The sequence below is a fragment of the Amycolatopsis sp. NPDC052450 genome, from assembly GCF_044547565.1.
Classification (GTDB): Bacteria; Actinomycetota; Actinomycetes; order Mycobacteriales; family Pseudonocardiaceae; genus Amycolatopsis.
Map to the genome: position 1 here is coordinate 261572 of NZ_JBIUAQ010000004.1, position 54984 is coordinate 316555.

Below are 54984 nucleotides of genomic sequence, written 5' to 3' on the forward strand. Positions count from 1 at the left end.
GTGCATACCGATACCGCTGAATCTCCTTGGTATGTGGTCGAAAGCGAGGAGAAGCGGCGTGGGCGGCTCAACATGATCTCGCACCTTCTCGCGAGTGTGCCCTACCACGACGTCGTCCATGAGGCGGTTTCGCTCCCCTCGCGTCCGGAATCGAACGGCTATTGCCGCCCCGACCGGCTGCTGCAGACCTACGTCCCGGACCACGCGGCGACCCTGAAGGAGGCAAGTCCATGAGCGCGACCGTCGCGACCGCACCCGATACCGTGTACTTCGACACGGTTTCTCTTCGCCTGCTCGGAAATGACCTGACGTTGAGTGTCGACAACGGATCGTGGTGCCTCGAAACGCCCGACGGGCCGATCCGCTTCGCTGGTTCAGGACTGGCCGTCCCGCCGACCCTTTCCCGGCTGGTTCGTGCGTATACCCGGGATGACGACTTGGTGGCCGTCGCGCGCGTCGGTGGGACGACCGAACTCCACGCGGTGCTCGATCACCGGATCGCGCGATCGCCTCGCCCTCCCGACGACTCCGCACGGGGAGTGGTCCTTCGCTACCTGCGTGCGCAGATCGCGGCCCTCGCCGCCGCGGATCTGGGCGCGCGGCAGGACCAGCCGGATGCGGTGCATCGGATGCGGGTGGCCACTCGGCGGCTGCGAGGCGTCTTTTCCGCCTATGCCCGGGTGCTGGGCGGCCGGAGACTTCTCAAGGCATTGAGTGACGAGTTGCGTTGGCTCGGCGGGGAACTCGGCCCGGCGCGGGACGTCGAGGTCCAGTGGGCACGTTCACGGCCTTGGGCCGAGGAGCGGACAGATGCCTGCTTCGCCGTACTCTCGGAGGAGGCGCGGGAGCGGGCGCGGCGCGCGCTCGACGGCCGTCGGTATCTGCAGTTGCTCACCGCCCTGGACGTCCTCGAGGTGGTGCTGAGCGAGAAGCCCCGGCAGCAGTGGCCCAAAGTGGCCCGGCGACCCGCCGAACGGGTACTTCCTCACCTGGCTCGTGCGGTGGCCGAAAAGGTCGCCGCTCGCGTGTCCGGGGTCGCCGCGCGACCGGCTGGTCCGGAACGTGACCGCGCCGTTCACGGTGTACGGAAAGCGGCCAAGCGGCTGCGGTACGCGCTGGAGGCCGGCGCCGAGGCGCTGCCGGTCGACGCCAAGCCGGCAGTGCGTGCCTTCCAGGACCTTCTCGGGGAATTCCAAGACGCGGTCGTCGCCCGCGAACTCTTGAGTGCCTTGGAGGTCGCGGACGGTACCTTGGCGGCGGTGCGGGCGCAGGAGACGGCGATCGCCGATCGATGCGTGGCCGCGCTGCCGGATGCCTGGCGCGATCTCCGCCGTGCCCTTTGTCCGTTATGGACTCAGCGTCGACGTCACGAGGGACGAAAGTCCTTCGCCGAGGGGCCTAATGCCGCCATCCTCGGAGGAGGCGAACTCGTACGGTCTGGCGAGGCCGGTCCGAAGTGGCCGGTGAAGCTCAGATTCGACGGAGGGTGATTTCCCTGCTGACCGGAATCGAACTCGACCACGACCTGCGGTGCGGACTGGCGGGCTACCTGGTCGCGGTGAGCGCCGCGGTGGGCGTGGGAAAAGAGTCGTGCGCCATGGATCTCGATCACCCCGCGTCGGCCTACGTCGCCTTGGACCAGCGGTTGCCCCGCCGGCCGGAGCGGGACACAGCCCTGTTGTGGGACGAGCGCCACGGCTGGGCTTTCGCCATGGAGACCCATTCCGGCGAGGACCTGCTGGTGCTCGCTTACCTCGGGGGCGAACTCGTGCCATCATCGGGCGCGGTCGGCCGGTTCGTGACCGCGATTCAAGCCGCCGGTGGCGCGTCCACCATCCCTGTTCCGCCGGAGCCGCGAGCCGATCGCGAGCACGTGAAGGCTCGGCTGCTGCGGTACCGGCGCGACATCTGGGCCGCGACGGCACCGCGCGGTCACTTCGTCATTTCTCCGGTGTGTTCGTGACCTCGACGCCTCCGAAGATCGCGGTCCCGTTCACGGCGAGCACGGGAGCGTCCGCCGGGAGATCACCGGTTCCGTCGGTTTTGTCCTCCAGGCCGCCCATGAACGGCAGACCGCCGAGCGAGACCCGCCAGCCCCGCGGTACCAGGACTTTGACGCCGCCGAACAAGGCGAAGGTGTCCACCGTCGCTCCCTCGTCGATCTGGGCTTGACGAAGATCGAGTGTCGAACCGCCGAAGATCGCCGAGACGTCGGTGTGCCGCAGGTGGCGGGACTGTTCTCTGGTGGTCGCTCCGCCGAACATCACGAGCGGTGTCCTGGTGCCGTGCTCCCGGCGCAGTCCGGCGAGCACGGCGAATCCCGCCGCTGCCAGCATGGCAGGCCACCACAGGCCGCCTTCCGCCAGGTCCAGGGTGCCCGCGAGCAGGATGAGCCCGATCACCGTCACAGCGGCCGGTCCGATCGACATCCGCCGCTGGGACAGCATCGCGACGATGCCGAGGCCGACCAGGGAGGCCGGCCACCACGCGCTGAGCAAGCCGCCGGTTTCGAGGACGCCGGTCGCGTCGAGGATCCCCAACGCGCCCAGGGTGACCAGGACCAACCCGACCCAGAATCGAACGGGTTTCACGACGGTTTCTCTTCCGGCGCCGGGTCGCCGCGGCGTTCTACCGCGATGGACCAGGGGCCCGCGAGCGCGGTGATCGCGCCGGCCGCGGTCACGACCGGGGCGAAAACCGCGGCGACGAGGCCAGCGTTCACTGGGACATCGAGAATCACCCGCTCCTGGGTGTCCTTGACGACGATGCGCCGGACGTTGCCCTCGCGGACGAGCCGGTGCACCTTCTCGGTGAACACTTCGCTCGGCTTCTTCGGCGCCGCGGATTCGGTCATTTGCTGATCTTCTTTCTGCACAGTCATGGTTTTCCTCTCCCTTCCGCTTCCACGGTGAGGCTTCGGCTCGCCGCGCGGCAGTGACCTTCGGTCCTTCCCCGTGGCCGAAAGGCGCATGATCCTGGACGGAGGACTTTCCGACGGAGGAGGCGGTTCGTGAAGATGCGCGCATGGCGGGTCGCCCGGCCCGGGCCGATGGCTTCGAGCCCGCTCGAGTGGGTGGAGGTCCCGGTCTCGCGACCGGCCGCCGGCGAGGTGCTGGTCAAGGTGCTGGTGTGCGGGGTCTGCCGCACCGATCTGCACGTCGCCGAGGGTGACCTGCCGGTACATCGGGCTGGGGTGATTCCGGGACACGAGGTGGTCGGCGAGGTGGTCGCCGTGGGGGACGGCGTCTCCGGCTTGAGGACGGGCGACCGGGTCGGAATCGCTTGGTTACGGGAAACCTGCGGCCGGTGCCGATACTGCCTTCGCGGCCGGGAGAACCTGTGTCCGGAGTCGCGTTACACCGGTTGGGACGAAGACGGGGGATACGCCGAATTCGCGGTCGTACCGGCCGCCTACGCTCTTCCGCTGCCCGAGGGGTACACCGACGACGAGCTCGCGCCCTTGTTGTGCGCCGGGCTGATCGGCTACCACGCGCTGGAGCGGGCGCAAGTACCCGAGGGCGGTCGGCTGGGGATTTATGGGTTCGGTGGAAGTGCCCACCTGACCGCCCAGGTGGCGATCGCCCGAGGCGCCACCGTGCACGTGATGACACGCAGCGAGGAAGCCCGGAAGCTGGCCTTGGCTCTCGGGGCGGCCTCGGCGGTCGCGGCTGCCGAGCCACCGCCTGAACCTCTGGACTCGGCGATCCTGTTCGCGCCTGTCGGAGAACTGGTTCCGCCCGCCCTCGAGGCTCTCGATCGAGGCGGGACACTGGCCCTCGCCGGGATCCATCTCTCCGACATCCCGTCACTGAACTATCAACGGCACCTCTTCCAGGAACGCCAGGTGCGCAGCGTCACGGCGAACACGCGCGCCGAGGCGCGGGAGTTCCTGGCGTTCGCGGGTACCCACCACCTCGAGGTGAGCACGGTGCCGTACCCACTGGACGGGGCGGATCGGGCGCTCACGGATCTGGCGGCGGACCGGGTCAACGGCGCGGCCGTGCTGCGGGCGGGCTGACCACGCGTCGTTCACGCGGGAACGAGCAGGATCCACAAAGGACCGTCGGACACCGGAAGCGGCTGTCCGGACGCGGTGGTGAACCGGGTGGGTGCCGTTGCCGTCGCTCGGTCCCAAGTGGCCGCGAACCGCTGCCCGTCCCGCCACATCGTCGCCTGCCCGGTGCCGACCGTCTGGGCGATGGAGGAGTTGGGCACCGTGCCGGTCTCCCCGCGTTCGCCGAGCCGGACGGCGACCCGCTGTTCGACGATCGTCGCCGCGGCGGCCTGGCCGCCGTCCACCGAGGTGAGTGGTGAGCCGTCCAGACCGATCAGGTACCTGCCGATGTCCACCGACCAGGTGAACGTGAAAGCGGCCGCCGGATAGCGGATCGCCGCGGTGGCGGCCGCCGTGCCGGATTCCGGTGCTGCGCCCGTCGTGGGAAACGCTCCTTCCGGAGCGACCTCACCGTCGGGGACCTGTTGCGGGCGGAGGTAGAGGTTGTGCGGTGACGGCCGGGAGTCGGCGCGGAAGTACGCGTTCGGGATTTCCGTGGGCGAAGCGCTCGTCAGCGATGCCGAACGCAGGGCCGGCAGCAGCTCCGGCGCGGCGCCGGAATAGGCGAGCGCGGGGCGTCCGAATGGGGCCAGCAGGCCGAGGTCGGTGGCTCGCGCGCTCCGCACCGGGCCGATCACCGTCGGCGGGCGGCCACGATAGAGCGCCAGCAGCCGGGTCAGTCCGCCCTCGACGGGTTCCACGTACACGAGGTCCGCGGCGCTCAGACCGGTCTGCGGGCGTGCGGCAGCCACGTTGTCGATCTTGACCGCCAGTACCGACCGGCGATCAGGCGCGGCGGCCTCGCTGGACGACGGAGCCGGATCCGGGTCAGTCCCGTTGGTCGGGCCGGACAGTTCTCGCACGACCAGGACCACCGCCGCGACGACCACCAACGCCCCCGCTGTGGATGCGATCCACCAGGACTTCTTCACGAGAATCGGTACCTTTCGTGTGTCCGGTCCGTGGCCGGCGCCTGATGCTCGACCGGTATTCCTCGGAGAAGGACCTTCCGGATCCGCAGAGCGTCGTCGAGGACCAGCACATCAGCGCGGTCACCGGGCCGCAACAGACCGAGGCCGGCCCGTGGGTACAACCTGGCCGGCGTGCGGGTCGCCGCGTTGACGGCAGCTTCGGTGGTGATGCCGATGTCGCAGGCGTGGCGGACGGCTTCGAGTAACGTGATGGTCGTACCGGCCAGAGTGCCGTCGGCGCGGCGGGCGACGCCGTCGGACACTTCGAAGTCGACGCTTCCAAGGCGGTAGTGGCCGTCCGGACAACCTCCGGCGGCGAGATCGTCGGTGACCAGGACGACCCGGTCCGCCGCTGCCCCGAACGCCAGGAGAATCGCCTCGGGAGCCAGGTGGCTGGGGTCGGCGATCAGGCCGATGGTCACTTCACGGCGGGTGAGTGCGGCACCGACGATACCGGGGTCACGATGGGTGAACGGACGCAGCGCGTCGAAAAGATGCGTGATCAGCCGGGCGCCGTGATCGACCGCGGTGTGTGTGGCCGCGGCGGTGGCGTCGCTGTGTCCGCAGGACACGAGGACACGGGACCGCACACAGAGGTCGACCAGCTCCACAGTGCCCGGGAGTTCTGGAGCGAGGGTCAGCTGCGTGACCGGCCCGGCGTCCAGCAGCCGTTGCGCGAGCGTGGGATCCGGAGTGCGCAGGTACTCGACGGGATGGGTACCAGGCCGTTCCGGGGACAAGAACGGACCTTCCAGATGGACACCGAGGACGCGCGCCCCGCCGGGCACACGCTGAGCCTTGCCTGCGGTGGCGATCGCTCCGATGGTCCGGTCGGGCCGGTCGGTGATCAGTGTCGGCTGATAGGCCGCGACGCCGGTTCGGGCCAGCGCGATGCCGGCGCGCACGTAGCCGTCGGCGTCCGCGTTCAGGAAGTCCACCCCGGCGAACCCGTTGACCTGGAGATCGATCAATCCGGGGATGGCCAGGCCGCGACCGGGGCGGGAGAGCCCCACGGCGGCGACCCGGCCGGAGTCTTCGTCGATCTCCACGTCACCGGGACGATAGGTCCCGCTCACCAGGGCGCCGGCGACACCCAGCCGCTTCATCGCGGCGGCAGGCTGCGTGCGATCAGCTCGACCAGTTCCACTGTGCGGGTGGCGTAGCCCCATTCGTTGTCGTACCAGCCGAAGACCTTCGCCAGATGCGAGTCGGCTTTGGTCAGCGGGGCGTCGAACACGCACGAGGCGGGGTCGCCGATGATGTCGCGGGACACGATGGGTGCTTCGGTGTAGCGCAGAATCCCTTTGAGAGCACCGTCCGAGGCCTCGGCGAACGCGTGGTTGACCTGCTCCGCGGTGACCGGGCGTTCGAGTTCGACGGTGAGGTCGGTCAGCGAGCCGTCCTCGACCGGCACGCGCACGGCGACGCCGTCGAGTTTGCCGGCCAGTTCCGGGATCACCAGCCCGATCGCCTTGGCGGCGCCGGTGCTGGTGGGTACCACGTTGACCGCCGCAGACCGGGCCCGGCGCGGGTCTTTGTGCGGGCGGTCGAGCAGTGCCTGGTCGCCGGTGTAGCTGTGGATGGTGGTGAGCAGGCCGCGCCGGATACCGAAAGCCGAGTGCAGCACCTTCACCATCGGCGCGACGCAGTTGGTGGTGCACGACGCGTTGGAAATGATGTGGTGGTTTTCGGCGTCGTAGTCGCCTTCGTTGACGCCCAGCACGATCGTCGCGTCGACGTCCTTGCCCGGCGCGGAGATCACGACCTTTCGCGCGCCGGCGGCCAGGTGTACGCCCGCGGCTTCGCGAGTCCGGAACTTGCCGGTGGACTCGATGACGACGTCGACGCCGCACCCACCCCACGGCAGCCGGGCAGGATCGGCCTCCGCCGTGACCTGAATGAGGTGGTCGCCGACGCGGAGAGCCTCGCCGCCGACAATGTCGACCGGTGTCCGGAGCCTGCCGTAGGTGGAATCGTGGACCAGCAGGTGCGCCAGCATTTCGGGCGAGGTGATGTCGTTGACCGCCACCACTTCGATCGGACTCTCCGGCGACTCCAGTACGCACCGGAGGATGTCTCGCCCGATCCTGCCGAAGCCGTTGATCCCGAGCCGTACCGTCATGATCGTCTCCCTTGTCGTCCTTCGGTCCACCGATGATCTGCTCGGCGACGAGGGCGCCGTAGAGACGAAGGTCCTCCCTCGAACAGGCTAACGACCGCGTCGGACCTGTGGCGTGGCTTGCTCCGTGCTCACCGTGCCCGGTAAACCCGTCGGGGTCTGCTTCAATAGCCGCTCTGACGTGGAGTGGTTCACCCGAAGGTGGAATGAGGCGGTGACGATGACCGGCGACAACGGCGGCCCGCTGCCTCGGGTACTGCTTTGGGCTGTGGAACACGCCGCCTCCCTGGGGCGCCCACTTTCTGCGACTACGCTGTGCGAGGCGGCTGTCGGGCGGCTTGAGGTGGACGGCGTGGCCTTGACGATCGACACGCCCCGAGGGGTCTCCGACACCCGCTGTGCGACGAGTCCGCTAGCGGAGCAGTTGGCCGAATTGCACAACACAGTCGAGGAGGGGCCGTCGGTGGACGCGTGTCGGGAGGGCATCGCCGTTCTGGCCGCCGATCTCGACGCTCCGGAACTTCAAAGTCGTTGGCCCTTGTTCACGCCCCTGGCGGTGGAAGCGGGTGCCCATGCGGTGTTCGCCTTGCCTCTACGGATCGGCTCGATCGTGCTCGGCGCTTTTTCACTGCACAGGGCCGAGGCCCTTGCGCTGAGCCCCGCGAGCTTGATCGACGCGTTGGCGTTCGCGCAATTGGCGCTGCGGATGCTGCTGGACGAACACGCGGGACTGCTCAGTCCGGACGGTGCTCCCTGGATCGAAGCTTTGCCGTTGCACAGCGCGCAGGTGCACCAGGCGACCGGAATGGTCGCCGCTCAGCTGGAGGTCAGTGCACGCGACGCGCTGGCCAGTCTGCGAGCACGCGCCTTCGCGGAACAGAGAACGCTCAGCGATCTGGCTGCCGCGGTCGTGGCTCGCGAAATTCGTTTCGCTCCCTTCAAGGAGCCGACATGACTCTCACACCCGTTCCTCAAGGACCTCTTACGGATCAGATGACAAGGACGCTCCGATGATCGAAGACCGTATCGTTGACGCGCTGGCGGAGCTGGCTGGCACGTTGCTGGGCGACTTCGATGTCATCGAGTTCCTGCACCTGCTGGCGGAACGGTGCACACAGCTCTTGGACGCGGACGCGGCGGGTGTGCTGCTGACGACTCAGCACGGTCCGCTGCAACTGGTCGCCACTTCCGAAGAGCGGATACGGCTGACGGAGTTGTTCCACCTCCAGGCAGAGGAAGGCCCGTCGCTGGATGCCTTCCGATCCGGTGCGCGGGTCGAGGAGCCGGATCTGCACGCCGCGCCTGCCCGGTGGCCGAGGTTCGTGATCGCGTCCACCAATGCCGGGTTCGCCGCAGTAGCCGCGATTCCCATGCGCCTACGAGGCGAGGCCGTCGGGGTGCTCAACATTCTCCGCCGGAATCGCGGCGAGTTCGGTGTGAGGGACCTCCGGGCCGCTCAGGCGTTGGCGGACGTCGCGACGATCGGCCTGTTCCAGCATCGTCCTGTTCGCCACTATGAGTTCGTGACCGAGCAGCTTCAGGCAACCCTGGAGAGTCTCATCGTGGTCGAGCAGGCGAAGGGATTCGTCGCCGAACATCTCGCCGTCGACATGGCCGCCGCGCTTGCCGCGCTCCGCGGCTACGCGAGTCGCCACAATCTGAAGTTGAGCGCGGTCGCCGGTTCCGTGATCGAAGGCGATCTCAGCGCACGGGCGTTGCTCGACGTTCCGGAATGACCGTGGGAGGTCGTGAGTGGCGATTCGGGTCAGAACACGAATCGTCACTCACGAGGGCCGCTCGATCGGCTAACGCCGTCCCAATTTCCACAACAGGGCGTGGCTCGCCCCACCCAGTGGGGAAATGACGAAGGCATGCCCGGCGGCGATCCCGTGATTGTTGACGGCATCGACCGTGCAGGAGTAGGTGCCGGGAGGGCAGTCGAGGATGTGCACCGCGCCGTCGCGATCCCACCAGACCGGGACATCCTGTCTCGGGCCCATCGCGGCGCCACCGATCACGATATCGTGATTGTTCTGCCGGCGAGCGTGGGTCGATATGCTCCCGGGCGGGAGCGCGAGCCGGGAGATCCGGCCATGGGTCCAGCGGACCGCGGTCGTGCTGCTGGGAGCGCTCGAGTACCCGAGGACGGTTCCGCGTTCGTTGATCGCCGTGGCGGATGAGGTTTCTCCGGGAAGATTCGGTAGCACGGCGGGACGTCCGCCGCGGTCCCAGACGAGCGCGAAATCGCCGCTCCCGCCGACCACGGTCCCTCGATTGTTCAGCCCTGCCGTGATGGCCGTCGTCATACCGGACGGCAAAGCCAACGCACGCATCTGTCCGGACGAGTTCCATAGCATGGGCTGTGTCTTCCAAGCCTCCCCGAAACCGTATCCCGCGATGAGTCCGTGGTCGTTCACCGCCGTTGCCGTGATGTCCCGCAGACCGGGTGGGCCGGTCAGTTCGCTGACCCGGCCGGTCCGGTCCCAGCGAGCCGGGCGCATACCCGGGATCGCGTAGCCGATGATCGTGCCGTCGTCGGCGATCGCGTTCGCGTTGAGTCCGGTGGTGCCCGGCAGGAACTCCAAGTCGGTGATCCGGTGGTCGGAGGTCCAACGCACCGCGTGGATCCGACCGTCCGTCGTCGGCGCCTGGCCGATGATCTCGTTCCGGCCGTTGGTCGCCTTCGGGTAGGTCGAATCGGCGTTGTCCGGCAGATCCGGCAGGACGATGCGTCGCCCGTCGCGCTCCCACACGGTGGGTTCATGGGAATCCTCCGGGCTCTTCCTGCTCGAGCCGATCACAAGCCCGTGGTCGTTCACGTCCATGGCGTAGGAGTCGATGACGCCGGAGACCTCGCCGAGGTCGACATACCGCGTGCTGGCCACTGCCGCGTCGTCCGACAGTCCGATGGTCGTGGCCGACACCAGAATGGTCACCGCGGCAAGGTGTGCAACGAGTGTTCGCATGAGTGGTCCCTCCCGATTTCGCGAACATCCAGAGTCCTGCCGTGTTCGCGGCGTGGGGTAGAGACCAAGGTCCTCGCCAACGCAGCTGTGCCGTTTCGGCGATCAAGCCGGGACTGTGGGCCCGGCCCGCCGGGACTTCCGTCTCTCCTCCTGAACTCCTCACTGGTCGAAGCTGGGAAGAGACCAGACGGGAGAACGACATGAAGATCCTCGTAGCGGCGGCCAGCCGCCACGGCGGGACCTGGGAGATCGCGGAGGAGATCGGCCGAGCCCTCGCATCGGAGCTGGGCGGTCACGCGACCGTGCGGGTGTCGCGGGCCGAGGACGTCACGTCGGTGGATGCGTTCGACGTCGTTCTGGTGGGCAGCGGTGTGTATCTGGGGCAATGGCTCGAGCAGGCGAGAGACCTCGTCGGCGAGCACGCCGAAGTCCTCAGGACCAAGGACGTGTGGTTGTTCTCCAGCGGCCCGGTGGGGACACCGCCGAAGCCCGCGGAGGACCCCGTGGACGTGGCTCGGCTGATGGTGTCGTCCGGGGCACGCGGGCACGTGGTGTTCGCGGGCCGGATCGACCGGAGTCTGCTGCGGTTCACCGAGCGAGCGGTCGTGACGGCGCTCCGGGTCAAGGACGGTGACCACCGGGATTGGCCGACGGTGCGGGCTTGGGCGGGCGAAATCGCCGCCGCTGTGAAGTCTGCCGGGACGGAAGAGGTGAGTGGTCATGCCGAGCGTGGCTGAAGGCGCGGTCGTCGTGGGGATCGACGGTTCGGGGTCCGCCCGGCGGGCCGCGGTGTGGGCGGCGGCCGAGGCCGTCAAGAGGGGGAAGCGGCTCCGGCTGGTCCACGTGTACGCGGTCCCTCAGGTGAGGGTGCCCGCGGTGGTGCCGTCCGCGGAGGCGCTCCGGTCGGCGTTCGAGGCACGAGGAGCGGAATGGCTCGCCGAAGCCTGTGACGCGGTGGCCGAGCGCTACCCGGATCTGATCGTCGAGTCCGCCGCACGGGAATGGGCTCCGGTGGCCGCACTGATCCAGGAATCGCAGGCGGCGAGCTTGATCGTGCTGGGTTCCCGCGGCCTCGGTGGTTTCACCGGTCTGCTGGTCGGCTCGACGGCGGTGGCGTTGGCACAGCATGGGCATTGCCCGGTCGTCGTCGCGAGGGGAAAGCAGCCGGAAGACGGTCCACCGGAGACCGGTCCCGTCGTGGCGGGCACGGACGGTTCCGAGTCGAGCGACGCGGCCTTGGCCTTCGCTTTCGACGAAGCGTCGCTGCGCGGCACGGAGCTGATCGTGGTCAGGGTGTGGAACGAGGTCACAGACCACGAATCGGCCAGGGCACACGCCTTGACGGTCGACCCGGACGCGATCGAGTCGGCGGAGCGACAGGCGTTGGACGAACAACTCGCGCCTTGGCGGGCCAAGTTCCCGGACCTGGTTGTGGAGACGGTGGTCGCCCGCGGCCGTCCGGTCCGCGCGCTGCTCGGCTTCGGCGAACACGCGCAATTGCTCGTTGTCGGGTCGCGAGGCCGCGGCGGGTTCCGGGGGATGTTGCTCGGCTCGACAAGTCAGGCGCTGGTCGCGCATTCGGAATGCCCGGTGGCGGTCGTTCGTCCGGCTTTGACCGGACGGGAAAACGAGTGAGGAGCTCAGCATGCGAGCACGGGACCTGATGTCCGCCCCGGTCGTCACGGTGACACCGGGGACCACCGCGAAACATGCCGCCGAGCTGCTGGCGGAGAAGGGTTTCACCGCGTTGCCGGTGGTCGACGAGGACGACCGGCTGATCGGCATCGTGACCGAGGCCGATCTGATCAGGAACCGGTTCCCGCACGACGTCCGCTCGGGCCCGGACCACGAAGCGCGGCCGAGGCCGGGGCTGACCGTCGCTCAGATGATGACGGCACCGGCCACGGGGATGGGCACCGGCGCGGATGCCGCAGACGTCGGCAGGGCTCTGCTCGACGGACGGATCCGCGCGATGCCCATTGTGGACGGTTCGAAGGTGGTCGGAATCCTCACGCGAGGCGACTTCGTGCGTGCCTTCGCCCGTTCCGACGTGGCGATCGCGGCGGACGTCCGCCATCACTTGACGATCTACGGCGGACCTGGCCGGTGGACGGTCGAAGTACGAGACGGCGTCGCGCTGGTGGGCGATGCCTACGACAGCGACACCGATCGCCACGTGGCCAAACTGCTGGCCGAGGCGGTTCCCGGTGTCGTGGAAGCGAAAGTGACCTATCAGGAGGACGAACGATGAACGCGGCGGACCGGAAGATCGTCGTCGGGGTGGACGGGACGGAGCCGGGAAGGGCGGCTGTACGGTGGGCCGCCGCCGTTGCCGAAGAACGACTGCTGAAGATGCTCATCGTGCACGCGCTGCGCGTCGACAAGCTGGCTTACGGAGCCGGATTGGCGGGCCCCACGCCCTGGTACGACCTCCTCGCCGAGGAAGGTCAGCGGGTTCTCGAGGAGGCCGCCGGGCAAGCGCATTCGGTGGCACCCGGGGTGGACGTGGACACGCGGATGCCGGCGGACTCTCCGGTGCCCACCCTGATCGACGCGTCGGAGTCGGCGGCGCTGGTGGTCGTCGGCGGTACCGGGAAGGGCTTCTTCGGCGAGATGACGATCGGTTCGACGGCGTCGGCGGTCGTCGCCCACGCCCACTGTCCCGTGGTGGTCATGCGGGGCCGGAAGAACACCACCGCGTATCCGGCCGAGGGGCCGATCGTGGTCGGGATCGACGGCAGCCCGCTGAGCGAGCGCGCACTGGAGATCGCCTTCGAAGAGGCCGCGTGGCGGAAGGCCGGCCTGGTCGCGGTCCACGCGTGGCGGGACGTCACCTATGACGACGCCTACGGGATGGCCCGGCTTGTCGTGCAGTGGGAGTCGATCGAGGACGAGGAACGACGGCTGCTGGCGCAGCGGCTCGCGGGCTGGCAGGAGAAGTATCCCGACGTCAAGATCGAGCCGGTTCTCGTCCAGGACCGGCCGCGGCATGCCCTGCTGGAGTGGAGTGCCCGAGCGCAGCTGGTGGTCGTGGGCAGCCGGGGCCGGGGCGGATTCACCGGTCAGTTGCTCGGCTCGACCAGCCAGGCGCTCGCGCACCACGCGGAGTGCCCGGTGCTGGTGGTCCGGCCGGAGAAGTCGCGGTGACTGTTCTCGGTGCTCCCGCAGCGCCCGCGGTGCTGACCCCGACCGAGTTGTCCCAAGTGGACGCTCAGTGGCGGGCGGCGAACTATCTCGCCGCCTGCCAGATCTACCTCATGGACAATCCGCTGCTGGAATCACCGCTGAAGCCCGAGCACGTCAAACCACGTCTGCTCGGCCACTGGGGTACCTCTCCAGGACTGAACTTCGTCTACGCCCACCTGAACCGGGCAATCGTGCGGCGGAACCTGAACGCGATGTTCGTGACCGGACCCGGTCACGGTGGCCCGGCCCTCTACGCGAACACCTGGCTCGAGGGCAGCTACTCGGAGGCGTGGCCGGAGGTACCCTACGACAAGAGAGGTCTGCGTACGCTGTTCCGGCAGTTCTCCTTCCCCGGCGGGGTGCCCAGTCACGTGGCTCCGCAGGTTCCGGGCTCGATCCACGAAGGTGGCGAGCTCGGTTACTCCCTCGCACACGCTTTCGGTGCCGCTTTCGACAATCCGCACCTCGTCGTCGGCTGCGTCGTCGGCGACGGCGAGGCGGAAACCGGGCCACTGGCCACCAGCTGGCACTCGGGCAAGTTCCTCAATCCGGCCCGCGACGGCGCGGTGCTGCCCATCCTGCACCTGAACGGCTACAAGATCGCCAATCCCACCGTGCTCTCGCGAATCAGTGGAACCGAGCTCGACGAGCTGCTGCGCGGATACGGGTATGCCCCGCGTTACGTCGAGGGCGATGATCCGGCTGTCATGCACCAGGTCATGGCCGCGGCGGTGGACGGCGCGCTGGACGAGATCGACGGAATCCAGGTGCGGGCCCGGTCCGCGGGCGGGCCGACCGGTTCGGCGAGCTGGCCGATGATCGTGCTCCGCAGCCCCAAGGGCTGGACCGGATCATTCCTTGTGGACGGAGTGCTGGTCGAAGGCACCTGGCGTTCGCACCAGGTGCCGATCCCGGACGCGCGCGGAAACCCCGAGCATCTCCGGCAGCTGGAGGAATGGCTGCGTTCCTATCGGCCGGAGCTGCTTTTCGACGAGGACGGCAGACCGACGTCCGAGGTCACCGCGCTGATCCCGCGCGGCGATCTCCGGATGGGCTCGTCACCGCACGCCAACGGCGGCCTCGTGCTGCGGCCCTTGGAGCTGCCGGCGGTGCCGCCGCACACGATCCCGCTCGTCCGGCCAGGCGGCGCGACCGCGGAACCGACGCGTGTGCTCGGGCGCTGGCTGCGGGACGTGTTCGCGCTGAACGCGAGGGCGGCGAACTTCCGGTTGTTCGGGCCGGACGAGACCGCTTCCAACCGGCTCGACGCGGTGTTCGACGTGACGGCCAAGACCTGGCTGTGCGAGATCGAACCCGTCGACGACCATCTCGCCGCGGACGGCCGGGTCATGGAGGTGCTTTCGGAGCATCTCTGCCAGGGCTGGCTCGAAGGCTACCTGCTGTCGGGCCGGCACGGGCTTTTCTCGTGCTACGAGGCGTTCGTGCACATCGTCGACTCGATGCTCAACCAGCATGTCAAGTGGCTCAAGGTGCATCGGGAGATCCCGTGGCGGCGGCCGGTCGCGTCGCTGACGTATCTGTTGACCTCCCACGTCTGGCGACAGGATCACAACGGGTTCTCCCACCAGGATCCGGGCTTCGTCGACCATGTCGCCAACAAGAGCCCGGAGGTCGTCCGGGTCTACCTGCCGCCGGACGCGAACACCCTGCTGTGGGTCGCGGACCACTGCCTGCGCAGCCGGGACTACGTCAACGTGATCGTCGCGGGAAAGAACGACAGCCCCGTCTGGCTCGACGAAGAAGAGGCGGCGGTGCACTGTGCGCGCGGCGCCGGGATCTGGGAGTGGGCGGGCACGCATCCGGATCGGGAACCCGACGTGGTGCTCGCCTGTGCCGGCGACGCGCCGACGGTCGAGGTGCTCGCCGCGGCCAAGCTGCTGCGGGAGTACCTGCCCGAACTCGCGGTCCGAGTGGTGAACGTGGTCGACCTCATGCGCCTCCAGCCCGCCGCGGAACACCCACACGGGATGACCGACCGCGAATTCGACGCGCTGTTCACCACCGACCGCCCGGTGATCTTCGCCTATCACGGCTACCCCTGGCTGATCCACCGGCTGGCCTACCGGCGCGCGAACCATGACGACATGCACGTGCGCGGGTACATCGAGCACGGAACCACGACGACACCGTTCGACATGCTGGTGCGCAACGACATGGACCGTTTTCAGCTCGTGACCGACGTGATCGACCGGGTGCCTGGTCTTGTCGCCCGTGCCGGCGCCGTCCGGCAACGGATGACGGACGCGCGCGAACGGCACCACCGGTGGATCGTCGAACACGGTGAGGATCTTCCCGAAATCCGTGACTGGACTTGGGAAGCATGACAAGGAAAGGAAGTACGGATATGACAACCCTCGTACCCGGTTCGCGCATGACCCTGCCCAGTATCGCGGCCTGGCTGGAGAACCCGTGGCCGTTCGCCGAACACAACCCAGTGCGGATCGAAGAGTCCGTCGAGGACGGCAAGTACCTCGTCCGGGCCGAGCTTCCCGGATTCGACCCGGAGAAGAACATCTCGGTCACCGCGCACGAGGGTCTGCTGACGATCACCGCCGAACGCGAGGCGACGACCGCGGAGCACGGCCGCAGTGAGTTCTACTACGGCAAGTTCAGCCGGACCGTCTCCCTGCCTTCCGGTGCGAAGACGGCGAAGGTCACAGCGTCCTACAAGGACGGAATCCTCGAAGTCTCCATGCCGGTCGAGGACAAGCCGCACGAGAAGCAGGTCAAGATCGAGGTCGGCAAGGGCTGACCATCCCCGGCCGGGCGGGCGCGCCGACCCCCAGCGCGCACCCGCCCGGCAACCTTGTGCCCGAAGGAGTCTTCATGCGTGTCCTGTCGTTGAATCCCGGCTCTTCGAGCCTCAAATCGTCCTTGGTCGCCGACGGCAGGCCGGTCGGCTGGGCCGCCGTGAGCCTGGACGACGCACACGACGCGGCGCGACAGGCTCTCGATCGGTGGTCCACAGTGGACACCGTGGCCGTCAGGTTCGTGCACGGGGGTTCCAGGACCGGTCCGGTCCGGCTCACCCAGGACGTAGTCGACGCGCTCGAAAAGCTCAGCCCGTTCGCGCCGCTTCACCAGCCACAGGCCGTCCGCCTCGCACGGGAGGTGTTCCGGCTGCGTCCTGGCCTGCCGGTGATCGCGTCGTTCGACACGGCCTTCCACTCGCGCCTCCCCGAAGAAGCGTCGAGGTACGCGCTACCACGGGAATGGACCAGTCAAGGGCGCTTGCGGCGCTACGGTTTCCACGGCCTTTCGTGCCGTCACGCGGCGCGCCGTGTGACGGAACTCCTCGGTGTCGAGGAGCCGCGGCTCCTGTGCTGCCACCTCGGCGCCGGTGTCTCGGTGACCGCGATCCGTGGTGACCGGAGCGTGGACACGAGCATGGGCTTCACACCGTTGGAAGGGCCCGCGATGGCGACGAGGTCCGGCTCGGTGGATCCGGGGCTGGTGCTGCACATCATGCGAGCGGCGCCGATGTCGGTCGACGAGATGGAAGACGCGCTGTATCACCGTTCCGGTCTCGCCGGCATGAGTGGGACGAACGGGGACCTTCGCGCTGTCCTGGCCCGTGAGGCGGCCGGGGATCCCGACGCGGTGTCGGCTGTCGCCGTTTACCTGCACCGGATCCGCCGAGAGATCGGCGCGATGGCGGCGAGCCTCGACCGGATCGACGCCGTCGTGTTCACCGGCGGGGTCACCGAGCATCAGCCGGAGCTGATCGCGCGCCTGGCCGGGAGGCTGGGTGTCTTCGAGATCGCTGTCGATCCGGCTCGTTGTCTCGGGGACGGCGATCGGGTGATCAGCCCGGACGACACGCCGGTGACCGTCTTCGCCATGGCAACGGGCGAGGACGTCGAACTGGCTCGGGATGCCGAGGCGGTTCTCTCGGTGGAACACGTATAGGGGCGCGCCGAGTCCGTGAAGGCCTCCTTGAGAGACCCAGAGCCCTCAAGGAGGCCAGCCCTTCACGGACCGCCGAAAGATCAGGAAGCGGTCGCGCTGAACCGATGAACCGCCTGCGTCGACACCAGCACGACAGGACACGTCGCGTGCCTGATACAGGCCGTGGACACGCTGCCGAAGACGAGTCTGCCGACCGCGCTCTTCGTGCCCGTGCCCAGCACGAGCAGGTCTGCGTCGCGCGCCGCCGCGAGCAGTTCCGACGTTGGGTTCCCTTGCCGCAGCGAGGTTTTCACCTCGATGTCAGCATGAAGCTCGCTCTGGATCCGTGCGACCGCGTCGTCGAGCGAGTAGTTCTTCCTCACCGGAACCCTGCCGTGTGGCTGGAGGGCGAACGACGTGCCGGGAAGGAGTTCTTCCCTTGGCAGAATCATCAGGACCTCGACCTTGTCGCCGACGGCGGTGGCTTCGGTGATGGCCCACCGGATCGCTTCCTCGCTCTCGGCCGAGCCGTCGGCGCCCACGAGAAGGTGGCGGGTGTTGTCAGGATTCGTGTTCATGGCTGATTCCTTTGCGCGGAAGGCCCGGCACGGAGAAGGTCCTGCCAGGTGATGACGCCGATCACGCGGCCGTCTTCGAGGACCGGGACAGATCGGAGCCGGCGCTCCAGCATCTTCGCCGCCAGATCCGCCAGGTCGTCATCGGGATGGGCACCGGCCGCCGGTCGCCGCATCAGCGCGCTCACTTTGGTACGCCCGCTGAGCATGACGCCGCTGTCCGGATCGCCGTCGGAAAGGTAACGCGCCCGGAGCAGGTCCTCTTCGACCAGCACGCCGAGCAGCTCGCCGGTGTCGCCGACGACCGGCAGCGAAGTGAATCCCTTGCCGGTCAGCACGGCGATCGCTTCGCCGATCGTGGCCGCGGGCGTCACCGCGATGACCGGGGTGGTCATGACGTCACGTACTCGCATGAAGCCAGTCTCGATCCGCCGGGTGGACCCGGAATACGGCTGGAGGTCCCGGCCTGACGGGACCGTCGCCTCTCTTGCCAGGGGGTGTCGCCGAGTGATGGTGGCGACAACACGTTCCCGGCGATCCGCAGCGGAGGTCCAGGTCATGAACACGTCGTCTCGCTGGTCGCGAGCCTGGCACATGGTCCATCCAGGGCGAAACCCGCTCGCTCGCCGCGAAGATCGCATCGAAGCGTTCACGGTGCTTCTCGCGGTCGCCCTCGTGGTCCTCGCCCTGCCGGTCGCCGCGGTGGTGGCTTCCGGGGTGTTCGCGGCGCGCGCCGAACAGGCGGCGACCGAGCAGGCCACCAGATATCGCGCGGATGCGACCCTGCTCGAGGACGGCGGGCCCATCGCCATCGAGGGCCGGTCGGGCGTTGCCGACGACACCTCGCCTGCCGAGGCGACGTGGGTCACCCGTGACGGGGACAGCCGAGTCGGCGAGGTCCAGGCGACGCGGGGGACCCGAGCCGGTGCGAAGGTCCCGGTCTGGCTCGACGAGTCGGGGAACCCGGTCGCCGCACCCCTCACCGGTCTCGACGCCCGCCTCCTCGGTGTCGGGACAGGAGTCGGCCTTTGGCTCGCCTTCATCGTAGTCGTGCTGGCCGGTTACGGCTGTGGTCGAGTGCTGCTCGACAGGGTCCGATGGGCGCGATGGCAGGAGGAATGGCGCGAGTTCGCGTCGCACTAGCGGTGCCGAAGGTCCCGGCACACCGGGCCCACGGCCACTGCCGTCCCCGTTCGCCACGCGAGACGCTGAGATCGTCGAAAGGCAGGTGCAGCACGATGGTCCTCACTCGTTCGCCGGTCGTCGCGGACGCGCTGCGCGCCGCGGTGCGCGCGCCGTCACCGCACAACTCCCAGCCGTGGATCTTCGAGCTGGCGCCGGACACGATCGACGTCGTACTCGACGAAAGCCGGATCCTCGGCGCCTGCGATCCGGAAGCGCGTGAGGCGCGGCTGGCCTGTGGCGCGGCGTTGCTGAACCTGCTGCTCGCCATCGCCGCCGCGGGTCGAGTCAGCGACGTCGAGCTAGCGCCTGAAGGGGCGAGGCCTTCCTTGCTCGCGCGGGTCACGCTTGGTCCCCGTCACCGCCCCACCGCGACCGAACGACGGCTCGCTGCCGCGATTCCCCGGCGATACAGCAATCGCCACCCTTTCACGGACGAGCCGGTGCCACTTCGCCTCCGGACCGCCGTGCGCGAGGCAGCCCGTGAGGAGGGAGCACGGCTGGTCCTGGTCGACGAAGCCGGTCTGCTGGAGGCGACAGCGGGACTCATCCGCCGCGCCGACCACGTCCAAGGTCTGGACACGGCCTTCCAACGAGAACTCCGGGCATGGACCCGGCAGACCGCCGAGGACGACGGTGTACCCACCTACGCGGGCGGGCCTCGTTCAGCGGGCGGCCTGCTCGCGGGGCGGTACGTCAACGAGGGCGGCGCTCCCCGCGTCTTCGAGCAGGACCCGCTGGTCGCGGTGCTGACCACGCCGAACGACGCGCCGATCTCGCAGGTCCGCGCGGGGTGCGCGATGCAGCGGGTCCTGCTCACCGCCACGGACGCCGGCCTGAGCGCTTCGTTCTATTCCCAGCCGATCGAGATCACTGCCGTACGCGCCGAACTACGTGACCTGCTCGGTGGCGCCGGCCATCCTCAGACCGTATTCAGGCTCGGCTACGGCTATCCGGGTGTGAAGCCGCCACGCCGCCCGATCGAAGCCGTCACCCGCGACAGGACCGCGGGGGAGCGGCCATGACGACGCTCACCGGAATCCTCGCGCATGTCTGGTCGACAGAGGAGAAACGAATCCTCGTGTCGGCCGCACGACAGGTCCCGAAGCGATGGATCGACGATGTCTGGACGCTGTCGGTCAACGAGGACTCTCTTGACTTGTACGAGCGCCTCGCGAACAACCACTGGGTGCGGGACCGGGGTGGGCGTGCGCGGCTGATCGTCTGCGGGGCGGTACTGGCGAATCTCGATCGTGCGATCAGGATGCTGGGCTGGGCGCCGCTCGCTGATCTGAGTTGCGACGGCCTCGCCTTGGACCGGATCGCCAGGCTCACATCTCGGCGCCGGGCCCGCCCCGTGGCGGCCGATTTCGCTCGTTTCGCCGCGCTGTCCGGGCGACGGACCAAGCCGGCTCCGTCCTCGGTTTCGGCGTGGGGACGAGACGTCGCCGAGGCGACCGAGGGCGGCGGCATCCGGGTCCGGGTGCTCACGCCGGCTGATGTCCGTGATCTGCCCAAGGTGGGCAGGCAGATCGCCAGGAAGGTGACTCCGGAAGCCTCCTGGATCGCGTTCCTCGTCACCACCGTGACCGAAAGTCGGGAACAGCTCGTCAGGGCCGGCGTGGTCGCACAGCGGTTGTTGCTCGCAGCCACCGAGTACGGCCTGGAGGGCACCGCGTTCACCGAGCCTTTCGACGCTCCCGCCATCCGCGGAGCGCTCGCCGCCATCGACGATGTTCCCGGATTCCCTCAGACGGTCGTCGTGGTCGAAGAACCTCGGAAAACACCGGCACAGAAGGGAAAGAACGTCATGACGGACAGTGCGACGGAGAACCGGATCGTCGTCGGCATGGACGGTTCGGCGGGTTCTGCCGCGGCAGTGCGCTGGGCGGCCGACCAAGCGGTCAGGCAGGGCGCCGCCTTGCAGGTGGTCACCGTGTGGGTCCACGACGAGATGCTGGACGACGCGTCGGCCAACCGGACTGTGGCGGAGGCGAGAGACGTTCATCTGAAGGCGCTGAAAGCCGCGACCGCCAAAGTCCTCGATGCCCACGAAGGGCTCGACATCACCTACGACGTCCCCCAGGGGGACCCCGGCGAAACGCTGGTCGAGCGTTCGAAGGATGCCGCGCTCCTCGTGCTGGGCAGCCATGGCACGGGCAAGATCCGTGAACTGCTGGTCGGCTCGGTGTGCAAGACGGCACTACGGCACGCGACCTGCCCGGTGGTGGTGATCCCGCCGCCCGCCGCAGCTCCGGAAGGCAGGCTCGGCCGGCTGCTGAACTCTGTCGCGTACGAGCCCGGTCCGATTCTCTGAGCGAAGCCGGACACAGGAGACAGCCATGAAAGCGCGGCCCGGAATCGTCACCGTGATCACGCGGCGGAATCCACTCGTCCGGTGGTCCGACCGGCTCGAAGCCGCGCTGATGCTCGGCGCCGTCCTGCTGGCACTGCTGGCGATCCCGTTCGCCGCGGCCGCCGGATCCGCGGCCTACGCCGACGGAAGGGAGCGCGCGGCGGAACAGGCGGTGGACCGTCAGGCGACGACCGCGGTTCTCCTTGCCGACGCGCCGCCCGTGCACGTGCGCCTCGACGGTGTGCCGCTTGAGGAGAAGGCCGAGGTCGCCGCCCGTTGGACGGGCCCTGGTGGCCTGATTCGTGAAGGCGTGGTGACCGTCGATACCGGGATGGTGACCGGGAACGAGGTGCGGATCTGGCTCGACGCGCGCGGGCATCCCGTGGATGCGCCGGTCACCGACACCGATGCCCTGAGCCAGGGCATCGGTGTCGGCACGGGGCTGTGGCTGGGCTGGCTCACTGTGGTCGCGACGGTCTTCCTGGCGTGCCGGGCGGCGCTCGGCCGCAGCCGTGCCGCCGAGTGGGCGCGCGAATGGCAACGAATGGCCTGAAAGGAGAAAGAGATGAGAATCCTGCTGACAGAGGCCACCTTCGACGAGTCCCGTGAGATCGCGGGCGCGTTGCGGGGCCTCGGCTGCCGGGTCAGCCCGTGCCATGTCCGGTCCGGAGTGTGCCGAGCTCTCGCGCCCGGCGGGACCTGTCCGCTGGACGAGGAGGACCGGCCGGATCTCGCCGTCGACGTCCGCGGTACCGAGCCCGGTATGACCGCACGCGAATTCGGTGTGGTGTGCGCGCTCCGGAAGAGGGTTCCGGTCGTGATGACCACGGCGGGGGACACGAGTGGCCCCGCCGTCCCACCGGGACTCGAAGACCGTGTCACGGCTTGTCCGCCGGAGGATCTCTTCGAAGCGTGCAGGGGCTTCCTGCGCACACGTGCTTGACCGAGAACGATCACAAGGAGGCTCCGATGCGTGCTTCGGAGATCATGACCAGTCCGGCGGTGGCGACCACACCCGCGACATCCCTTCGCGAGGCGGTGGCAGTGCTGACAGAGAAGGGATTCGCCGGTCTTCCGGTCGTCGACCACGATGGCCGGGTGCTGGGGACGTTCACCGAATTCGACGCGCTGCGGGGAATCCGGGCGGGCGGTGACGGGATCACGGTCGGTGCGTTGATGTCCACGCCGGTGGAGGTGATCTCGCCGTCCACGGACGTCACGGAGATCGGCAGGCGGATGCTGGCCGACCGGCTGCGGTGCCTGCCGGTCGTCGAGGAGGGTGTCCTGGTCGGTGTGGTGAGCAGGCGTGATCTGCTCCGCCCACTCGTCCGGCCCGACGACGCGGTCGCCGCACAGGTGCACGGCCTGGTCAGTGACTACGCCGGACATCGTCCGAAATGGACTGTCGAGGTCGACGGCGGTTACGTGAGCATCGCCGGCGAGTTCCGGGACGAAGCCGAACGCCGGGTGCTCGACGCGCTCGTCCGCACGGTGCCGGGCGTGGTCGCCGTCGTACTGGTCACCGGGAATCCGGCGGCGACATGACGGCCGGGACGAGCGCCTTGCTGGCGGACGGCGACATGGTCACCGTCCGCCGGTTGCGTGTGGAGGACTTCGACGCTGTCCTGGGTCTGCATCAGCGGCTGGACGAGCGTGACCGCTATCTGCGCTTCTTCACCGCCCATCCGGGGAGGCTGGATCTGCTGAGCCGGTTGGCGATCGAAGGCCCGGGGATCGGAGCATTCCGGGGGGACGACCTCATCGGGATCGCCCACTATCGCCCATGGTCCGCGGACGATGCGGACGACGCGGCCGAAGTCGCCCTGGTCGTCGACCGCGCGGCTCAGGCGCACGGGGTCGGTACTCTGTTGCTCGAACATCTCGTGTCCTTGGCCTTGGCGCAGGGAATCCACCGTTTCGTCGCGCTGGTGCTCGCGGAGAACACCCGGATGATCAAGGTGTTCATCGACCTCGGCCTCCCGTACGTCATCGGCAGGGGAGGGCCGGAGCTCGACGTCGAGATCGAACTCGGCGAGCCCAACGGGTACCTCGAACGCATCGAGGAGCGGGAACGGCTTGCCGACGTGGCGAGTCTCCGGGCCGTGCTGGCCCCGGCCTCGGTGGCCGTCGTGGGGGCAGGCAGGCGTGACGACTCGGTGGGCAGGGCGATCCTGCGAAACCTTCTCGACGCCGGCTATACCGGCGACGCGTACGCCGTCAACCCGAACGCCACGGAGATCCTCGGCGTCCCCAGTGCTCCCTCGGTGTCCTCTTTGGACGCCACGGTCGAGCTGGCCGTGGTCTGCGTGCCCGCGGAATCCGTTCCGGGCGTCGTCGAAGACTGCGGACGGGCAGGAGTGCGCGCGATCGTGCTCGTCACCGCGGGGCTGACCGGGACGCCGCTGGAACAGCGTGTCCGCGAACTCGTCGCCAGGTACGGGATCCGGCTGGTCGGCCCCAATTGCTTCGGTGTGGTCAACAGTGCTCCGGCGACCCGTCTCGACACGACGTTCGCTCGCTGTGCCGCCCGGGCAGGCAGGATCGGGGTGGTGACCCAGTCCGGTGGTTTCGGGATCGCGCTGATGGACGCACTTGCCGGGCTGGGGCTCGGTCTGTCCACTTTGGTATCGACCGGTGACAAGTACGACGTGAGCGGCAATGACCTTCTCCGGTGGTGGCGCGGTGACAGGGAAACCGACATCGCCGTGCTGTACCTGGAGTCCTTCGGCAACCCGCGAAAGTTCAGCAGGCTCGCCCGCGCACTCGCGAGGGAGAAGCCGGTCGTGGCCATCCGTGGGGCATCCGCCCCGGCGGCACAGCGGGCCGCGGCCGCGCATACCGCCGCACGGCCGGTCTCGGCTGCGACCAAACTCGCGTTGTTCGGCCAGGCGGGTGTCCTCGTCGTCGACACGGTGACCGAAGTCCTGGGCCTGCTCGCCGCGCTCTCGTGGCAGCCGCTGCCATCGGGGTCACGGGTGGTCGTCGTGAGCAACGCCGGGGGCGCCGCCGTCCTGGGTGCGGAGGCCTGCGTTCGCAACGGTCTGGTCCTGCCCGAGCTGAGTCCGAAGACCCAGGACACACTCCGGCGGCTGCTGCCCGAGCACGCGAGCGTGGGCAACCCGCTCGACACGAGCGCGGCGATCACGGCCGACGCCTTCGCCTCGTGCGTCACCGAGGTCCTGGCCGACGAAGGTGTGGACGCGGTGATCGTCGCCGGCGTGCCCACCGGTGTCGGTGATCCGCTGGCCGGGCTGGTCGCGCGACCGGAGCGCAAGACCGTCCTCGCCGTGCGGCTCGGCCAGCTGGAGTCGGTCGCCGCGTATCACGGGATTCCTTGCTACGCCGATGTCGAAGAGGCCGCGGCCGTCATGGCGAAGCTGTCCGAGCGAACCCACTGGCTCGAGGCAGGGGAGGGCGGCCTGCCCGATCTCTCCGATATCGATCTCGCGACGGCGACCCGGCTCGTGGGCGAGTACCTCTCCGCGCATCCGAGCGGTGGCTGGTTGTCCAGGAAGGACAGCGAGGATCTGCTCGCCTGTTTCGGGATCCGGGTGACCCGGCGCCGATCCGGTGATCGCGAGCTGCTGGTACGCGGCCAGTCCGACGACGTCTTCGGTCCGGTCGTCGTCCTGGGACGCGGCGGTATCGATGGAGCCTTGCTCGACGACAGGTCGACCGGGCTGGGGCCACTCAGCGCCAACGACGCCGAAGCGCTCATCGACAGCCTGCGCGCGAGCAAGGCGCTGTTCGGCGGGAACAGCGCTCTCGGCCGATCCGCACTCGCTGAGCTGCTCCTGCGAACGGACCGGATCATGGAGCTGGTGCCGGAGGTCGTCGACGTCGACCTCGACCCGGTCTTCGTGTCGGCGGAAGGGGCGGCCGCGGGTGCTGTCCGGGTGCTCGTCCGGCCGCGGCCATGGGCCGACCACTACCTTCGACGGTTGTGAGAAGGACGAAGTCCCGGCACCGGTGAACGGTGCCGGGACTTCGGTGCCCGGACGGTCACCGGAGCCAAGGGTTCCTGTCCACGAAGGACAGTCGAGTCCAGCGCTCTCCGAGCCCCCAGGTGTTCCCAGCGGCCGTCGCGGCGAGCGCGATGAGCACGAGGGCGTAGATCACGTGGTACTCGATGATCGGATTCGTCGACATGGTCGGCTCACCCGCGGTGTTCATCCGGTCGAGCGGCCATTCGGCGACCCACATCAGCAGCATCATCAGGGTGCCGGTGATGGCGGAGATCCGCATCCCGACCCCCAAGGTGACGGCGAGACCGATGCCGAGCAGGCCCGCCATGAACAGCCAATCCGCCCACCAGGTTCCGCCCCAGGAGCGCAGGGTTTCGGCGAACGGGCCGACGTCGACCCGGCTCAAGAAGCCCTTCGTCGGCGAGCCGCCGTTGACCCAGGCGTTGCCGGAAGCGGTGGCGTAACCGAGGCCGAAGGTCTTGTCGGCGAACGCCCACAGGAACAGCAGACCGGTGGCGACACGGAGCACGGCGAGGCTCATGGCACCGGCCGACCGGCCGGCATGGTCTTCCTGATGCTGGACGGGAACGTTGTGCCGGTGTCCGCTTTCGGTGGTGGCCATGGAATTCTCCTCTGGTCGGCAGTTCACGGTCGATTCGAGTGTGTTACGACACGGCACGCCGGCTCTGGGGCCGAAAGGCCCGGGTACACGAGGCCATCGTCATGTGCCGCGGCGAGACTCGCGCGGCATGCGCGAATCAGCTGGCGGGTCGCCCGGGTCGGCGCTGCTCGCCCGCATCCCGGGCAAGAGAAGGCGACGTCCCCCGTCAGTTCGTCGACCGCGACGGAGAGTGCGAGAGAGCAGGAGCGGCACCAGCGGTGGCCGGTCACGATGATGACGTGGAGCGGCGAGGACACGCATTGGTGCAGCCAGCGGCGATGGGTCCGGCAGGTGATCCGCTCCAGGGGATCGCGATCGTGCTCTTCCTCGAGGTCTTCCCGCGACAAGGTGATAGCGAGCCGCCGGTCCTTCAGATCCGCATAGCGAGCGAGGGGAGCCTGTTCTTGCGGGTTGTTCGTGGCCGACATGGGAGGGTCCTCGCTTCCGATCCGCGGGTTGTTGACCTGTACTCCCATCGTGCTCGGCTCGTCGGCGACCCAAGAGAGGCGGACGCCTCGGGCGAAGTGGCCCTTCGGTCCGCCCGGATCCCTTCGAGGGCAGGCCGAAGGTCCCGCCGCTCAGATGCCGAGGGAAGCGGGCCGGATGACGTCGTCGTCCCAGACGAAGTCGAGCCGGTTCCGGACGTCGACCACGCCGGGGACTTCGCCCGCGAGGGTGCCCGCGCGTTCGACCGCGCCGCGGTTGTCCAGCCTGCCGAGAAGCGTCACCACGCCGTCGGCGACCGTGACGGACGCCTGTCCGGGGCCCACCCACAGGGTGTCGGCGAGGATGTCGCGTTCGATCTCGCCACGGATCTCCTCATCGGGACGCCGGAACGTGGACAGCAGGTCCCGGCGCGACACGACACCGACCAGCTTCGCGTCCTCGACGACGAACAGCCGTCGCACGTCCTTCTTGGCCAGCCGGATCGCCGCGGCGGCGAGGGAGGCGCCTGCTTCGATCGTCACGACGGGCGCGGTCATCAGGTCCTCGGCGATCAAGGCCTTCGCTTTGCGTGATTCGTCCTTGGCGTGGTGACCCGCGAACAAGGCGGGCCGGGGATCGCGAAACCGGGCCAGGAGGTCGGCCTCGGAGACCACACCGATCGGCGCTCCTGAGTCGTCGACGACGGGCACCGCGCTGATCCGACGCCTCGCCATCAGCGCGGCGATCTGCTTGTAGCCGGTGTCCGGCGCGACCGTGATCGGGTCGGTGGTCATGACCTCGGAAACGGTGGTGCACATGGGTCGCTCCTTCGTGCTCAGGAATCCGCGGTGCGGGAGATCAGCACCGGGCAGGCGGCGTGATGGATCAGGCTCTGTCCGGTCGAGCCGAGCAGGAGGCCGCGGAACCCGCCGCGGCCCCGGCTGCCGACCACGACCAGTTGCGCTTTGACGCTCCAGCGCAGCAGTTCCTGGCGGGGTTCGTCGTGCACGACCACCTGGTGCACTTCGACGTCGGGATAGCTGTCGCGGAACTTCGACACCTGGTCGGTGAGCATCCGTCGAGCGGATTCGGTGAAGGCGCTCCAGCCGTAGTTGCCCGGGGGATCACCGAAGGAACGGGAAGCTGAGACGTCCTCCCAGGCGTGCACCGCGACCAGGTCCGTTCCCCGGGCGCAAGCCTCGTCGAAGGCGGCGGCGATCGCGATTTCGGCGGCGGGGCTTCCGTCGACGCCGACCACGACAGGTTGTTTCGCCGCCGCGGGCAGGTCCCAGGTGCGGCCCCGTACCGACACGACGGGACAGTGCGCGTGCCCGGCGAGCGTGGTCGTCACCGATCCGCCGAACAGGGCGGTGAAGCGGCTGTGCTCGGTGGAACCGAGGACGATCAGCCGGGCGGTGCCGGAAGCTTCGATCAGCGCCGGCGCGGCGGAGTCGTCCGCGGTATGTGTCGTGACAGCGGGGCTGGATGCGTGTCCCACGGTGTCCGCTGCTTCGCGAAGGATCGTTTCTCCGCGGTTCTTGACCTTGCGCAGGAGTTCATCGGACGGCGGCACACTACCGAGGTAGTAGTCCGGAATTCCCAGCGCGTGCCAGAGTTCGAGGGAGGTTTCGTGGCGGTCGGCGGCCTGCATGCCCCAGGTGGCGGCGGCACGGGCGCCGGTGGATCCGTCGGCGCCGACCACGATCGGTCCGGTCAGCCGGAGGGTTCGGTTCATCATCGGCTCTTTCGGCTCGCCACGGCCCTACGCGGCCAAAGTTAACCGGGCGGACGTGCGCGGTCCGGTGCCGTTGGTCCCGGATTCCGGGGACCTCGGGTGCGCCTCAGGTCACTGGTGCGCGCGGAAACGAGGCGGTGCACTCGATTGATGACGATCCTCATCGCCGGCGGAGGACTCAGCGGCCTCAGTCTCGTGACACACCTGGTGGCACGACCGGAATCCCTGGGACCCATCGTCGTCGTGGACGACGGCAGCCGTCAGCTCGCGGCCGCGGGTTGGGCATTCTGGTCCGCTGAGCCGGGGCTCCTCGACGAGGCGGTGTCGCGAACGTTCGATCGGTTCCGCGTACACGCGGCCGGACGTAGCCGGATCGTCGGCCTCGGCCGGTACAAGTACCGCTTCATCCGTGGCGATGATCTGGCGGCGGCGGTCGGCAGGGCCGCGGCGAGACGTGGTGATGTCGTCTTCCGCCGCGGGCGGATCACCGAGATCCGGCAAGCGGGTCAGGGTGCGGAAGCCCTTGTGGACGGCGCATCCTTCCGGGCGGATTGGGTGTTCGACAGCGTTCTCCGGCCTGGCCCGGCCAGGGTGGACGGCTGGCTGATCTTCCGCGGCTGGCACGTCCGCACGGCCGCCCCGGCGTTCGATTCGGCCGTGCCCACCTTCTTCGATTTCCGCACGTTCCAGGGGCGCGCCGCGAGCTTCGTCTATGTCCTGCCACGCGGCCCTCAAGAAGCTCTGGTGGAGTACACGTCCTTCGCGCCGCCGCGCTCACGGGGTGTGGCGTATCCCCAGGAGCAACGAAGCGCTTTGCGTGAATACCTCGCCACGATTCTCGGCGTGCGGGAGTACGCGGTCACCCGCGAGGAGTCGGCTTCCCTGCCGCTCTCCGCTTCGGCCGCCGACCGCAGACGCGGCTCGATCCTCGCCATCGGGACCAAAGCCGGGCTGGTCAAGGCGTCGACCGGCTACGCCTTCCAGCGTATCCAAGCCGACAGCGCGGCGGTCGCGAGGTCGTTGGCGGTTCACGGTCATCCTTTCGATCTACCGAAACCCAAAGCGAGGCATCTGTTGTTCGACGCCACGCTTCTCGACGTCGTGGCCCGGGACCCGGCTCAGCTCGAAAGGGTCTTCGCGGCATTGTTCGACCGGTCCTCGGCCGAGCCGGTATTGCGTTTCCTCGACGAGGAAAGCTCTCTCCCACAAGAGGGTAGGTTGTTCGCGGGCCTGCCGCCTTCGTTGTACTCAGCGGTGAGCCGGAGGCATCGATGAAGCTTTCCTTCACCCGCTATCGGCGGGCTTGGCTACGAGGTGATCTCTTGGCCGGGGTGACCGTCGCCGCGTACCTGGTGCCGCAGGTGATGGCGTACGCGGAGGTCGCGGGACTACCCCCGGAAGTCGGCCTGTGGGCGGTGATCGGGCCTTTGGCGATCTACGCGGTACTGGGCTCGTCGAAGCTGCTTTCGGTGGGCCCGGAATCGACGACCGCCTTGATGACGGCCGTCGCGCTCGGCCCGCTCGCCGCCGGAGATCCCGCCCGCTACGGAGCGCTCGCGGCCATGCTCGCTCTCTTGGTCGGCTGCTTGTGCCTGTTGGGCGGCTTGGCCCGGCTCGGCGTGCTGGCGGACTTGCTGTCGAAGCCGGTACTGACCGGCTACATGGCCGGGATCGCGGTGTTGATGATCGTGAGTCAGCTGGGCAAGCTGACCGGTGTCCCCGTGACCGGCGACGGCATGCTCGCGGAACTGGGTTCGTTCGTCGTGAACATCGGGCACTCGCACTGGCCGACCCTGGTCCTCGGCGGACTCGTCCTGGCTTGCCTGCTGGCGTCACAGCATTGGCTGCCGCGGTTTCCCGGACCGTTGGCCGTCATGCTGGTGGCGGCAGCCGTTGTCGCCTGTTTTTCTCTGACCGACAAAGGGATGCGGGTGATCGGGCCGGTCCCGGATTCACTGCCGGTACCCGGGATCCCCGCGGTGAACGGTGCAGATCTGGCGAGCCTGTTACTGCCCGCGCTGGGGATCGCCCTTGTCGGCTTTTCCGACAACGTCCTGACCGCTCGCGCCTTCGGGGGCAGGCACGGCGAGCGGGTCGATTCCGATCGCGAGTTGCGCGCGCTGGCTGCGTCGAATCTCTCGTCGGGACTTCTTCAAGGGTTTCCGGTCAGTTCGAGCGGCAGCCGGACCGCGCTGGCAGCCGCGATGGGTGCCCGGACCCAGCTGTACTCCCTGACCGCGCTCGCGACGGTCGTGCTGACGGTTCTTTTCGCGGGATCGTTGTTGGAAGGCTTTCCCAAGGCGGCGTTGGCGGCGATCGTCGTCTACGCGGCGTTGAAGCTGATCGATCCCCGGGAATTCCGGCGCATCGCGCGGTTCCGCCGCAGCGAGTTCGTCCTGTCCCTGTCGACCTTGCTCGCTGTCGTCGGACTGGGTGTCCTGTACGGTGTGCTGGCCGCGGTCGGGTTGTCCATTTTGGATCTTCTGCGTCGGCTGGCACGGCCGCACGGTGCGGTGCTCGGTTTCGTCCCGGGCGTGCCCGGGATGCACGATGTCGGCGACTATCCCGACGCGACGACCGAGCCAGGTCTGGTGATCTACCGGTACGACGCGCCCTTGTGTTTCGCCAACGCCGACGACTTCCGGCGACGAGCCCTCGCCGCCCTGGACGGCGAAAAGCGGGTCGAGTGGTTCGTTCTCAACGCGGAAGCCAACGTCGAACTCGACATCACCGCGGCTGACGCGTTGCGCGGGATCTGTGGCGAGCTGCGCCACCGCGGGATCACGTTCGCGCTCGCCAGAGTGAAACAGGAGCTACGCGAAGATCTGGAAGCCGCGGACCTTCTCGGGCTGATCGGTTCCGGCTCGTTGTACCCGACGCTGCCCAGTGTCGTCGACGCGTTCCGTGAGAGGGGGAAGGCACATGCCGAACCAGGATGAGCGCATGTGGTCCGACAGCGAGGTCGAGATCCTGGCACGAGCCGTCATCCGTGCGCCGTCGGTGCACAACATCCAGCCATGGTCGCTGAACCTGCCCGGTATGCGCGCGGAACTCAGCGAACGGACCGATCTCTCCTTGCCCGAGCACGACCCGACCGGTCGCGACCGGCTCATCTCCTGTGGAGCGGCCTTGGAGAACCTTGTGCTGGCTGTCCGGGTGCTGGGGTGGGCCATCGAGGTGGAGATGCCTCCGGGACAGGGACCGCTGGTCGCCGTCGTGACCACCTCGGGCCGTGAGCCGCCGTCCGGCCGCGAGCTGCACGCGTACGCCGCCATCTCGCGGAGGCGGAGTCACCGTCGCCCGTTCGCCGCGATCCCGGTCTCCTCGTCGATGCTCGCATCGGTCATCGGACAACTGCCGCGCGGAGTCGGCTGCCGGGTGTTGAGCGCCGGTGACAAAGACGGCCTCGCGGCACTGCTCGAACAGGCTTCCCGAACGATTCAGAGCCGCGACGGCCTCCAGAGAGAGCTTGAGGAGTGGACAGGGGACTGGCGGTCCGACGGTGTCGGTGACGGCCTGGTCCGGCCCGGCTACGACAAGGCGGGCCTTCCGTGGGCGGGACTGGTCCGCCGGACCAGCCTGGTCCCGGACGTCCGGACCCTCGCATGCAGGCTGGACGCGGAGAGCATCTTGATCTTCTGGGCGAAGGATGACGATCGTGCCGGCCACTTCACCACGGGAGTGGCCATGCAACGCTCCTGGCTCGCGGCCGTCGACGGAGGTCTGGCCGCGTCGGTGCTGACTCAGCTGCTGCACGAGGAACCCGTCCGCGAGCGGATGACCGCGGAATTGAACCTGCCGGGACCCCCTCAGCTCATCATGCGGCTCGGCTATCCGGACGGGCCGGTCCGGCACGCCTCCCGCCGCCGACTCGGTGAGGTCGTGCGGCATCCGGACGATCATCGCTCTTTCTGACGGCCGCGCGTCTTGGCAGGAGCGGCCCATGGTGAAACGCTGGGGCCGTGCGGGGCGACTGACTGGCCACCGTGCCGACCCGGGAGGAGCAATCGAATGCCGCCGGAGCGAGGTTCGGCCGACGAGGTGCCACCGAGCGCGGCGGTCTTGACCGGGCTACGGCTGGACGAACTGCTGCATGAGGTCCAAGAACGGCTGTCGGAAATCGTCAAGACCCGCGATCGGCTCCAAGGCCTGCTCGACGCGGTCCTGGCCGTGGCCACCGGGCTGGAGCTCGACTCGACCCTGCAGAGAATCGTGGAGGCGGCGGTCGAGCTGGTCGACGCCCGGTACGGGGCGCTTGGCGTGCTCGGCGACGAAGAAGGGCTGTCGGAGTTCGTTCACGTGGGCATCGACGCGGAAACCCGGTCTCATATGGGCCACTTGCCGGAAGGCCGGGGCCTGCTCGGGCTGCTCATCGCGGAGCCGCATCCTGTCCGGGTCCCGGATCTGAGCCTGCATCCGGCATCGGTGGGATTCCCGGCGAACCATCCTCCGATGCACAGCTTCCTGGGTGTCCCGGTCCGCGTCCGGGACGAGGTCTTCGGCAATCTGTACATGACGGAGAAGCGGGGCGCCGCCGAATTCACCGCCGATGACGAGGTCGTCCTGCAAGCACTCGCCGCGGCCGCCGGTGTCGCCATCGACAATGCCCGGCTGTTCGAACGATCACGGACACGGGAACGCTGGCTCGAAGCGGTCGCGGAAGTCAACGGTGAACTCCTCGGAGGCGCTTCGGTCACCGACACGCTGAATCTGATCGCCGCCAGGGTTCGCGAACTCTCCGCCGCCGACCAGGTGCTGATTCTTCTCGCCACGGAAGTCGGGCAACCGTTGACGGTGAGCGTCTTCAAGGGGGAGCGGATGACCGCTCTGGAGGGTACGTCGATGGCGGGCGGGCATCCGGCCATCGATCAGGTGCTCGGTTCCGGTCAGCCCAGTCTCGTCCCTGACCTGGGTACGGTCTCCTCCGGTCAGGCCGAGCCCGCTTTCGACGGTCTGGGACCGGCCGCCGTGATCCCGTTGAACAGCGCTTCCGGTGTCGGAGGGGTCCTCATCGCGGGGAGGGACAAGGGCTCCGCCCAGTACAAGGCCGATCAGCTCCCGATGCTGTCGTCGTTCGCTGATCAGGCGGCGGTCGCGCTGGAGTTCGGCGAGAAGCAGCGTAATCAGCGGCTGCTGGACGTTCTCGCCGATCGGGACCGGATCGCCCAGGACCTGCACGACCACGTCATCCAGCGGATGTTCGCGACCGGCATGAGCTTGCAGAGCATCGTGCCCCGGGTGCCCGACACGTTGGCCCGGGACAGGGTGACGCAGGCGGTGGAACAACTGGATCGCACGGTCCGCGAGATCAGGACGTCCATCTTCGACCTGCACACCTCGGGCTCGGATGCCTCGAAGAGCCTGCGCCGCCGGCTGCTCGACGCCGTCACGGAGTTGACGACCGAGAGCACACTCACCCCTTCGGTCCGGATCGCCGGCGCTGTCGACACGCTCGTGCCACAGACGCTCCACGAACACGCCGAGGCGGTGGTCCGCGAAGCCCTGAGCAACGCCGTCCGGCATTCCGGCGCCGACGAGATCACGATCAGTGTCGAGGCCGACCGTGAGCTGATCATCGAGGTCACCGACAACGGCATCGGTATCCCGCAAGCGGGCAGGCGAAGCGGTCTGGCGAACCTCGCCGACCGAGCGGAGAAGTGTGGCGGCGAAGCCGAGTTCGGCGACCGTGACGGTGGCGGTGCGCGAGTGGTCTGGAGCGTCCCGCTGAATCACTGATCGCCGAACAGCGGGGGCGCCGCGGTCTTCTTGAGTTCGGTCGCGAGGACCGCGGCCTGCGTCCGGCGCTGGATGCCGAGCTTGGCCAGGATCCGGGAGACGTAATTCTTCACGGTCTTTTCGGCGAGGAACATCCGCTCGCCGATCTCGCGGTTGGTCAGGCCCTCGCCGATCAGTTCGAACACGGTCCGTTCCTGATCGGAGAGGGTGGCGGTCGGATCGTTCTGGTCGCGCTCGCGGCGGATGCGGTTCATCAGCGCGGCGGTGGTCCGGCTGTCGAGCAGCGAGCCGCCACCCGCGATCGTGCGGATGGCCGAGACGAGGTCGTTCCCGAGCACCTGCTTGAGGACGAATCCCGACGCCCCGGCCATGATGGCGGTGAAGAGCGCCTCGTCGTCGGCGTACGAGGTGAGCATCAAGCACCGCAGCTCCGGCTCGGTGGACAGCAGATCCCGGCAGAGTTCGATACCGGTTCCGTCGGGGAGCCGCACGTCGAGCACGGCGATGTCCGCATCGCTTTGCGGGATGCGGGCGAGCGCTTCGGAGACGGACGCGGCTTCGCCGGCGATCTCGATGTCGGGCTCGTTCCCGAGTAGATCCGCCAGCCCTCGCCGGACAATCTCGTGGTCGTCCACGAGGAACACCTTGGTCGCCATCTCGTCCCTCCTGCGGGGGTCCCGGCATCTCGACCGACGGTACCCGTGCAGTTCGGCCGATACAGCCACCCAGACGTCCCAACGAACCGGGACCTTGGGCCCTAGCAGGCTCCGCACCGGGTATTTGGTCCCGGCGATCGGTGCCCTCGGTACCTGCTCTGTTCCCGTGAGACAGGTGCACCGTGGAACTTGATCGAGTGACGACTGAGGACGGGACATATGGCGAACGGGTGGACGAGGGCCGAGACCGAGGTACTGGCGAGGACGTTGCTGCGGGCGCCCTCCGTGCACAACATCCAGCCGTGGCGACTGGAGCTCGACGGAGACAGGCTTCTCCTGCGTGAGCGCCGCGACCTGGAAGTGCCCGAGCACGACACCCGAGGCCGTGACCGGCTCATCTCCTGCGGTGCCGCCCTCGCCAATGTGGAACTGGCGGTCCGCGTTCTCGGCTACGACCTGACCACCCGGATGTTCCCGGAGGACGGCGAACCGGACCTCGTCGCCGCGATCGAGACCACGGGGCGTTCGGCGCCGTCCGACGTCGACCTGCACCGGTACTCGGCGATAGCCCGGCGAGGGAGCTACCGCCACCCCTTCTCCGGTAGGCGAGTCTCGCGGGAGAAGATCGGCGACCTGATAGCCGCCGCGACCGAGAGCGGCGTCGAAGCGAGGCTGATCCACGACGAGCTGGAACTCTCCCGGGTCGCGGATCTGCTCGAATTCGCCGCCGAGGCGTATCAGCATGACCTGGCGTACCAGCGCGAACTGGCCCTGTGGACCATCCACGACGAGCACTATCACCGCCATGGTGTCGGACTGGCCGCGAGCACGCTACCCGCCGGATCGCTTCCCTGGGCGGGACTGGTCCGCCCAGGGACGGCTCTCCCCGATCGCCGAGTCCTGCAGCGTCGCCTCGCCGGCGAGACCCTGCTCGTCTTCCTCACCGTCGACGACGGCCGATACGACCACCTGCACGCGGGACACGCGCTCCAGGACACCTGGCTCGAAGCGGTCGACGGAGGTCTGGCCGGTTCGGTCCTGACCCAGCCGTTGCACCTGCCAGAGGTCCGTTCCGCGTTGGCCGAGGATCTGGAACTTCCCGGGTTTCCGCAGGCCGTCATGCGCTTCGGCTATCCCACCGGACTGGTACCGCCGAGCCCGCGCCGCGCTGTCGACGAAATCCTCGGAACCGGATTCTGAGCTCCCACGAGAAAGGTGTCGTCGTGACCATCGCGCTGACCTTCCATGGCGGAGCCGGAACCGTCACCGGCAGCAAGTACCTGCTGGAAACACCCGGTTCCCGCGTCCTGGTCGACTGCGGCCTCTTCCAAGGGCTCACCGATCTGCGCCGCCGGAATTGGGCACCGCTGCCGCGTGCCTTGACCGACGTCGACGCCGTGGTGATCACCCACGCCCATCTGGACCACTGCGGGTACCTGCCGGTCCTGGTGCGATCCGGCTGGCGCGGACCGGTGTACGCGACGCCGGGCACCGCGGCTCTCGTGCCGATCGTGCTGGAGGACAGCGCCCATCTCATGACCGAGGAGGCCGCGCACGCCAACAAATACGGCTGGTCGAAGCACCGGCCGGCCTTGCCCCTTTACGACGCGGGTGACGCGCGGAAAGCGATCGGTCTTCTCGAAGAACTCGAGTACGGCGCCGAGACGACGGTGGGCAAGGACATGACGCTGCGTTTCGGGCAGGCCGGCCACATCCTCGGCTCCGCATGGGCACAGTTGCGGTCCGACGGGCGCGACGTCGTGTTCAGCGGCGATCTCGGCCGTCCGGCACACAGTCTCCTTCGCCCACCGGCGCCGCGGCCTCCCTGCGACGCGCTGATACTCGAATCGACCTACGGCTCCCGCGTCCACCACGACACCGATGCCATGGACCGACTCGGCGAAGTCATCAGGCGGACGGCCAGGCGCGGCGGAAGTGTCCTCATCCCGGCGTTCGCCGTCGACCGGACCGAAGTGGTGCTGGCCGCCCTCGCGAAACTGATGCGGTCGCGCACCATCCCCGACCTTCCGGTGTACGTGGACAGCCCCATGGCCCTGGCGGCGCTGCGGGTGTACCGCGAAGCGTTCCGCGACCACTGGCCGGAGATCCGGCCCGAACTGGCCGGGCACGATCCGCTGACCCCGCCTTCGTTGACCGAGCTGCGGACCGTGGAGGAATCCATGCGGGTCAACGCGCCCAGGATGCCTTCGATCATCATCTCCGCGTCGGGAATGGCGAGCGGCGGCCGGGTACTGCATCATCTGGAACACATGCTGCCCGATCACCGGCACACCGTGCTCATCGTCGGCTACGCCGCTCCTGGCACCCGCGCGCGCAGCCTCGCGAACGGAGCGAGGCAGATCAAGATCCACGGCCGCTACACCACGGTTCGCGCCGACGTGGCCCAGCTCGATGCCTTCAGCGCCCATGCCGACGCGGACGAGCTGGTGCGGTGGGCCACCGCGGGAGCGCCGCCGAAGACCACCTATCTCGTGCACGGCGAACCCGAGGGTTCGGCGGCGGTCGCCGAACGGCTTCGTACCGAGCATGACTGGCAGGCTGTCGTTCCTCGTGATCGGGAGCGGGTGCTGATCTGACAGCTACGGGGAGGCCCTCGGCCCGTCCACAGGCGCCGGGGTCGTGCGTGGCAAGGACGGTTCTATTCGGGAATTAAGGCAAAGGCGACGTGATATCGACGCATGTCGCGAAAGCCACTTTCGCGACGCCTGATGTCCCGAAAGTGGCTTTCGCGACACAGCCGCCGGGTGGCGCGCCCGGTCCTGGACAGAAGCGGTGTCCTGAAGGCCACCCTTGAGAAATCCAACGTCCCCAAGGTGGCCTTCAGGACACCTCGTCCGACAAGACACGTTTGAGCGCTCTGACCCTTCGGAAAGTGTTTCGACGTCGGTCGACGACCGGACGGAAGGCGAGGGACGTTGGTCCCCGTGGCATGACCTCTTCGGCCGTATCGCCGCAAAGTCCGCGGTCCTACGCTGAGCCGATGGACGGACAGCCGGTGCACCTGCGCGATGGCCGGACCGTCTTCGTGACCCGTGTGAGTCCGGCCGACGCCGAAGAACTCGGTGAGGCGCTCGTCGAAGCGGATCGGGAGACGCTGTACCGACGGTTCTGTGGGCCGCCTCCGAAGGTGACGCCGCGCTTGCTGGCGCGTCTGACCGAGCTCGATTTCGATCGCCGTTACGCGATTGTCGCCCGTGACGAGGCAGGGAAGGGCGTGGCGATCGCGCGGTACGAGGCGACGCCCCAGCCTGGGGTCGCGGAAATCGCGGTCGTGGTGAAGCCCGGTTGGCGCCGGATCGGGCTGGCGTCGGCTTTGGTCACGAAGCTGGCGGAAGCGGCGTCGCGGCACGGGTTCAGCGAGTTCACCGCCACCTATCTCGCCGACAACCGCGCCGTCGCGGACCTCCTCGACTCGGCGGGGGCGCGACGGGTGATCACGGACGGTCTCGCGGACGCGGTGGTCCGGCTGCCGTCTCGTCCGTCCACAGTAGACTGATAGGTCGAAGGTCCCGTCCTCTGGTTACGAACGCCGCTGCCTTCCTGACGCGTCAGTTCCTAACGTCCAAGGCAGTTGCCGAATCAGGATGGGGTGAACCGTTATGCCGGAGAATTCGGGGCACGGGGTCGTCGTCGGTGTGGACGGCTCGGAGTCCGCGATCAAGGCCGTCCGCTGGGCGGCGGATCAGGCGCGACGCCGCCACGCGGAACTCACGCTGGTGCACGCGATCGACGACGAGTCGCTGAGTCATCCGAGGCCGATGCCGACCCGGGAAGATCTCGCGGAAATGATCAGGATGCGCGGACATCGGCTCCTGCGGCAAGCCCGTGATGTCGCCAGGGAGATCGCTCCGGACGTCCACGTCTCACTCGTCTTGCGGCATGAGCGCCCGGTGCAAGCGCTGAAAGACGCGGCCGAGGGCGCGGACCTGCTCGTACTGGGCACCGAAGGTCTGCGTCCCTTGGGCCGGGTGCTGGTCGGATCGGTGTCCATCGCGCTGGCGGCACGTGCGGCGTGCCCCGTCGCGCTGATCCGCCCGCACGTCGCGGAATCCGAAGCACCGCAGGACGGACCGGTCGTCGTGGGCGTCGATGGGACAAGGACCAGCGAAGCCGCCCTCGCGCTCGCCTTCGAGGAAGCGTCCTGGCGGCAGACCGAATTGGTCGCCTTGCATTGCTGGGACGACGCATTCCTTTCGGCGGTCTTCGAGGAAACGCACTGGAGCCTGGAGCGGTCCGAGATCGAGGAGAGCGCGAACGAGGTCCTCGCCGAACGGCTCGCGGGCTGGCGGGAGAAGTACCCCGACGTGCGTGTGCACCGGGAGGTGGTGCGCGGTCGTCCCGCCGACAAACTGCTCGGGCACGCCGACCGGGCGCAACTGCTGGTCGTGGGCAGTCGCGGCCGCGGCGGCGTCGCCGGGATGCTCCTCGGTTCGACCAGCCAAGCGGTGATGTCCTACGCGCTGTGCCCGGTGATCGTGGCCCGCGAGGCAGCGGGCCGGTGACCGGCTCGGCCATGGTCCGGGAAGCGGCGGGTCTCACGGCAGACGAAGCGGCGACCGCGCTTCGCCGGGACGGACCGAATGTCCTTCCCGCCGCGAAACAGCGGAATCCGTTGCTGACGCTGGCGGGTCAGATGGTCCACTTCTTCGCGCTGATGCTGTGGGCGGCGGCGGGGCTGGCGTTGCTCGCCGGGATGCCGGCGCTGTCGATCGCGATCGTCGTGGTCGTGGTGCTCAACGGTGCGTTCTCGTTCGCCCAGGAGTACCGCGCGGACCGTGCCGCGGAGCGGTTGCGGGATCTGCTGCCGGTGCGAGCGACGGTGCGCCGGGACGGGCGTGCGGTCGTCGTGGACGCGGCGGACCTGGTCGTGGGCGACGTGGTCCTGCTCGAGGCGGGCGACCGCGTATGCGCCGACGGGGAACTCGCCGAATGCGGCCTGCTCTCGGTGGACGAGTCCATGCTCACCGGCGAGAGCAGGCCCGTGCGGCCGGAGGTGGGCGGATCCGTTTTCGCCGGTACGTATGTCACCGAAGGGCACGGCGTCGCGATCGTGACGGCCACCGGCGCCCGCTCCCGCCTCGCCGGTATCTCCGCGGTGACCGCGAACGCCGTGCGGCCGAGAAGTCCTTTGGCCACGCAGTTGCACCGCGTGGTGCGGCTCGTGGCCCTGATGGCGGTCGCGGTCGGCTGCGTGTTCTTCGCCGCAGCCCTCGGTCTCGGCCGCGCGGGAACGGAAAGCTTCCTGCTCGCGATCGGCGTGACGGTCGCGCTCGTCCCGGAGGGGCTGCTGCCGACCGTGACGCTGTCGCTGGCGCGGGCGGCGCAGAAGATGGCGGGCCGCAACGCCCTGGTACGCCGGCTCGAATCCGTGGAGACGCTGGGGGCGACCACGTTCATCTGCACCGACAAGACCGGCACGCTGACCCGCAACGAAATGTCCGTCGTCCGGGTGTGGACGCCGTCCGGGACCGTCGAGGTCGACGGTACGGGATACCGGCCGGTCGGTGAGCTCACCGGCTCTCCGGCGGCGGTGCGGGCGGCGGCGACGCTCGCGGATTCCGCGGCACGGTGCTCACCGGACGCGCACGCCGTCGAAGAGGCGAACGGGTGGCGGCCGGTAGGCGACCCGATGGAGGTGGCGCTGCACGTCCTCGCCGCACGTGCCGGAGTCGCCGCCGCTCCGCCGCCGGTCCGACGGCGGCCGTTCGATCCGCGTCGGCGCCGGTCCTCGGTCGCGGACGTCGACGGCCTCCATGTCTCGGGCGCGCCGGACACCGTCCTGCCACTGTGCGCCGAGGTTTCCGGCGCGGACGAAGCGATCGCCTCGTTCAGCAGAGCGGGTCTGCGGGTGCTCGCGGTGGCGTGCCATGCCAAATCGGCCGTACAGGAGGAGCAGGGCGGGCTGTCGCTGCTCGGCCTCGTCGGGTTGGAGGACCCGCCCCGGCCCGACGTCGGCGCAGCGATCGCCTCCTGCCGTCGTGCCGGGATCCGGCTGGCGATGGTGACCGGCGACCATCCGGGGACGGCGGCGGCCATCGCCGCCGAAGTCGGGCTGCTCGGGCCGGACCGGCTCGTGCTGGAAGGCAAGGACCTGCCGGCCGACGACGAGGCGCTCGGCAGGCTGCTCGATGTCGACGGTGTGGTGGTCGCCAGGGTCGCCCCGGAGGAGAAGCTTCGGATCGCGAAGGTCCTCCAGGCTCGCGGGCACGTCGTGGCGATGACCGGAGACGGCGTCAACGACGGGCCGGCCTTGCGCACGGCCGACATCGGTGTCGCGATGGGGGCATCGGGCAGTGACGTCGCCAGGGAGGCGGCCGACCTGGTCCTCCTCGACGATCATTTCGGCACCATCGTGGCCGCCGTCGAACTCGGGCGCGCGACGTTCGTGAACATCCGGCGCTTTCTCACCTATCACCTGACCGACAACGTCGCCGAGCTCACGCCGTTCGTCGTGTGGGCGCTCGCGGGCGGGCAGATCCCGCTGGCCATCACCGTCTTGCAGGTACTGGCGCTCGACATCGGCACCGACCTCCTCCCGGCGGTCGCGCTCGGCGCGGAGCCGCCGAACCGCCGCACGATGGAGGGGCCCGCGAAGGGCGGGTCCCTGATCGACGGCAGGCTGGTGCGCCGCGCCTTCGGAGTGCTCGGCCCGGCCGAGGCGCTGGCGTCCATGGCGGCGTTCCTGGTGGTGCTCCTCGTCGGCGGGTGGTGGTTCGGCGAGGTGCCGGGCACCGCGCTGCTCGCGACCGCGTCCGGTACGGCCTTCGCGGCGATCGTGTTCGGCCAGCTCGCGAACGCCTTCGCCTGCCGGAGCGAGTCACGCTGGATCGGCAGGATCGGCTTGCGGGGAAATCCCTTGCTGTGGTTCGCGATCGTCTTCGAACTCGCGATGCTGGCCGCGTTCCTCGTGATGCCGCCTCTGCCCGGTCTCCTCAGCGGTACCGTGCCGAGCCCGCTCGGCTGGGTGCTGGCGTTCGCCACCGTCCCGGTCGTCCTGCTCGCCGACACCGTCCACAAGGCCGTTCGTGCCCGGTCGTGACCGGCGCGTGATCCTCGCCAAGGCCACCAGTTCGTTCTCGATGGCCTTGGCGAGGAAACCGGCGTCCGGCGCACTCGCGAAGTCCAGGGTGATGCCGAAATTGAGCTTGTCGCGATAGGAGAAGACGGCCACGCCGGTCCGCAGGCGCAAGGCGACCGGGACGTAGGGGTAGAGGTCCGCCACCTCGCGTCCGAGCAACCGCAGCGGTGTCCGCGGCCCCGGGACATTCGTGACCACCGAGACCACGTTGTGCTGGGGAAGGCCGGCGGCGAGCCGGACGGCCCACGCGATCGGTGCGAACGGGGCGGAGGCCGCGACGCCGGTCAACGCGGCGCCGGCCTCCGCCTCTTTGCTCGCCTTCAAGGCGGCCGACCGCCGATGAACCGCGACCAGCCGTCCCGCGGGATCGGGGACGTCGACGGGGAGCAAGGGCAGCATCAGCGAGACTTCGTTGTCGACGGTGTCGTGGTTTCCGCGGACGGAGACCGGCACGAGCGCGCGTATCGCGTCCGGCACCGGCTGCTCGCCTCTTCGGCGCAAAAGGGCCCGGAACGCGCCCGTGACGGCCGCGAGTGCCACGTCGTTCACGGTGACCTCGAAAACACGGCAGATAGCGTGCACGTCGTCGAGGGACGTATGCGCCACCTCGTAGCGCCGGTCCGGGCCGATGGGGCCGGAGAGCGACGATCGCGCCGCGGGGACGAGCGCGGCGGCGAACGCCGTCAGGCCCGAGACGGCATCCGCGATGCCGCGCACCGCCCGTGAAGGGGAGAGCGCCAGCCGTACCACCGAGCGAAGCAGTGCGGCGGGAGTCAGCAGGAGCCCGCGTGCGGCATCCTTGAGCAGGTCCGCGGTGCCGAGGTCGGGGACCGGCTCGGCCGTCGCGGCGTCTGGGGATACGTCGGTGAAGAGCACCTTCAGCAGCTCGTTACCGGTGACGCCGTCCGCGACGCAGTGATGCAGTTTCGACAACACCGCCCAACGGCCGCCGGAAAGTCCCTCCATGACCCAGAATTCCCACAGCGGATGATCCCGGTCGAGGCGTTCCCCCATCAGCAGGGCGACGAGTTCGCACAGCTCCCGCTCCCCGCCGGGTGCCGGGACGGCGATCCGATGGAAGTGCCGGGCCGCGTCGAAACGGTCGTCGTCGACCCATACCGGTGGACCGAGGTCGAGCGGCATACGGTGGATCTTCTGCCGGTAGCGCGGGATCAGCGGCAACCGGGAGGTGATCGACCGGACGAAGTCCGCGTGCGAGGGCGGCGGGCCTTCGATCACCGCCACCGAAGCGATGGAAAGGGAGGCGTTGGAATCCCCGTCCTCCAGCTCCAGGAACGCCGCGTCGAGCGGGCTCAGATGGTCCATCGGTGCCTCCCGGGTTCGTTCACGACGCGAGATCGCCGGCTGCGCTTTCCTGCCGCAGCGCGTCGAGGACGACGCTCCCGTCGACGGTCTCTTCGCTCATCAATTCGGCGGTCAGCAGGTCCAGCGCTTTCCGATGCCCGCGCAAGGCGCTGACGGCTCGGTCTTCGGCCGCGCGCAGCAGCCGGGTGACCTCCCGGTCGATCACCTGCTGCGTTCTCTCGGAGAAGCCGCCGTTCCGTCGCTCGACCGGGTCCTCGGCGAGGAACCGGGCATGAGCGGCCGGATAGGCGACCGGACCGAGCGTGGTGGACAGGCCGAGTTCCGTCACCATCTTCACCGCGAGCGCGGTGGCCCCGGCGAGATCGTCGGCGGCGCCGGTGGAGCCCTGACGGAACACCACCAGTTCCGCGGCGCGTCCGCCCAGCCGGATGGTCAGCAGATCGGTGAGATAGGCCTCGCTGTAGAGATGTCGTTCGGCTTCGGGGAGTTGTTCGGTGGCACCCAGTGCCATCCCCGCCGGGAGGATGGTGACCTTCGCGACCGGATCGGCGTGTTCGCACAGCGCGGCGATCAGCGCGTGACCGGATTCGTGCACGGCCACGGCGTGCCGTTCCTCGGGCAGCAGGGCGTTGGACGTTTCGCGACGTCCGAGCAGTAGCCGGTCCCGTGCCGAGTCCAGGTCGGCCGCCGTGATGGTCGTGCGCCCGGCACGGACGGCGTTGATGGCTCCCTCGTTGACCAGATTCGCGAGATCCGCGCCGGAGAACCCGGGCGTTCCGCGGGCGATGCGCCGCAGGTCGACTTCAGGACCGAGGTGTTTGCCGTTCACGTGCACGGCGAGGATGGCCGCGCGTTCGTCCTGGTTCGGCAGCGGCACGGTGACCTGCCGGTCGAACCGCCCGGGCCGCAGTAGCGCGTGGTCGAGGGATTCCGGCCGGTTGGTCGCGGCGAGCACGACGATCCCGCTGCTCTGATCGAAACCGTCCATCTCGGCCAGAAGCTGGTTCAGGGTCTGCTCGCGTTCGTCGTGCCCGCCCGTACCACCGCCGACGCCTCGGCGGCTCCCGACGGCGTCGATCTCGTCGATGAAGATGATGGACGGCGCCCGGTTCCTGGCCTCGGTGAACAGATCGCGGACCCGCGAGGCACCGACGCCGACGAACATCTCCACGAACTCGGAACCGGTGACCGACAGGAACGGCACACTGGCCTCGCCCGCGACGGCGCGAGCCAGCAGTGTCTTCCCGGTGCCCGGCGGTCCCACCATGATGACGCCGCGCGGCCCTTTCGCGCCCGCCGCCGCGTAGCGGTCCGGATCGCGGAGGAAGTCGACGATCTCGCTGACTTCCTGCTTGACCCCTTCGTAACCCGCGACATCCGCGAACCGGGTGGTGGGCCGCTGCGCCTCGATGATCTTCGCCTTCGATCGGCCGAAACCCCCGGCCCCGGCGAGGGACCGTTGGGCCCCTTTGCCCATCCAGATCAGGAAACCCACCAGAAGAAGCAAGGGGAGCAGGCTGCCGACGAAAGAGAGCACGCCCGACGTGCCCCCTGGCGCGCCGGTGACCTGGACACCCTTCTCCTTCAGCTTCGGCAACAACTGGTCGTCCTTGAGCGCGACGGGAAGCTGCGTGGTGAACGCGGTCCCGTCACGGAGGTTCCCCTTGATCGCCCCTTCATCGTCGACGGTGACCTTCTCCACCTGTCCCGCGTCTACTTTGGACAGAAGCTCCGTGTAGCCGAAGGAGGGAGTCTCGGCGGTCAGCAGATGAGGGAGGAAGAACAACAGCAGCATCACCAGGAAAGCCGCGGGAACCACCCAGCGGAGCCAACCTGATGGTTCAGGTGGCCCCGCGGGCGGGATCGGGTCGGAGGGCGGGCCGGGTTTGGCCGTCCGTGACATCACGTGTCCCTTCGCGCGGGCCCGGTCACCCGCGAAGCACGGCACGCCGTGTCTCGAACTCGTCCTTGTCGATCTCCCCACGCGCGAACCGTTCGTTCAGGATCCTGACCGCGTCGTCGTGCCCGGTCGAGGTCTTGGTGGTGCGGCGCAACAGGATCACCGAGACGGTGATGAGGCCGCCGACCAGGATGAGCACGGTGATCAGCATGAGCAGCATGCTGACCCAGCCGCCGTTGGAGTAGTGCCAGTAAGGCATGGCCGTTCCTTTCGATTCAGTGGCTCTGGTAGCGCACTTCGCGGGTCACCGGCGTCCCGAGCGGTGCGAGGACCTCGTCGAGGTTCCGGCGCGGGGTCGCGGGCAGGGGATCGGCGTTGACCGGTGCCCAGCCGGTCCGCAGCACCATCTGCGGGAAGGTGCCGCCGGTGACCAGGTCCCGCACCTTCGTCCTGGTGTCCGCGACTTCCAGCGGTTCGGTGAGCGGAGAGGTGGTCAGGCCCAGGCTGGTCGCGGCGAGCAGTACTGCGCTGGTGGCCTCGCCCGCGCGGAGGCGCGACATGGCGTCGTCCGAAGCCGTGCTCAGCACGAGGAGCACGGTCTCGTCCGCTTCACCGGTCGAGCCTTCGGGCTGGCCGAGCCGGGGGTCGGCGAACGCACGCGCGGGCAGGGCGCCGGGGGTGTCGTCCTGTGCGGGTGCGTTCGCCGACGGGACGCCGTCGGGAGCGGTGTGCCTGCCGCTCCAGGCGGCGAGTTCGGTGCGGTACGCCGGATCCGCCGCGTGGACCTCGGCGGCTTCGGAGATGGCGCGCGCGAGGTGGTAGCGGGCGGCGTCGAGAGCGGGGCGCAGGATGGCGCCTTCGTCCGCCGCGTGCCGGGCGAGGGTTTCGAGGTGCCCGGTGGGGACGGTCCAGGAGCTGTGCCTGCGCCGGTCGGTCCGGCGCCGGGGAATGGCGGCGGCGAGCGCGACGTCCTCCTGGGTGGGCTCGTGCCGGTGCAGCTCGATGGACGCCAGGTGGTCCGGCTCCGCCGGATTGGGCAACCGGTGCACCTCGGCACGCCAGCCCAAGGCCGCGAAGCCGACCCGGAGATGGTGCAGCGCCGCCCCGCAGCCGAGCATCAGGTCCCGGCCGTCCGGATCGGTCCCGGCCAGCTGCCGGGCCCGGTCGGCGTAGAGGTGGACGGTGCGATCTCCGACGCGCCATTGCCAGGGTTGGGAGTTGTGCACCGAAGGGGCGCGGCAGGCCAGGGCCACCGCGGTTTCGACCGTGTAGTCGTCGGGAAGGCCGTGGTCCATCGGAAACCTGCCTCTGTTCAGTGGAAGGGGACGCGTTTCATGGTTCTCCTGAGGCCGCGGGTCGTGGAGGGCCGGAGGGCCCGGTTCGCCGGGCCGTTCGTTTCTGTTCTTCCGCCCGGCCGCGCGGGATGGTCGAAAGGATCCGCTCCCCGCAAGGAGGCGTCCCATGAGTTCCGCTGTCCGCGTCGAGGCTTCGCTCGATCCTGATCTGTCCCGCTGGCTGTGGCTGGTGAAATGGTTGCTCGCGATTCCGCACTATCTGGTGCTCGCGGTGCTGTGGCTCGCGTTCGTCCCGCTGACGGCGGTGGCGTTCTTCGCCATCCTGTTCACCGGGCGGTATCCGCGGGCGATCTTCGAGTTCAACGTCGGGGTTCTCCGGTGGGCGTGGCGTGTGCACTACTACGCCTACGCCGCGCTGGGCACGGATCGATATCCGCCGTTCACCCTGGCCGACGTTCCCGATTATCCCGCCCGGCTCGAGATCGACTACCCGGAGCGGCTTTCCCGCGGCCTCGTGCTCGTGAAGTGGTGGCTGCTCGCGATCCCGCACTACCTCGTCGTCGGTCTCTTCGCCGGAGGCGGGCTTTGGTTGTGGTACAGCTCCGACGAGGGCTTCCAGTGGGGAGCGGGCGGGCTCATCGGGATCCTGGTGCTCATCGCGGGCGTCATCCTGCTGGCTCGGGGTGAATACCCGAAGCCGATTTTCGACTTCGTGATCGGGATGGACCGGTGGGTCGTCCGGGTGGGCGCGTACGCCGCTCTCATGACCGACGAGTACCCGCCCTTCCGCCTGGATTCGGGCGGTACCGAACCCGGCCGGCCGCTCGAAGGCCCCTCCGAACCGGTACGGCACCGTCCGGGTACGGCGGAGTGGACGACCGGTCGTGTCATGTCGGTCGTGATCGGAGTGGCCCTCGCCGTCCTGTCGACCGGTCTGATCAGCGGAGGTGCCGCGTCCCTGTGGCTGGACCGGGTCGACCGCGACGACGACGGATACCTGACGGTCTCGAGTACCTACAGCACCGATACCGCTGCCTTGGCGAGCGAACGGTTCACGTTCGCCGCCACCGCCGCCGGCGATGTACCCGTCACGCGTGCGCTCGGCGACCTCCGCGTACGGGTGACCGCTCTCGGCCTGCAGGACGTTTTCGTCGGTGTCGCGCCGGCCCCGGCGGCGGAACGCTATCTGAGCGGGACCGACCACGCGACGGTCACCGATCTCGCTTCGGGAGAGCTGGCCGTACACCGTTCTCCGGAGTCGCCGGTGCTCCCGTGGGAAGTGGGAATCTGGACCGTTTCGGCGGTCGGCCCTGGCACGCAGACGATCACCTGGCCGGACCAGGCCGGTGACTGGACCCTCGTGGTGATGAACGCCGACGGCTCGGCCGGGGTGGATGTACGCGCGGAGGCGGGTGCGACCGTGCCGATACTCGGCTGGCTGTCCTGGACTCTGCTGGTATCCGGCCTGCTGCTGCTCGCCGCCGGGGTGGCGCTGGCCGCGGTCGCCGTCACCCGTGTCTCGAACGAACTTTCACCGATCAGCCAAGGAGAGTCGTGATGCAGGTACTCGTGGTCTTCGAGTCGATGTTCGGCAACACCGAGATCATCGCCAGGGCGATCGGCAAGGGCCTGGCCGCCTCGTGCGAGGTCGACGTCGTCAACGTCGACGACGCCCCGGCGCAGTGGGACGGCCTCGGCCTGCTCGTCGTCGGAGGCCCCACCCATGCCCACGGCATGACCCGGCCCGGTACCCGCAAGAGCGCGCGGCAGGAGGTCGAGGGCGGAGTCCGCTCGGCGACCGGTGTCCGGGAATGGCTCGGCGCCTTGCCGACGGCATCACGCCGTGTGCCGTTCGCGGTCTTCGACACGAGGCTCCGCCGAGCTCGGTGGCTCACCGGTTCCGCCGCGACCGGCGCGCGGAAGCTGCTGCAGAAGCGCCACGGTGTTCCTTTGCTACCACCGGAGAGTTTCTTCGTGGACGTCGGCAAGAACGCCACGATCCTGTCCGATGGGGAGCAGGAACGTGCTGAAGCCTGGGGCATCCGGCTCGCGGCGAGGCTTCTGGAGACCGCGGCCGGCTGACTCTCACGGGTGAGAAACCACCCACCAGGCGACGAGCAGACCACCCGAATTGGTCGCGCAGTGCAGGAGCGCCGGCGCCAGTACGCCCTTTCCCCAGTGCCGCCACCAGTACAGGAAGACGCCGGCGCCGGCCGCCGCGACCATCGCCAGCACCGAGATCAGCGGAAGCGGGAGACCGCCGATGGTGGCGTTGACCGCGGCGTTGCGGACCAAGGCGAGCGAGGGCAGCAAATGCCACAGACCGAACAGGGCGGCGGCGCCGAGGACCGGTGCCCAGCGCCAGCGCTCGCCGGCACCGAGAAGCGCGGGGAGAACGCCGCGGAAGGCCACTTCCTCGAGGAGAACGGTGCCGAAGGGAATGCGGAGCAGGGCGAGCCACACCAGCTGACCGATCCCCGACGTCCCGACCCTTCCGTCCTCGAAGACGGTCCGGAGCCCGGGCACGGCCAACGCCACCGCGAACACGAGGCCGACCAGCCCGGCACCCGCGAGGCCGATGACGGCGGCGCGACCGAGGGTGTGCCTGCCGAGCCCGATCGACGAGAGCCGGAGGCCGGAGAATCTGGCGATGGCGATCAACACCGCCGCCGTCACGACACCGCATACGGGATACGCCCAGCCGGGCAGCACCCGGTTCGCGAGCACCGTGGCCGTCGCGAGCAGCAGCACCGAGACGATGACGGCGAGAACCCTGCGAGGGAGCCGTATGTCGACTGGTTGCGTTCGGTCAGCCTGATCGTCGTGGTGCTCTGGCACTGGGCGTTCACCATTCTGCGGTGGTCACCGGACGGGCCGATGCCGACGAGCCCGCTCGGGTTCTTCTCCGGTTTGTGGATCTTCACCTGGCTTCTGCAGGTGATGCCGATGTTCTTCTATGTCGGGGGATACGTGCACCTGGTGTCCTGGCGACGGGCGCGAGCCCGCGGGGAACCGCTCGCGCGCTACGTACTGCACCAGATCAGGCGCCTCGTCGTGCCGGCCGGAGCCCTGGTGCTGATCTGGACCGCGTTCGGCGTGACGGCGGCGTCGGTGTTCAATCTACGCTGGATTCGCGGTGCGGCGCTGTTGATCATCAGCCCGTTGTGGTTTCTCGCGGTGTATGTCGTTCTTCTGGCCGTGCTGCCGTTGAGCCTGTGGCTGCACCGGAAGTTCGACGTCGTGGTCCTGGTCTGGCTGGGCGGTGCCGCCCTCGGCGCCGACGTGGTGCGATTCCGCTACGGCGTCGACGAGGCGGGCTGGGTGAACATGATCGCGGTCTGGGGGCTTGCCCATCAGGCCGGTTTCTTCCATCGACGGCTGGTCGACGCACCGCGGCGGTGGGGGCATGCGTTGCTTTGGGCGGGCCTGTTCGGTCTGGCGGGCTTGGTGTTCTCGGGTCTGTACCCGGGTTCGATGGTCGGCGTCCCCGGGGACCGGTTGTCGAACATGGGGCCGCCGACGTTCGTGATCGTCGCGCTGCTGACGTTCCAGATCGGCTTCGCCGAGGTGACCCGCCCATTCTTCGAACGGCGGCTCGAAAGGCCGCGCTGGTGCCGGTTCATAGGTCTGCTCGACCACTACGCGCTGCCGTTGTTCCTCTTCCACACCACCGGGATGGCGCTGGCGAAGGCCTGCGTCTACCTCATCTTCGGGAACGGTCTCTCCGACGATCGGCTCCCTGATCCGATCTGGTGGCTGCAACGGCCGATCGCGGTGCTCGGTTCGTTGTTGTGCACGGTCCCGTTTCTGGTGCTCTTCGGAGGAAGGCGGGCCGTGGGTAAGACGTGAGGAAAAGCGAACGTGGCTGGATCGCGTGCGATGTCGGCTCGCGCCGCGGTCTGATGCCCCCAAAGTGGCATTGGGGACACTGACCGTCTCCAATGCCACATTGGGGGCATGGCCGGCTTCCGATTCCCAGCGCACACCGCCAGGGTGACCAGCCTCCCCAAGCCTTCAACCAGGTGTCGCGAAAAACCAGGCCCTCCCGAAACTGGTGGAGCCTTCATCCCACCACCGTCCCCACCCACGAACACGAACGTTCGGCTTTCGGCTCGGCTCCGCCGACCGGCTCTCAGACGTAAGGACCTTCGGCCCTCCACCGGCGACGGCGTGAGGAGGACGGTGAACGTGCGACCGAGAGAGTCGTGACCGGACACACCGGGCGGCGAGGCGGAAGGCGGGAACCATGCGTGCGCAGCGAGGAGACTGGCTGGTCATCAAAGGGCCGGTCGTCGGGAAACCGGACCAGCGTGGTCTGATCATCGAGGTCCGCAATCCGGACGGTGCACCGCCGTATGTCGTGCGCTGGCCACAGGACGACCACGTGTCCACGGTCTTTCCCGGACCCGACGCCGTTGTCGTGACGGAGGCGGAGCAGAACGCCGCGGACGAGGCGGAGCGTGCCCGGCTCACGGCCGTGCGGGAGGCCATCGCCGTGCGGCACTGGTCGTGACCGGTGGCCGTCGGCCGCGCCGCCCCATCAGCGCGCAGGACAGGTTGTGGCTCGAGCTGGACGAACCCGCCAACCCGATGCTCATCACGGCCGTGCTGTGGACGGCGAGCGAAGTCGATCCCGATCGCCTGGAGCGGGTGGTCGCCGACCGGCTGATCGGACGCTATCCGGTGTTCACCCGGCGTCCGGTCCGTGAGGGTGGTGCCTGGTATTGGGAGGACGATCTAAAGTTCAGCCTGGACAGGCATCTGACGGTGAGCGAGCTGCCCGCACCCGGGACCAGAGAGGTCCTGCAGGATCTGGTCGCGGCGCGGAGAGGCCGGCTGCTCGACCCGGAGCATCCTTTGTGGACGATGGAGCTCTTCCGCGGTTACGGCTCGGGGTCGGCGGTCGTCTTGTGCTCGCACCACGCCATGGCGGACGGCATCCGCCTGGTCCAAGTCCTTTTCGGATTGTTCGATGCGGTGGAAGGGGATGAAAAGCCGGCGAGGGTCGGCGGGGTGGGGCCGCGTGTGACCGACTTTTCCCGTGCGCCTTCGAGAGCCGCGGCGAAGGTGGTGAAAGCCCTCAACGGGTTCGGTGAGCGGCTGGAGGGACCGATCGCGCGCGCGACCCTTGGCTGGCCGTTGCTCGGCCTGACCACGGCCGCAGGGCTCACCGGCGCGGTAGCCGAGGTCATGACCGGTGCTTTGCCGTCGGGTCCGGCCACCGTGGTGAAGTGGCTGACGGCGCAGGGATTCACCGCACGCAACACCGTCGACGGTGTGCTCGGGCTTCTGGCGCCCGCGACGTCCGGCGCGCTCTGGTCGGGCGACCCGGGACCGGAGAAGACCGCGGCATGGGGAGACGCCGTGCCGTTGGATCTCCTCGCCGACGTGGGCCGCGCCACCGGAACGAGCGTCAACGACGTGTGCGTCGCCCTGATCATGGCCGCTTTCGACCGTTACGACCAAGAATCTACTTCGGGAGGGGGCAAGGCGGAGATGAACTGGCTCATCCCGGTGAGCCGTTCGGACTTCGACGGTTCGCTGCCTCCAGAACTGGGCAACGATTTCGCGCTGGTGTTGGCAGGTTTCCCCTTGCGACAGAGAAACTTCCGAGAACGGTTGGATGACGTGCATCGCCGTGTCTCCGGTATTCGCGAGTCGCTTGAGCCGATCCTCACGTTCGGTGTCCAGTGGCTGGCGGGCAGGGCACCGGAGGTGATCTCGGAACCCCTGACGCGCTTCTTCGCGGCCAAGGCGGTGGGTGTGCTGACCAATGTCCCAGGGCCGCGCCGGCCGGGCGAGCTCGCCGGGGCTCGTGTCGAAGGCGTGGTGGGCTGGGCGCCGTGCAGCGGGAAGCAAGCCGTCACGGTCTGTGTGTTCAGCTACGCGGGTTCCGTCCGATTCGGTTTCGGGACCGATCGTTCGCTCATACCCGACCCCGGACTGCTGGTCGCCGCGCTCGAAGACGCGGTGACCGACGCCGCCGCGCTCACGAATCGGTGAGCGCGGCGGCGCGCGCGGCGATGGTGCCGAGCATCGCGCGGGTGGTAAGTCGGGCGATGGGCCGGATCGCTTGCCAGTAAAGCGTTATCGCGTGCCGGACGGCCGGGTCGGTGACGGTGATCCTGGTCTCGATGGTCAACCGGCAGCCCGTTTCCTCGAGCGGCGCCAAGGAGAACCCTACGACGATCGTGCCGCTGTGAGGATGGGCGAAGTCGCGGAAGGACTCCGCCGTGACCTCGTACCACTCGGGAATGGCCGTCCAGAATCGGCCGGCCGCGCCGAGGACGATCTCCTGCCCGGGCCGCTCGCCGAGAAAAGCGCACCGTTCACCGAGCATGGTCTCGCCGAGATCGGGAAAGTGCCCGTGCTCGCGGAGCGCTTCGGGAAGGCCTCGCGCGTGGACGAGCGTCCGGACCCACGGCGAACTCACGTCCTCGGAGCGGAGCTCGCCGATCGCCCGGTACACCGCGGCGGCAGGAGCCTCGAGCCGCGAGGTCTCCGCGAGAACGAAGGCCGGATGTGGCGCGAAAACGTCGAGCAGAGTGGGATCGCGGTCGGTACTCATCGAGCCTCCTGGCGCGCGTTCTCGGCGTCTCGGGCGATCGTCCGCGGCATCGCGGTGTGAACGGCCTTGAAGAACGGTGAGGTCACGGCCCAGTACGGGCGGAATCGAGCGTGGCTCGTGATGGGCATCGCGAGGTTCTCCTCTCCGGTGAAGACAAAGGTTTCTCCGGACCCGTGCACGGCGGGAGGGCCGAACGTCCCGCACCGGGCGGGCCAACGGCCCGGTGCATCGGGGCGCCAGGCACTGACCTTCCCGCCGCGACGGAGGCAGGCTTGGCCGTAGCACTTCGCGGAAGGCGGTCGGGAGATGGCGGAAGGGTTCGACGACAGCCGGTCGAAGCCGGTGGTGGCCGGGATCGACGGTTCTCGGTCCGCGGTGGAAGCGGCGCGATGGGCCGCCGGAGAGGCCGGCCGGCGCGGGCTTCCGTTGCGGCTCGTGTACGCGTACGAATCGGCCGGACGTGACTATCCCACCCTGGAGGTCACCGCGGCGGAGGTGCGTGAAGTCATGCGGGAAACCGGGATCCGGCGTTTGAGCGTCGCCGGGAAGACCGCCTCCGGGGCCGTGCCCGGTCTGGACGTCACCACGGAGATCGTGGAGGGGGACGCGAGGGAGGTACTCGTCGAGGAATCGCGCCGGGCCGCCCTGATGGTCCTCGGCTCCCACGGGCTCGGAAGTGTCGGCAAGTTCCTGCTGGGCTCTTCGGGAATCGCGTTGGCGGCCCACGGACAGTGCCCGCTGGTGGTCGTCCGGGACGGCGCCGCGCGTCCCGGTCCGGTACTGGTCGGTGTCGACGGCTGGCCCGCCTCGGCGCCCGCCGTGCGATTCGCCTTCCAGGAGGCGTCGGAGCTGGGAACCTCGGTGACCGCACTCAGAACGTGGAGCGAGCTGGGCCCCGTCGAGCCGGGCATGCGGCGTCTCGGCGGTTCGAGAGCCGTCCACGACTCCGCGCGGCGTGCCTTGACCGCCGAGGTGTCCTCGGTGGCACACGAATATCCGGATGTTCCCTTCGGCTGCGTGGTGGTCCGAGGACGAGCGGGCAAGGTCCTCCGGGAATACGGCGAACGAGCGGGCCTGATCGTGGTCGGAACCCGTGGCCGGAGCGGATTCGCCGGGATGGTGCTCGGCTCGGTGAGCCAAGGACTGGCAGGCCGGGCATCGTGTCCGGTCGCCGTCGTCCGTGCGGACACCGGGATTCGGAATTCGCACTCCAAGGAAGGAAGCAGAACATGAACGACGTCGAGAACGCGCGCGCGGCCAAGGAAGCACGGGACGCGATCGCCGCCGGATCCGGTCCCTCCCATTCTTCGGCTGAGCTGGCGGAGGCGGCGATGCGGAGATATTTCGCCGCGGAGTCCTATCGCGCGCGGAAGCACGAGGAACCGTCCGAAGAGGACGAAGAGCGTCCGTCATGACCGGAATGGCCGTCCGCGACGTCATGACCCGGGAGGTCTGCTCGGTGCGGAAGGGCACCACGATCGCGGACATCGCCGGAATCCTCGCTGGCCGGGGGATCAGCGCCGTTCCCGTCGTGGACGACGACCGCGATGTCGTCGGTGTCGTCTCGGAGGCCGACCTGTTGCTCAAACAGGTCGAGTCGGTCAGCGCACCGCGTCCGAGGGTGCCGGGGATCCGCTCCAAATCGCACGCACGGACGGCGGCGGACGTGATGAGCACCCCCGCGATCACCGTCGAAGCCGACCTTCCGGTCGCGGAGGCGGCCCGGTTGATGGTGGGCCATCGGGTCAAGCGACTGCCGGTGGTCGACCGCTACGGGAAGCTGACCGGGATCGTCAGCCGGGCCGACCTCGTGCACGCCTTCGTCCGGACGGACGAGGAGATCCGGGACGAGGTCCTGCGGGACGTCTCGGAGCAGATCCGGCGCCCGTCGCGGGGTGATGTGCGGGCGGACGTGGAAAACGGGATCGTGACCCTGCGGGGTGAGGTCGAACGACGGAGCCAGGCCGTCCTGCTGTCGGCGCTGGTGCGCCGGATCGCCGGCGTCGTCGATGTCGTCGATCGGGTCCGGTTCGGGTGGGACGACGAGGCGAACAGGCCGACCGGATGACGAAGCCCCGATGGCCTCCGTCTCTCGAAACGCTTCTCCTGGCCGGAGTGCTGACGATGCTCGCCGCGGGCGGTATCGCCCGCTTCGGGAGCCCGGCGACGGCTTCGGTGCTCTGGGCGGGCGCTACCGTGGTGATGCTCGTCCCGGCGACGCTCTGGGTACTCGCCGACCTGCGGGCGGGCAGGTGGGGAGCCGACGTGCTCGCGGTGCTCGCGCTGGGCGGCACCGTCG

At 68.8% G+C, this 54984-nt stretch carries 56 protein-coding genes and 1 pseudogene (2 of these 57 only partly in view); 38 read left to right on the top strand and 19 right to left on the bottom strand.

Features of this window, described 5'->3' with window-relative positions:
- The 3 genes in view from ppk2 to ACIHAO_RS10070 are tightly spaced (each overlapping or abutting the next) and all read left to right on the top strand, a layout consistent with a single transcriptional unit that may run on beyond the window.
- Positions 1 to 234 carry the end of a polyphosphate kinase 2 gene (gene ppk2, locus ACIHAO_RS10060; RefSeq protein WP_396556418.1) on the top strand. It extends 585 nt beyond the left edge of the window, so the window shows 234 of its 819 coding nt (coding positions 586–819); its start codon lies beyond the left edge, outside the window; the stop codon is at positions 232 to 234.
- The gene (locus ACIHAO_RS10065; RefSeq protein WP_396556420.1) at positions 231 to 1490 is read left to right on the top strand and encodes a CHAD domain-containing protein; all 1260 of its coding nucleotides are present in this window, start codon (positions 231 to 233) and stop codon (positions 1488 to 1490) included. The genes ppk2 and ACIHAO_RS10065 overlap by 4 nt, the downstream gene beginning before the upstream one ends.
- Positions 1487 to 1963 (top strand): DUF6292 family protein, encoded by a 477-nt coding sequence (locus tag ACIHAO_RS10070; RefSeq protein WP_396556422.1) that lies wholly within the window; start codon positions 1487 to 1489, stop codon positions 1961 to 1963. The genes ACIHAO_RS10065 and ACIHAO_RS10070 overlap by 4 nt, the downstream gene beginning before the upstream one ends.
- On the opposite strand, the gene ACIHAO_RS10075 is transcribed toward ACIHAO_RS10070, so the two are convergent.
- Both ACIHAO_RS10075 and ACIHAO_RS10080 read right to left on the bottom strand, forming a co-directional pair.
- A complete protein-coding gene (locus tag ACIHAO_RS10075; RefSeq protein WP_396556424.1) occupies positions 1941 to 2591 on the bottom strand; it encodes a LiaF transmembrane domain-containing protein in 651 nt (216 codons plus the stop codon). The genes ACIHAO_RS10070 and ACIHAO_RS10075 overlap by 23 nt on opposite strands.
- The gene (locus ACIHAO_RS10080) at positions 2588 to 2854 is read right to left on the bottom strand and encodes a DUF4342 domain-containing protein (RefSeq protein ID WP_396556426.1); all 267 of its coding nucleotides are present in this window, start codon (positions 2852 to 2854) and stop codon (positions 2588 to 2590) included. The genes ACIHAO_RS10075 and ACIHAO_RS10080 overlap by 4 nt, the downstream gene beginning before the upstream one ends.
- A 162-nt stretch (positions 2855 to 3016) precedes the next feature.
- On the opposite strand from ACIHAO_RS10080, the gene ACIHAO_RS10085 reads away from it, so the two are divergent.
- Positions 3017 to 4018: a zinc-binding alcohol dehydrogenase family protein gene (locus ACIHAO_RS10085; RefSeq protein WP_396556660.1), complete on the top strand. Its 1002-nt coding sequence runs from the start codon at positions 3017 to 3019 to the stop codon at positions 4016 to 4018.
- 11 nt (positions 4019 to 4029) lie between these two features.
- Here the strand turns inward: ACIHAO_RS10085 and ACIHAO_RS10090 are convergent, their stop codons facing one another.
- The 3 genes from ACIHAO_RS10090 to gap are packed head-to-tail and all read right to left on the bottom strand — an operon-like array spanning position 4030 to position 7147.
- The gene (locus tag ACIHAO_RS10090) at positions 4030 to 4986 is read right to left on the bottom strand and encodes a DUF3048 domain-containing protein (RefSeq protein ID WP_396556428.1); all 957 of its coding nucleotides are present in this window, start codon (positions 4984 to 4986) and stop codon (positions 4030 to 4032) included.
- Positions 4983 to 6131: an N-acetylglucosamine-6-phosphate deacetylase gene (gene nagA / locus ACIHAO_RS10095; protein ID WP_396556430.1), complete on the bottom strand. Its 1149-nt coding sequence runs from the start codon at positions 6129 to 6131 to the stop codon at positions 4983 to 4985. The genes ACIHAO_RS10090 and nagA overlap by 4 nt, the downstream gene beginning before the upstream one ends.
- A complete protein-coding gene (gene gap / locus ACIHAO_RS10100; protein ID WP_396556432.1) occupies positions 6128 to 7147 on the bottom strand; it encodes a type I glyceraldehyde-3-phosphate dehydrogenase in 1020 nt (339 codons plus the stop codon). Before gap ends, nagA begins: the two co-directional genes overlap by 4 nt.
- Positions 7148 to 7271: 124 nt before the next feature.
- Between gap and ACIHAO_RS10105 the strand changes: the two genes are divergently transcribed.
- Together ACIHAO_RS10105 and ACIHAO_RS10110 are read left to right on the top strand one after the other, a co-directional pair.
- Entirely contained in the window at positions 7272 to 8099 is an 828-nt protein-coding gene (locus ACIHAO_RS10105; protein WP_396556434.1) for a GAF and ANTAR domain-containing protein, read from the top strand.
- Positions 8100 to 8154: 55 nt separating this feature from the next.
- Entirely contained in the window at positions 8155 to 8880 is a 726-nt protein-coding gene (locus ACIHAO_RS10110; protein ID WP_396556436.1) for a GAF and ANTAR domain-containing protein, read from the top strand.
- A gap of 69 nt (positions 8881 to 8949) precedes the next feature.
- Here ACIHAO_RS10110 and ACIHAO_RS10115 read toward each other — a convergent pair whose 3' ends face one another.
- Positions 8950 to 10110, bottom strand: a complete 1161-nt coding sequence (locus tag ACIHAO_RS10115; protein ID WP_396556438.1) for a hypothetical protein — start codon at positions 10108 to 10110, stop codon at positions 8950 to 8952.
- Positions 10111 to 10310: 200 nt separating this feature from the next.
- On the opposite strand from ACIHAO_RS10115, the gene ACIHAO_RS10120 reads away from it, so the two are divergent.
- The 7 genes from ACIHAO_RS10120 to ACIHAO_RS10150 all read left to right on the top strand — a co-directional run bounded on the left by ACIHAO_RS10120 (position 10311) and on the right by ACIHAO_RS10150 (position 17226).
- On the top strand, positions 10311 to 10847 hold the full coding sequence (locus ACIHAO_RS10120) for a flavodoxin domain-containing protein (protein ID WP_396556440.1): 537 nt from the start codon (positions 10311 to 10313) through the stop codon (positions 10845 to 10847).
- Positions 10831 to 11745 (top strand): universal stress protein, encoded by a 915-nt coding sequence (locus ACIHAO_RS10125; RefSeq protein WP_396556442.1) that lies wholly within the window; start codon positions 10831 to 10833, stop codon positions 11743 to 11745. The genes ACIHAO_RS10120 and ACIHAO_RS10125 overlap by 17 nt, the downstream gene beginning before the upstream one ends.
- 10 nt (positions 11746 to 11755) lie before the next feature.
- The gene (locus tag ACIHAO_RS10130; RefSeq protein ID WP_396556444.1) at positions 11756 to 12361 is read left to right on the top strand and encodes an HPP family protein; all 606 of its coding nucleotides are present in this window, start codon (positions 11756 to 11758) and stop codon (positions 12359 to 12361) included.
- Positions 12358 to 13257 carry a universal stress protein gene (locus ACIHAO_RS10135; protein ID WP_396556446.1) on the top strand — a complete coding sequence of 300 codons (900 nt, stop codon included), beginning with the start codon at positions 12358 to 12360 and terminating at the stop codon, positions 13255 to 13257. Before ACIHAO_RS10130 ends, ACIHAO_RS10135 begins: the two co-directional genes overlap by 4 nt.
- Positions 13254 to 15641: a phosphoketolase gene (locus ACIHAO_RS10140; protein WP_396556448.1), complete on the top strand. Its 2388-nt coding sequence runs from the start codon at positions 13254 to 13256 to the stop codon at positions 15639 to 15641. The genes ACIHAO_RS10135 and ACIHAO_RS10140 overlap by 4 nt, the downstream gene beginning before the upstream one ends.
- A gap of 20 nt (positions 15642 to 15661) precedes the next feature.
- A complete protein-coding gene (locus ACIHAO_RS10145; RefSeq protein ID WP_396556450.1) occupies positions 15662 to 16069 on the top strand; it encodes an Hsp20/alpha crystallin family protein in 408 nt (135 codons plus the stop codon).
- Between the two features lie 74 nt (positions 16070 to 16143).
- On the top strand, positions 16144 to 17226 hold the full coding sequence (locus tag ACIHAO_RS10150; RefSeq protein WP_396556452.1) for an acetate/propionate family kinase: 1083 nt from the start codon (positions 16144 to 16146) through the stop codon (positions 17224 to 17226).
- 80 nt (positions 17227 to 17306) lie between these two features.
- Here ACIHAO_RS10150 and ACIHAO_RS10155 read toward each other — a convergent pair whose 3' ends face one another.
- Both ACIHAO_RS10155 and ACIHAO_RS10160 read right to left on the bottom strand, forming a co-directional pair.
- Positions 17307 to 17783: a universal stress protein gene (locus tag ACIHAO_RS10155; protein ID WP_396556454.1), complete on the bottom strand. Its 477-nt coding sequence runs from the start codon at positions 17781 to 17783 to the stop codon at positions 17307 to 17309.
- Positions 17780 to 18193, bottom strand: coding sequence for an HPP family protein (locus tag ACIHAO_RS10160; RefSeq protein WP_396556456.1), 414 nt, complete (start codon positions 18191 to 18193; stop codon positions 17780 to 17782). The genes ACIHAO_RS10155 and ACIHAO_RS10160 overlap by 4 nt, the downstream gene beginning before the upstream one ends.
- Positions 18194 to 18338: 145 nt before the next feature.
- Between ACIHAO_RS10160 and ACIHAO_RS10165 the strand changes: the two genes are divergently transcribed.
- From ACIHAO_RS10165 to ACIHAO_RS10195, 7 genes are all read left to right on the top strand, one after another.
- Positions 18339 to 18923 carry a hypothetical protein gene (locus tag ACIHAO_RS10165; protein ID WP_396556458.1) on the top strand — a complete coding sequence of 195 codons (585 nt, stop codon included), beginning with the start codon at positions 18339 to 18341 and terminating at the stop codon, positions 18921 to 18923.
- Between the two features lie 95 nt (positions 18924 to 19018).
- A complete protein-coding gene (locus ACIHAO_RS10170) occupies positions 19019 to 19987 on the top strand; it encodes an Acg family FMN-binding oxidoreductase (protein ID WP_396556460.1) in 969 nt (322 codons plus the stop codon).
- Positions 19984 to 21279 (top strand): universal stress protein, encoded by a 1296-nt coding sequence (locus tag ACIHAO_RS10175; RefSeq protein WP_396556462.1) that lies wholly within the window; start codon positions 19984 to 19986, stop codon positions 21277 to 21279. The genes ACIHAO_RS10170 and ACIHAO_RS10175 overlap by 4 nt, the downstream gene beginning before the upstream one ends.
- Before the next feature lie 25 nt (positions 21280 to 21304).
- Positions 21305 to 21871, top strand: a complete 567-nt coding sequence (locus ACIHAO_RS10180; protein ID WP_396556464.1) for a hypothetical protein — start codon at positions 21305 to 21307, stop codon at positions 21869 to 21871.
- A gap of 12 nt (positions 21872 to 21883) precedes the next feature.
- On the top strand, positions 21884 to 22261 hold the full coding sequence (locus ACIHAO_RS10185; RefSeq protein WP_396556466.1) for a hypothetical protein: 378 nt from the start codon (positions 21884 to 21886) through the stop codon (positions 22259 to 22261).
- 26 nt (positions 22262 to 22287) lie between these two features.
- The gene (locus tag ACIHAO_RS10190) at positions 22288 to 22863 is read left to right on the top strand and encodes a CBS domain-containing protein (protein WP_396556468.1); all 576 of its coding nucleotides are present in this window, start codon (positions 22288 to 22290) and stop codon (positions 22861 to 22863) included.
- Entirely contained in the window at positions 22860 to 25265 is a 2406-nt protein-coding gene (locus ACIHAO_RS10195; protein ID WP_396556470.1) for a GNAT family N-acetyltransferase, read from the top strand. Before ACIHAO_RS10190 ends, ACIHAO_RS10195 begins: the two co-directional genes overlap by 4 nt.
- Before the next feature lie 55 nt (positions 25266 to 25320).
- Here the strand turns inward: ACIHAO_RS10195 and ACIHAO_RS10200 are convergent, their stop codons facing one another.
- The 4 genes from ACIHAO_RS10200 to ACIHAO_RS10215 form a co-directional block, all read right to left on the bottom strand.
- Positions 25321 to 25905, bottom strand: a complete 585-nt coding sequence (locus ACIHAO_RS10200) for a hypothetical protein (protein ID WP_396556472.1) — start codon at positions 25903 to 25905, stop codon at positions 25321 to 25323.
- A 23-nt stretch (positions 25906 to 25928) separates the two neighbouring features.
- Positions 25929 to 26372 carry a hypothetical protein gene (locus tag ACIHAO_RS10205; protein WP_396556474.1) on the bottom strand — a complete coding sequence of 148 codons (444 nt, stop codon included), beginning with the start codon at positions 26370 to 26372 and terminating at the stop codon, positions 25929 to 25931.
- Positions 26373 to 26522: 150 nt separating this feature from the next.
- Positions 26523 to 27188 (bottom strand): CBS domain-containing protein, encoded by a 666-nt coding sequence (locus ACIHAO_RS10210; RefSeq protein ID WP_396556476.1) that lies wholly within the window; start codon positions 27186 to 27188, stop codon positions 26523 to 26525.
- Between the two features lie 17 nt (positions 27189 to 27205).
- Entirely contained in the window at positions 27206 to 28105 is a 900-nt protein-coding gene (locus ACIHAO_RS10215) for a universal stress protein (protein ID WP_396556478.1), read from the bottom strand.
- Between the two features lie 150 nt (positions 28106 to 28255).
- Here ACIHAO_RS10215 and ACIHAO_RS10220 point away from each other — a divergent pair, with 150 nt between their 5' ends.
- From ACIHAO_RS10220 to ACIHAO_RS10235, 4 genes are all read left to right on the top strand, one after another.
- Complete coding sequence (locus ACIHAO_RS10220; RefSeq protein ID WP_396556480.1) at positions 28256 to 29380, top strand: lycopene cyclase family protein; 1125 nt, start codon at positions 28256 to 28258, stop codon at positions 29378 to 29380.
- Positions 29377 to 31044, top strand: coding sequence for a SulP family inorganic anion transporter (locus ACIHAO_RS10225; RefSeq protein WP_396556482.1), 1668 nt, complete (start codon positions 29377 to 29379; stop codon positions 31042 to 31044). The genes ACIHAO_RS10220 and ACIHAO_RS10225 overlap by 4 nt, the downstream gene beginning before the upstream one ends.
- On the top strand, positions 31028 to 32020 hold the full coding sequence (locus tag ACIHAO_RS10230) for an Acg family FMN-binding oxidoreductase (RefSeq protein WP_396556484.1): 993 nt from the start codon (positions 31028 to 31030) through the stop codon (positions 32018 to 32020). Before ACIHAO_RS10225 ends, ACIHAO_RS10230 begins: the two co-directional genes overlap by 17 nt.
- A gap of 96 nt (positions 32021 to 32116) precedes the next feature.
- A complete protein-coding gene (locus ACIHAO_RS10235; RefSeq protein WP_396556486.1) occupies positions 32117 to 33841 on the top strand; it encodes a GAF domain-containing protein in 1725 nt (574 codons plus the stop codon).
- On the opposite strand, the gene ACIHAO_RS10240 is transcribed toward ACIHAO_RS10235, so the two are convergent.
- Complete coding sequence (locus ACIHAO_RS10240) at positions 33835 to 34497, bottom strand: response regulator (RefSeq protein ID WP_396556488.1); 663 nt, start codon at positions 34495 to 34497, stop codon at positions 33835 to 33837. The two genes, ACIHAO_RS10235 and ACIHAO_RS10240, sit on opposite strands and share 7 nt — an antisense overlap.
- A gap of 219 nt (positions 34498 to 34716) precedes the next feature.
- Here ACIHAO_RS10240 and ACIHAO_RS10245 point away from each other — a divergent pair, with 219 nt between their 5' ends.
- From ACIHAO_RS10245 to ACIHAO_RS10265, 5 genes are all read left to right on the top strand, one after another.
- Entirely contained in the window at positions 34717 to 35697 is a 981-nt protein-coding gene (locus ACIHAO_RS10245; RefSeq protein ID WP_396556490.1) for an Acg family FMN-binding oxidoreductase, read from the top strand.
- Between the two features lie 23 nt (positions 35698 to 35720).
- Positions 35721 to 37094, top strand: a complete 1374-nt coding sequence (locus ACIHAO_RS10250; protein ID WP_396556492.1) for an MBL fold metallo-hydrolase RNA specificity domain-containing protein — start codon at positions 35721 to 35723, stop codon at positions 37092 to 37094.
- Positions 37095 to 37498: 404 nt separating this feature from the next.
- Complete coding sequence (locus ACIHAO_RS10255) at positions 37499 to 38014, top strand: GNAT family N-acetyltransferase (RefSeq protein ID WP_396556494.1); 516 nt, start codon at positions 37499 to 37501, stop codon at positions 38012 to 38014.
- Positions 38015 to 38117: 103 nt separating this feature from the next.
- Complete coding sequence (locus tag ACIHAO_RS10260; RefSeq protein ID WP_396556496.1) at positions 38118 to 39020, top strand: universal stress protein; 903 nt, start codon at positions 38118 to 38120, stop codon at positions 39018 to 39020.
- Entirely contained in the window at positions 39017 to 41557 is a 2541-nt protein-coding gene (locus ACIHAO_RS10265) for a cation-translocating P-type ATPase (protein WP_396556498.1), read from the top strand. Before ACIHAO_RS10260 ends, ACIHAO_RS10265 begins: the two co-directional genes overlap by 4 nt.
- 24 nt (positions 41558 to 41581) lie before the next feature.
- Here the strand turns inward: ACIHAO_RS10265 and ACIHAO_RS10270 are convergent.
- From ACIHAO_RS10270 to ACIHAO_RS10285, 4 genes and pseudogenes are all read right to left on the bottom strand, one after another.
- Positions 41582 to 42922: pseudogene (locus ACIHAO_RS10270) on the bottom strand (wax ester/triacylglycerol synthase family O-acyltransferase); the annotation flags it as partial.
- A gap of 19 nt (positions 42923 to 42941) precedes the next feature.
- The gene (ftsH, locus tag ACIHAO_RS10275) at positions 42942 to 44825 is read right to left on the bottom strand and encodes an ATP-dependent zinc metalloprotease FtsH (protein ID WP_396556500.1); all 1884 of its coding nucleotides are present in this window, start codon (positions 44823 to 44825) and stop codon (positions 42942 to 42944) included.
- A 25-nt stretch (positions 44826 to 44850) separates the two neighbouring features.
- The gene (locus ACIHAO_RS10280) at positions 44851 to 45081 is read right to left on the bottom strand and encodes an SHOCT domain-containing protein (protein WP_219151286.1); all 231 of its coding nucleotides are present in this window, start codon (positions 45079 to 45081) and stop codon (positions 44851 to 44853) included.
- Between the two features lie 16 nt (positions 45082 to 45097).
- Complete coding sequence (locus ACIHAO_RS10285; RefSeq protein WP_396556503.1) at positions 45098 to 46117, bottom strand: Acg family FMN-binding oxidoreductase; 1020 nt, start codon at positions 46115 to 46117, stop codon at positions 45098 to 45100.
- A gap of 166 nt (positions 46118 to 46283) precedes the next feature.
- Between ACIHAO_RS10285 and ACIHAO_RS10290 the strand changes: the two genes are divergently transcribed.
- On the top strand, positions 46284 to 47675 hold the full coding sequence (locus ACIHAO_RS10290; RefSeq protein WP_396556505.1) for a DUF4389 domain-containing protein: 1392 nt from the start codon (positions 46284 to 46286) through the stop codon (positions 47673 to 47675).
- On the top strand, positions 47675 to 48199 hold the full coding sequence (locus tag ACIHAO_RS10295) for a flavodoxin family protein (protein WP_396556507.1): 525 nt from the start codon (positions 47675 to 47677) through the stop codon (positions 48197 to 48199). Before ACIHAO_RS10290 ends, ACIHAO_RS10295 begins: the two co-directional genes overlap by 1 nt.
- Positions 48200 to 48202: 3 nt before the next feature.
- Here ACIHAO_RS10295 and ACIHAO_RS10300 read toward each other — a convergent pair whose 3' ends face one another.
- Positions 48203 to 48868, bottom strand: a complete 666-nt coding sequence (locus ACIHAO_RS10300) for a type II CAAX prenyl endopeptidase Rce1 family protein (protein WP_396556509.1) — start codon at positions 48866 to 48868, stop codon at positions 48203 to 48205.
- Between the two features lie 48 nt (positions 48869 to 48916).
- Between ACIHAO_RS10300 and ACIHAO_RS10305 the strand changes: the two genes are divergently transcribed.
- The 3 genes from ACIHAO_RS10305 (at position 48917) to ACIHAO_RS10315 (ending at position 52120) form a co-directional block, all read left to right on the top strand.
- On the top strand, positions 48917 to 49966 hold the full coding sequence (locus ACIHAO_RS10305; RefSeq protein ID WP_396556511.1) for an acyltransferase: 1050 nt from the start codon (positions 48917 to 48919) through the stop codon (positions 49964 to 49966).
- 397 nt (positions 49967 to 50363) lie between these two features.
- A complete protein-coding gene (locus tag ACIHAO_RS10310; RefSeq protein ID WP_396556513.1) occupies positions 50364 to 50630 on the top strand; it encodes a DUF1918 domain-containing protein in 267 nt (88 codons plus the stop codon).
- Positions 50627 to 52120 (top strand): WS/DGAT domain-containing protein, encoded by a 1494-nt coding sequence (locus tag ACIHAO_RS10315; RefSeq protein WP_396556515.1) that lies wholly within the window; start codon positions 50627 to 50629, stop codon positions 52118 to 52120. Before ACIHAO_RS10310 ends, ACIHAO_RS10315 begins: the two co-directional genes overlap by 4 nt.
- On the opposite strand, the gene ACIHAO_RS10320 is transcribed toward ACIHAO_RS10315, so the two are convergent.
- Entirely contained in the window at positions 52107 to 52685 is a 579-nt protein-coding gene (locus tag ACIHAO_RS10320) for a hypothetical protein (protein ID WP_396556517.1), read from the bottom strand. The genes ACIHAO_RS10315 and ACIHAO_RS10320 overlap by 14 nt on opposite strands.
- Before the next feature lie 306 nt (positions 52686 to 52991).
- Here ACIHAO_RS10320 and ACIHAO_RS10325 point away from each other — a divergent pair, with 306 nt between their 5' ends.
- The 4 genes in view from ACIHAO_RS10325 to ACIHAO_RS10340 are tightly spaced (each overlapping or abutting the next) and all read left to right on the top strand, a layout consistent with a single transcriptional unit that may run on beyond the window.
- Positions 52992 to 53918, top strand: coding sequence for a universal stress protein (locus ACIHAO_RS10325; protein ID WP_396556519.1), 927 nt, complete (start codon positions 52992 to 52994; stop codon positions 53916 to 53918).
- The gene (locus tag ACIHAO_RS10330) at positions 53915 to 54100 is read left to right on the top strand and encodes a hypothetical protein (protein WP_396556521.1); all 186 of its coding nucleotides are present in this window, start codon (positions 53915 to 53917) and stop codon (positions 54098 to 54100) included. The genes ACIHAO_RS10325 and ACIHAO_RS10330 overlap by 4 nt, the downstream gene beginning before the upstream one ends.
- The gene (locus ACIHAO_RS10335; RefSeq protein WP_396556523.1) at positions 54097 to 54753 is read left to right on the top strand and encodes a CBS domain-containing protein; all 657 of its coding nucleotides are present in this window, start codon (positions 54097 to 54099) and stop codon (positions 54751 to 54753) included. Before ACIHAO_RS10330 ends, ACIHAO_RS10335 begins: the two co-directional genes overlap by 4 nt.
- Positions 54750 to 54984, top strand: the 5' portion of a protein-coding gene (locus tag ACIHAO_RS10340; RefSeq protein WP_396556525.1) for a heavy metal translocating P-type ATPase. 2027 nt of this gene lie beyond the right edge of the window; only the first 235 of its 2262 coding nucleotides appear in the window; its start codon is at positions 54750 to 54752; its stop codon lies off the right edge, out of view. Before ACIHAO_RS10335 ends, ACIHAO_RS10340 begins: the two co-directional genes overlap by 4 nt.

Coding starts and splice junctions, on each gene's coding strand:
- ACIHAO_RS10065 (WP_396556420.1), top strand. CDS start 231: ATGAGCGCGACCGTCGCGACCGCACCCGATACCGTGTACTTCGACACG.
- ACIHAO_RS10080 (WP_396556426.1), bottom strand. CDS start 2,854: ATGACCGAATCCGCGGCGCCGAAGAAGCCGAGCGAAGTGTTCACCGAG.
- ACIHAO_RS10085 (WP_396556660.1), top strand. CDS start 3,017: ATGCGCGCATGGCGGGTCGCCCGGCCCGGGCCGATGGCTTCGAGCCCG.
- nagA (WP_396556430.1), bottom strand. CDS start 6,131: ATGAAGCGGCTGGGTGTCGCCGGCGCCCTGGTGAGCGGGACCTATCGT.
- gap (WP_396556432.1), bottom strand. CDS start 7,147: ATGACGGTACGGCTCGGGATCAACGGCTTCGGCAGGATCGGGCGAGAC.
- ACIHAO_RS10110 (WP_396556436.1), top strand. CDS start 8,155: ATGATCGAAGACCGTATCGTTGACGCGCTGGCGGAGCTGGCTGGCACG.
- ACIHAO_RS10115 (WP_396556438.1), bottom strand. CDS start 10,110: ATGCGAACACTCGTTGCACACCTTGCCGCGGTGACCATTCTGGTGTCG.
- ACIHAO_RS10120 (WP_396556440.1), top strand. CDS start 10,311: ATGAAGATCCTCGTAGCGGCGGCCAGCCGCCACGGCGGGACCTGGGAG.
- ACIHAO_RS10125 (WP_396556442.1), top strand. CDS start 10,831: ATGCCGAGCGTGGCTGAAGGCGCGGTCGTCGTGGGGATCGACGGTTCG.
- ACIHAO_RS10130 (WP_396556444.1), top strand. CDS start 11,756: ATGCGAGCACGGGACCTGATGTCCGCCCCGGTCGTCACGGTGACACCG.
- ACIHAO_RS10135 (WP_396556446.1), top strand. CDS start 12,358: ATGAACGCGGCGGACCGGAAGATCGTCGTCGGGGTGGACGGGACGGAG.
- ACIHAO_RS10145 (WP_396556450.1), top strand. CDS start 15,662: ATGACAACCCTCGTACCCGGTTCGCGCATGACCCTGCCCAGTATCGCG.
- ACIHAO_RS10150 (WP_396556452.1), top strand. CDS start 16,144: ATGCGTGTCCTGTCGTTGAATCCCGGCTCTTCGAGCCTCAAATCGTCC.
- ACIHAO_RS10155 (WP_396556454.1), bottom strand. CDS start 17,783: ATGAACACGAATCCTGACAACACCCGCCACCTTCTCGTGGGCGCCGAC.
- ACIHAO_RS10160 (WP_396556456.1), bottom strand. CDS start 18,193: ATGCGAGTACGTGACGTCATGACCACCCCGGTCATCGCGGTGACGCCC.
- ACIHAO_RS10165 (WP_396556458.1), top strand. CDS start 18,339: ATGAACACGTCGTCTCGCTGGTCGCGAGCCTGGCACATGGTCCATCCA.
- ACIHAO_RS10170 (WP_396556460.1), top strand. CDS start 19,019: ATGGTCCTCACTCGTTCGCCGGTCGTCGCGGACGCGCTGCGCGCCGCG.
- ACIHAO_RS10175 (WP_396556462.1), top strand. CDS start 19,984: ATGACGACGCTCACCGGAATCCTCGCGCATGTCTGGTCGACAGAGGAG.
- ACIHAO_RS10180 (WP_396556464.1), top strand. CDS start 21,305: ATGAAAGCGCGGCCCGGAATCGTCACCGTGATCACGCGGCGGAATCCA.
- ACIHAO_RS10185 (WP_396556466.1), top strand. CDS start 21,884: ATGAGAATCCTGCTGACAGAGGCCACCTTCGACGAGTCCCGTGAGATC.
- ACIHAO_RS10190 (WP_396556468.1), top strand. CDS start 22,288: ATGCGTGCTTCGGAGATCATGACCAGTCCGGCGGTGGCGACCACACCC.
- ACIHAO_RS10195 (WP_396556470.1), top strand. CDS start 22,860: ATGACGGCCGGGACGAGCGCCTTGCTGGCGGACGGCGACATGGTCACC.
- ACIHAO_RS10200 (WP_396556472.1), bottom strand. CDS start 25,905: ATGGCCACCACCGAAAGCGGACACCGGCACAACGTTCCCGTCCAGCAT.
- ACIHAO_RS10205 (WP_396556474.1), bottom strand. CDS start 26,372: ATGTCGGCCACGAACAACCCGCAAGAACAGGCTCCCCTCGCTCGCTAT.
- ACIHAO_RS10210 (WP_396556476.1), bottom strand. CDS start 27,188: ATGTGCACCACCGTTTCCGAGGTCATGACCACCGACCCGATCACGGTC.
- ACIHAO_RS10215 (WP_396556478.1), bottom strand. CDS start 28,105: ATGAACCGAACCCTCCGGCTGACCGGACCGATCGTGGTCGGCGCCGAC.
- ACIHAO_RS10220 (WP_396556480.1), top strand. CDS start 28,256: ATGACGATCCTCATCGCCGGCGGAGGACTCAGCGGCCTCAGTCTCGTG.
- ACIHAO_RS10225 (WP_396556482.1), top strand. CDS start 29,377: ATGAAGCTTTCCTTCACCCGCTATCGGCGGGCTTGGCTACGAGGTGAT.
- ACIHAO_RS10230 (WP_396556484.1), top strand. CDS start 31,028: ATGCCGAACCAGGATGAGCGCATGTGGTCCGACAGCGAGGTCGAGATC.
- ACIHAO_RS10235 (WP_396556486.1), top strand. CDS start 32,117: ATGCCGCCGGAGCGAGGTTCGGCCGACGAGGTGCCACCGAGCGCGGCG.
- ACIHAO_RS10240 (WP_396556488.1), bottom strand. CDS start 34,497: ATGGCGACCAAGGTGTTCCTCGTGGACGACCACGAGATTGTCCGGCGA.
- ACIHAO_RS10245 (WP_396556490.1), top strand. CDS start 34,717: ATGGCGAACGGGTGGACGAGGGCCGAGACCGAGGTACTGGCGAGGACG.
- ACIHAO_RS10255 (WP_396556494.1), top strand. CDS start 37,499: ATGGACGGACAGCCGGTGCACCTGCGCGATGGCCGGACCGTCTTCGTG.
- ACIHAO_RS10260 (WP_396556496.1), top strand. CDS start 38,118: ATGCCGGAGAATTCGGGGCACGGGGTCGTCGTCGGTGTGGACGGCTCG.
- ftsH (WP_396556500.1), bottom strand. CDS start 44,825: ATGTCACGGACGGCCAAACCCGGCCCGCCCTCCGACCCGATCCCGCCC.
- ACIHAO_RS10280 (WP_219151286.1), bottom strand. CDS start 45,081: ATGCCTTACTGGCACTACTCCAACGGCGGCTGGGTCAGCATGCTGCTC.
- ACIHAO_RS10285 (WP_396556503.1), bottom strand. CDS start 46,117: ATGGACCACGGCCTTCCCGACGACTACACGGTCGAAACCGCGGTGGCC.
- ACIHAO_RS10290 (WP_396556505.1), top strand. CDS start 46,284: ATGAGTTCCGCTGTCCGCGTCGAGGCTTCGCTCGATCCTGATCTGTCC.
- ACIHAO_RS10295 (WP_396556507.1), top strand. CDS start 47,675: ATGCAGGTACTCGTGGTCTTCGAGTCGATGTTCGGCAACACCGAGATC.
- ACIHAO_RS10310 (WP_396556513.1), top strand. CDS start 50,364: ATGCGTGCGCAGCGAGGAGACTGGCTGGTCATCAAAGGGCCGGTCGTC.
- ACIHAO_RS10320 (WP_396556517.1), bottom strand. CDS start 52,685: ATGAGTACCGACCGCGATCCCACTCTGCTCGACGTTTTCGCGCCACAT.
- ACIHAO_RS10325 (WP_396556519.1), top strand. CDS start 52,992: ATGGCGGAAGGGTTCGACGACAGCCGGTCGAAGCCGGTGGTGGCCGGG.
- ACIHAO_RS10330 (WP_396556521.1), top strand. CDS start 53,915: ATGAACGACGTCGAGAACGCGCGCGCGGCCAAGGAAGCACGGGACGCG.
- ACIHAO_RS10335 (WP_396556523.1), top strand. CDS start 54,097: ATGACCGGAATGGCCGTCCGCGACGTCATGACCCGGGAGGTCTGCTCG.